General features: G+C 42.6%; 50 protein-coding genes and 1 tRNA gene (1 of these 51 running past the window's edge). 45 read left to right on the top strand and 6 right to left on the bottom strand.

Features of this window, described 5'->3' with window-relative positions:
• The 9 genes from NHH16_RS03785 to NHH16_RS03745 form a co-directional block, all read left to right on the top strand.
• On the top strand, positions 1-118 hold the 3' end of the coding sequence (locus NHH16_RS03785) for a hypothetical protein (RefSeq protein ID WP_262068277.1). It extends 956 nt beyond the left edge of the window; only the last 118 of its 1,074 coding nucleotides appear in the window; its start codon lies off the left edge, out of view; its stop codon occupies positions 116-118.
• Positions 115-276 (top strand): hypothetical protein, encoded by a 162-nt coding sequence (locus NHH16_RS03780; RefSeq protein ID WP_262068276.1) that lies wholly within the window; start codon positions 115-117, stop codon positions 274-276. Before NHH16_RS03785 ends, NHH16_RS03780 begins: the two co-directional genes overlap by 4 nt.
• A 105-nt stretch (positions 277-381) precedes the next feature.
• Positions 382-1,509, top strand: a complete 1,128-nt coding sequence (locus NHH16_RS03775; protein WP_262068389.1) for an ABC transporter substrate-binding protein — start codon at positions 382-384, stop codon at positions 1,507-1,509.
• A gap of 129 nt (positions 1,510-1,638) precedes the next feature.
• The gene (locus tag NHH16_RS03770) at positions 1,639-2,520 is read left to right on the top strand and encodes a branched-chain amino acid ABC transporter permease (RefSeq protein WP_262068275.1); all 882 of its coding nucleotides are present in this window, start codon (positions 1,639-1,641) and stop codon (positions 2,518-2,520) included.
• An 11-nt stretch (positions 2,521-2,531) separates the two neighbouring features.
• Positions 2,532-3,572, top strand: coding sequence for a branched-chain amino acid ABC transporter permease (locus NHH16_RS03765; protein ID WP_262068274.1), 1,041 nt, complete (start codon positions 2,532-2,534; stop codon positions 3,570-3,572).
• Position 3,573: 1 nt separating this feature from the next.
• Entirely contained in the window at positions 3,574-4,332 is a 759-nt protein-coding gene (locus NHH16_RS03760) for an ABC transporter ATP-binding protein (protein WP_262068273.1), read from the top strand.
• Between the two features lie 11 nt (positions 4,333-4,343).
• The gene (locus tag NHH16_RS03755; RefSeq protein ID WP_262068272.1) at positions 4,344-5,054 is read left to right on the top strand and encodes an ABC transporter ATP-binding protein; all 711 of its coding nucleotides are present in this window, start codon (positions 4,344-4,346) and stop codon (positions 5,052-5,054) included.
• 13 nt (positions 5,055-5,067) lie between these two features.
• Positions 5,068-5,694 carry a cytidylate kinase-like family protein gene (locus NHH16_RS03750; RefSeq protein ID WP_262068271.1) on the top strand — a complete coding sequence of 209 codons (627 nt, stop codon included), beginning with the start codon at positions 5,068-5,070 and terminating at the stop codon, positions 5,692-5,694.
• Positions 5,695-5,718: 24 nt separating this feature from the next.
• Complete coding sequence (locus NHH16_RS03745; protein ID WP_262068270.1) at positions 5,719-6,567, top strand: magnesium transporter CorA family protein; 849 nt, start codon at positions 5,719-5,721, stop codon at positions 6,565-6,567.
• Here the strand turns inward: NHH16_RS03745 and NHH16_RS03740 are convergent.
• Positions 6,564-7,040 (bottom strand): S-ribosylhomocysteine lyase, encoded by a 477-nt coding sequence (locus NHH16_RS03740; protein ID WP_262068269.1) that lies wholly within the window; start codon positions 7,038-7,040, stop codon positions 6,564-6,566. The two genes, NHH16_RS03745 and NHH16_RS03740, sit on opposite strands and share 4 nt — an antisense overlap.
• A 110-nt stretch (positions 7,041-7,150) precedes the next feature.
• Here NHH16_RS03740 and NHH16_RS03735 point away from each other — a divergent pair, with 110 nt between their 5' ends.
• The gene (locus NHH16_RS03735) at positions 7,151-7,762 is read left to right on the top strand and encodes a histidine phosphatase family protein (protein WP_262068268.1); all 612 of its coding nucleotides are present in this window, start codon (positions 7,151-7,153) and stop codon (positions 7,760-7,762) included.
• Positions 7,763-7,764: 2 nt separating this feature from the next.
• Positions 7,765-8,760 carry a tryptophan--tRNA ligase gene (trpS, locus tag NHH16_RS03730; RefSeq protein ID WP_262068267.1) on the top strand — a complete coding sequence of 332 codons (996 nt, stop codon included), beginning with the start codon at positions 7,765-7,767 and terminating at the stop codon, positions 8,758-8,760.
• 33 nt (positions 8,761-8,793) lie between these two features.
• Here the strand turns inward: trpS and NHH16_RS03725 are convergent, their stop codons facing one another.
• The gene (locus tag NHH16_RS03725; protein WP_262068266.1) at positions 8,794-10,425 is read right to left on the bottom strand and encodes an ABC-F family ATP-binding cassette domain-containing protein; all 1,632 of its coding nucleotides are present in this window, start codon (positions 10,423-10,425) and stop codon (positions 8,794-8,796) included.
• 119 nt (positions 10,426-10,544) lie between these two features.
• Between NHH16_RS03725 and NHH16_RS03720 the strand changes: the two genes are divergently transcribed.
• Positions 10,545-11,402 (top strand): patatin-like phospholipase family protein, encoded by an 858-nt coding sequence (locus tag NHH16_RS03720; protein ID WP_262068265.1) that lies wholly within the window; start codon positions 10,545-10,547, stop codon positions 11,400-11,402.
• Here NHH16_RS03720 and truA read toward each other — a convergent pair.
• Positions 11,399-12,136, bottom strand: a complete 738-nt coding sequence (gene truA / locus NHH16_RS03715) for a tRNA pseudouridine(38-40) synthase TruA (protein WP_262068264.1) — start codon at positions 12,134-12,136, stop codon at positions 11,399-11,401. The genes NHH16_RS03720 and truA overlap by 4 nt on opposite strands.
• 98 nt (positions 12,137-12,234) lie before the next feature.
• Here truA and NHH16_RS03710 point away from each other — a divergent pair, with 98 nt between their 5' ends.
• Entirely contained in the window at positions 12,235-12,711 is a 477-nt protein-coding gene (locus NHH16_RS03710) for an acyl-CoA thioesterase (protein ID WP_262068263.1), read from the top strand.
• A gap of 109 nt (positions 12,712-12,820) precedes the next feature.
• On the opposite strand, the gene NHH16_RS03705 is transcribed toward NHH16_RS03710, so the two are convergent.
• Positions 12,821-14,026 carry an AfsR/SARP family transcriptional regulator gene (locus NHH16_RS03705; protein WP_262068262.1) on the bottom strand — a complete coding sequence of 402 codons (1,206 nt, stop codon included), beginning with the start codon at positions 14,024-14,026 and terminating at the stop codon, positions 12,821-12,823.
• A gap of 350 nt (positions 14,027-14,376) precedes the next feature.
• Between NHH16_RS03705 and NHH16_RS03700 the strand changes: the two genes are divergently transcribed.
• The 19 genes from NHH16_RS03700 to NHH16_RS03610 all read left to right on the top strand — a co-directional run bounded on the left by NHH16_RS03700 (position 14,377) and on the right by NHH16_RS03610 (position 41,127).
• The gene (locus NHH16_RS03700; protein ID WP_262068261.1) at positions 14,377-27,738 is read left to right on the top strand and encodes a SpaA isopeptide-forming pilin-related protein; all 13,362 of its coding nucleotides are present in this window, start codon (positions 14,377-14,379) and stop codon (positions 27,736-27,738) included.
• A gap of 117 nt (positions 27,739-27,855) precedes the next feature.
• Entirely contained in the window at positions 27,856-29,763 is a 1,908-nt protein-coding gene (locus NHH16_RS03695) for a hypothetical protein (RefSeq protein ID WP_262068260.1), read from the top strand.
• A 119-nt stretch (positions 29,764-29,882) separates the two neighbouring features.
• Positions 29,883-31,394 carry a DUF1538 domain-containing protein gene (locus tag NHH16_RS03690; RefSeq protein WP_275982038.1) on the top strand — a complete coding sequence of 504 codons (1,512 nt, stop codon included), beginning with the start codon at positions 29,883-29,885 and terminating at the stop codon, positions 31,392-31,394.
• A gap of 17 nt (positions 31,395-31,411) precedes the next feature.
• Complete coding sequence (locus NHH16_RS03685) at positions 31,412-32,098, top strand: hypothetical protein (RefSeq protein ID WP_262068258.1); 687 nt, start codon at positions 31,412-31,414, stop codon at positions 32,096-32,098.
• A gap of 104 nt (positions 32,099-32,202) precedes the next feature.
• Positions 32,203-32,535 carry a YlxM family DNA-binding protein gene (ylxM, locus tag NHH16_RS03680; RefSeq protein WP_262068257.1) on the top strand — a complete coding sequence of 111 codons (333 nt, stop codon included), beginning with the start codon at positions 32,203-32,205 and terminating at the stop codon, positions 32,533-32,535.
• Positions 32,536-32,538: 3 nt separating this feature from the next.
• On the top strand, positions 32,539-33,891 hold the full coding sequence (gene ffh, locus NHH16_RS03675) for a signal recognition particle protein (protein WP_262068256.1): 1,353 nt from the start codon (positions 32,539-32,541) through the stop codon (positions 33,889-33,891).
• A gap of 37 nt (positions 33,892-33,928) precedes the next feature.
• The gene (gene rpsP, locus NHH16_RS03670; protein ID WP_262068255.1) at positions 33,929-34,174 is read left to right on the top strand and encodes a 30S ribosomal protein S16; all 246 of its coding nucleotides are present in this window, start codon (positions 33,929-33,931) and stop codon (positions 34,172-34,174) included.
• Positions 34,175-34,192: 18 nt separating this feature from the next.
• A complete protein-coding gene (locus NHH16_RS03665) occupies positions 34,193-34,423 on the top strand; it encodes a KH domain-containing protein (RefSeq protein ID WP_262068254.1) in 231 nt (76 codons plus the stop codon).
• Between the two features lie 61 nt (positions 34,424-34,484).
• Entirely contained in the window at positions 34,485-34,991 is a 507-nt protein-coding gene (gene rimM, locus NHH16_RS03660; protein WP_262068253.1) for a ribosome maturation factor RimM, read from the top strand.
• A gap of 5 nt (positions 34,992-34,996) precedes the next feature.
• Positions 34,997-35,728 (top strand): tRNA (guanosine(37)-N1)-methyltransferase TrmD, encoded by a 732-nt coding sequence (gene trmD / locus NHH16_RS03655; RefSeq protein WP_262068252.1) that lies wholly within the window; start codon positions 34,997-34,999, stop codon positions 35,726-35,728.
• A 100-nt stretch (positions 35,729-35,828) separates the two neighbouring features.
• Positions 35,829-36,176 carry a 50S ribosomal protein L19 gene (gene rplS / locus NHH16_RS03650; protein WP_262068251.1) on the top strand — a complete coding sequence of 116 codons (348 nt, stop codon included), beginning with the start codon at positions 35,829-35,831 and terminating at the stop codon, positions 36,174-36,176.
• A 60-nt stretch (positions 36,177-36,236) separates the two neighbouring features.
• Positions 36,237-36,809 (top strand): signal peptidase I, encoded by a 573-nt coding sequence (gene lepB, locus NHH16_RS03645; RefSeq protein WP_262068250.1) that lies wholly within the window; start codon positions 36,237-36,239, stop codon positions 36,807-36,809.
• Positions 36,810-37,658 carry a ribosome biogenesis GTPase YlqF gene (ylqF, locus tag NHH16_RS03640; RefSeq protein WP_262068249.1) on the top strand — a complete coding sequence of 283 codons (849 nt, stop codon included), beginning with the start codon at positions 36,810-36,812 and terminating at the stop codon, positions 37,656-37,658.
• A 34-nt stretch (positions 37,659-37,692) separates the two neighbouring features.
• The gene (gene lepB / locus NHH16_RS03635; protein ID WP_262068248.1) at positions 37,693-38,262 is read left to right on the top strand and encodes a signal peptidase I; all 570 of its coding nucleotides are present in this window, start codon (positions 37,693-37,695) and stop codon (positions 38,260-38,262) included.
• Complete coding sequence (locus NHH16_RS03630) at positions 38,255-38,914, top strand: ribonuclease HII (protein WP_262068247.1); 660 nt, start codon at positions 38,255-38,257, stop codon at positions 38,912-38,914. The genes lepB (NHH16_RS03635) and NHH16_RS03630 overlap by 8 nt, the downstream gene beginning before the upstream one ends.
• Positions 38,911-39,273, top strand: a complete 363-nt coding sequence (locus NHH16_RS03625; protein ID WP_262068246.1) for a YraN family protein — start codon at positions 38,911-38,913, stop codon at positions 39,271-39,273. The genes NHH16_RS03630 and NHH16_RS03625 overlap by 4 nt, the downstream gene beginning before the upstream one ends.
• A 12-nt stretch (positions 39,274-39,285) precedes the next feature.
• Positions 39,286-40,116: a peptidoglycan editing factor PgeF gene (gene pgeF, locus NHH16_RS03620; RefSeq protein ID WP_262068245.1), complete on the top strand. Its 831-nt coding sequence runs from the start codon at positions 39,286-39,288 to the stop codon at positions 40,114-40,116.
• A gap of 11 nt (positions 40,117-40,127) precedes the next feature.
• Positions 40,128-41,012: a mechanosensitive ion channel family protein gene (locus tag NHH16_RS03615; RefSeq protein WP_262068244.1), complete on the top strand. Its 885-nt coding sequence runs from the start codon at positions 40,128-40,130 to the stop codon at positions 41,010-41,012.
• A gap of 42 nt (positions 41,013-41,054) precedes the next feature.
• Positions 41,055-41,127: transfer RNA gene (locus tag NHH16_RS03610), tRNA-Thr, on the top strand.
• 186 nt (positions 41,128-41,313) lie between these two features.
• Here the strand turns inward: NHH16_RS03610 and NHH16_RS03605 are convergent.
• Together NHH16_RS03605 and NHH16_RS03600 are read right to left on the bottom strand one after the other, a co-directional pair.
• A complete protein-coding gene (locus NHH16_RS03605; RefSeq protein WP_262068243.1) occupies positions 41,314-41,706 on the bottom strand; it encodes a type II toxin-antitoxin system HicB family antitoxin in 393 nt (130 codons plus the stop codon).
• Between the two features lie 38 nt (positions 41,707-41,744).
• Positions 41,745-41,927 (bottom strand): type II toxin-antitoxin system HicA family toxin, encoded by a 183-nt coding sequence (locus NHH16_RS03600; protein ID WP_262068242.1) that lies wholly within the window; start codon positions 41,925-41,927, stop codon positions 41,745-41,747.
• 163 nt (positions 41,928-42,090) lie between these two features.
• Between NHH16_RS03600 and NHH16_RS03595 the strand changes: the two genes are divergently transcribed.
• The 13 genes from NHH16_RS03595 (at position 42,091) to rny (ending at position 57,554) form a co-directional block, all read left to right on the top strand.
• A complete protein-coding gene (locus NHH16_RS03595; RefSeq protein WP_262068241.1) occupies positions 42,091-42,954 on the top strand; it encodes a DegV family protein in 864 nt (287 codons plus the stop codon).
• Positions 42,955-42,956: 2 nt separating this feature from the next.
• Positions 42,957-43,565 carry an epoxyqueuosine reductase QueH gene (locus tag NHH16_RS03590; RefSeq protein ID WP_262068240.1) on the top strand — a complete coding sequence of 203 codons (609 nt, stop codon included), beginning with the start codon at positions 42,957-42,959 and terminating at the stop codon, positions 43,563-43,565.
• Positions 43,566-43,649: 84 nt separating this feature from the next.
• Entirely contained in the window at positions 43,650-45,029 is a 1,380-nt protein-coding gene (gene argH, locus NHH16_RS03585) for an argininosuccinate lyase (protein ID WP_262068239.1), read from the top strand.
• A 20-nt stretch (positions 45,030-45,049) separates the two neighbouring features.
• Positions 45,050-46,135, top strand: a complete 1,086-nt coding sequence (gene asd / locus NHH16_RS03580) for an aspartate-semialdehyde dehydrogenase (protein WP_262068238.1) — start codon at positions 45,050-45,052, stop codon at positions 46,133-46,135.
• Between the two features lie 113 nt (positions 46,136-46,248).
• Positions 46,249-48,372 (top strand): polyphosphate kinase 1, encoded by a 2,124-nt coding sequence (gene ppk1, locus NHH16_RS03575; protein ID WP_262068237.1) that lies wholly within the window; start codon positions 46,249-46,251, stop codon positions 48,370-48,372.
• Positions 48,372-50,351, top strand: a complete 1,980-nt coding sequence (locus NHH16_RS03570) for a DNA topoisomerase (protein WP_262068236.1) — start codon at positions 48,372-48,374, stop codon at positions 50,349-50,351. Before ppk1 ends, NHH16_RS03570 begins: the two co-directional genes overlap by 1 nt.
• A 1-nt stretch (position 50,352) precedes the next feature.
• Entirely contained in the window at positions 50,353-51,018 is a 666-nt protein-coding gene (locus tag NHH16_RS03565; protein WP_262068235.1) for an LbetaH domain-containing protein, read from the top strand.
• A gap of 25 nt (positions 51,019-51,043) precedes the next feature.
• A complete protein-coding gene (locus NHH16_RS03560) occupies positions 51,044-51,904 on the top strand; it encodes an NAD(P)-dependent oxidoreductase (RefSeq protein ID WP_262068234.1) in 861 nt (286 codons plus the stop codon).
• 11 nt (positions 51,905-51,915) lie between these two features.
• A complete protein-coding gene (locus tag NHH16_RS03555) occupies positions 51,916-52,392 on the top strand; it encodes a methylglyoxal synthase (RefSeq protein WP_262068233.1) in 477 nt (158 codons plus the stop codon).
• Between the two features lie 130 nt (positions 52,393-52,522).
• On the top strand, positions 52,523-54,046 hold the full coding sequence (locus NHH16_RS03550; protein ID WP_262068232.1) for a sodium:solute symporter family transporter: 1,524 nt from the start codon (positions 52,523-52,525) through the stop codon (positions 54,044-54,046).
• 201 nt (positions 54,047-54,247) lie between these two features.
• On the top strand, positions 54,248-55,303 hold the full coding sequence (gene recA, locus NHH16_RS03545) for a recombinase RecA (protein ID WP_262068231.1): 1,056 nt from the start codon (positions 54,248-54,250) through the stop codon (positions 55,301-55,303).
• Positions 55,304-55,305: 2 nt separating this feature from the next.
• Positions 55,306-55,923 carry a regulatory protein RecX gene (locus tag NHH16_RS03540; RefSeq protein WP_262068230.1) on the top strand — a complete coding sequence of 206 codons (618 nt, stop codon included), beginning with the start codon at positions 55,306-55,308 and terminating at the stop codon, positions 55,921-55,923.
• A gap of 92 nt (positions 55,924-56,015) precedes the next feature.
• Positions 56,016-57,554, top strand: coding sequence for a ribonuclease Y (gene rny / locus NHH16_RS03535; RefSeq protein ID WP_416389386.1), 1,539 nt, complete (start codon positions 56,016-56,018; stop codon positions 57,552-57,554).
• Positions 57,555-57,671: the final 117 nt, after the last annotated feature.

Genomic DNA, 57,671 nt, shown 5'->3' with positions numbered 1-57,671 from the left:
TACTACCGGCGGCGCTATTGCCGTAATATTAGGAATTAGTATTACCAGAGATATGGCAGCGATTACTTGGTTTAAGGGACGCAAGCTCCTAAACAGACGAAAGGGGAGAGGCGCATGATTTTTGAACGATTAGATATGATAGGCTTTATCTTTATGACACTGGTGTTAGTGGGCGGTGTGGGGATTAAGTTCTATCTTAAGAAAAAACTTAAAGACATGGATGGTTTGGGCGATATCAGTAAAAAAAGTGATCAAAAAAAAGGAATCCGAATTTGACAAAATTCGGATTTCTCTGTATTATTAGGCATTATTACTAAGAAAGAGGGAGGAAGTATTTTGAAAAACAAAAAAAGATTGTTAAGTGCGGCTTTAGTTGCCGTAATGTTAGTAGCTGTGGTTGCCGGATGTGGCAAGAAGGATAGTGGTGACTCTTCATCAAGCGAAGGTAGTGAGACCTTTAAAATTGGTGGTATAGGACCACTTACTGGACCAGCAGCGGTATACGGTATTGCCGTCCAAAATGGTGCTGATCTAGCGGTAAAAGAAATCAATGAAGCCGGTGGAATCAACGGTAAGCAGGTTGAATTCAAGATGGAAGATGATACTCACGATGCAGAAAAGGCTGTAAACGCCTATAATACGTTAAAGGACTGGGGTATGCAGATGCTGATGGGTACCGTAACCTCTGATCCTTGTATTGCTGTTGAAGCGGAAGCGGAAGCAGATAACATGTTTTTGATTACTCCTTCAGGAACGGCAGTAGACTGTATTAAGGGGGGCAACGCTTTCCGTCTATGCTTTTCTGATCCAACCCAAGGTATTAAAGCGGCTGAGTATATCGGCGAGCATGGCGTTGGTAAGAAAATCGGTGTTATCTACGATAGCTCTAGTTCTTATTCAAAAGGAATCTATGAGAACTTTGCGAAAGAAGCGGATAATCACGATTTAGAAGTGGTAGCAGCAGAGGCTTTTACCGCAGATAGTAACAAAGACTTTACCGTACAGCTTAAGAAGATTAAGGACGCTGGTGCCGATGTGGTTTTCTTACCGATTTATTACGATGAGACAGCGCTGATTCTAAAGCAAGCGAAAGATATGGAATTTGACACAACGTTCTTTGGTTGTGACGGACTAGATGGACTTCTTAGTGTAGAAGGCTTTGACACTTCTCTTGCCGAAGGGGTTATGCTTCTAACCCCGTTTGCTGCCAATGCCGAAGATGAACTAACAAAGAAATTCGTGGCTGATTTTGATGCGGCTTATAGCCAGACGCCAATTCAGTTTGCAGCAGATGGCTATGACGCAATCTACGCCATCAAAGCGGCAGCCGAAGAAGGCGGGATTACCCCAGATATGTCTGCCAGTGATATCTGCGACGCTTTAGTAACGTCGATGACTAAGATTGAGTTAAAAGGCTTAACGGGAACCATCAGCTGGGCTGATGACGGTGAGCCAGACAAAGAGCCAAAAGCAGCCATTATCGAAGGCGGCGAATACGTAATGAAATAGTGATATTTATCAGAAATTTTGCAAGGATGCAGCTTTTTAAGCTGCATCCTTTTATCATGAGTTTTCGTTGTCCCGTGCGGAGGAATATGATATAATTTAATCTTGTAAAGTGCAAAAGAGGAGGACGTGATGGGTTTTTTATCATATTTAATCAATGGAATTAGTTTGGGCAGTGTCTATGCGATTATTGCCTTGGGCTATACAATGGTATACGGCATTGCCAAGATGCTTAATTTCGCCCACGGAGACGTGATTATGATTGGGGCTTATGTGGTGTTAACAGCGATTACTGGGGGGATCAATCCCTTGGTGGCGGTTCTTATTTCGATGGTGGTCTGTACCGTTCTCGGAATGACGATTGAGAAGGTGGCTTATAAGCCTTTAAGAAATGCGGCCTCACCACTGGCCGTCTTAATAACGGCAATCGGTATCAGTTATCTGTTACAGAATATTGCCTTAATTGTTTTTGGTGCGGCACCGAAGAGTTTTCCTGATTTCATCAAAGTACCAGCTCTAAAGTTAGCTGGTGGCGAACTGGTAATCTCAGGCGTAGCGATGGTTACGATAGGTGCTTGTGTTGTGATTGTTGTGGCGCTGACTTTCTTTGTCAACCGGACGAAGCAGGGAAGAGCGATGAAGGCTGTTTCCGAAGATAAGGGCGCAGCTCAGTTGATGGGCATCAATGTGAATGCGACGATTTCTTTAACCTTTGCTATTGGCTCGGCGCTGGCGGCAATCGCCGGGGTTTTACTTTGTGCAGCTTATCCTTCCGTTACCCCTTATACAGGGGCGATGCCGGGTATTAAGGCGTTTACTGCAGCGGTGTTTGGCGGTATTGGCTCCATTCCGGGAGCGATGATCGGAGGAATTCTTTTAGGGGTCATTGAAATCTTTGGTAAAGCTTATATCTCTTCTCAGGTAGCGGATGCCATCGTCTTTTCGGTACTGATTATCGTGTTACTGGTCAAACCAACCGGATTATTCGGTAAAAATATTCAGGAAAAAGTATAGGAGAGACGCGGATGAAAAAGAAAATATTTAAAAACAATATGATTACCTACGCCCTCATCATCGCCTTCTATATCGTTATGCAGGTGATGATTACCACGGGTTCGATTAGCAGTTTGCTGCAGGGGCTTTTAGTACCTCTTTGTATGTATGCGATTGCGGCCGTTTCTCTGAATCTGGTGGTTGGCTTTTCCGGTGAGTTAAGCCTAGGTCACGCCGGTTTTATGTGTATTGGCGCCTACGCTTCAGCTATTTTTTCTAGAGTGACAGAAGATAGCCTTCCAGATTTGCCAAGATTTTTAATCGCTATTTTAATCGGTGCCTTAGTGGCTGGCGTTTTCGGTTTCCTAATCGGGATTCCCGTGCTGCGTCTGCGGGGTGATTATCTGGCCATCGTTACTTTGGCCTTTGGCGAGATTATTAAGAACCTTTTTAACGTTCTAAGTCTTGGTAAAGATAACGAAGGACTCCATGTATCCTTTAACGATGCGGCCGTTATGGAGCTAGGTGAAGGCGGCGAGAAGATTGTGGACGGTGCCCTAGGGATTACTGGGACGCCCCGGGATTCAAGCTTTACTATCGGAATTATTCTGTTACTTTTAACCGTCTTTATCGTGGTGAATCTTGTGAATTCCCGGACTGGCCGGGCAATTACGGCGATTCGCGACAACCGGATTGCGGCAGAATCGATTGGTTTAAATGTAACGAAATATAAGCTGATGGCATTTACCATCTCTACCACCTTAGCTGGGGTGGCGGGAGTACTATATGCGCATAACCTGTCTTCTTTGACGGTGAAGCTTTTTAACTACAACACTTCAATCTTGATTCTCGTGTTCGTGGTTCTTGGTGGCATCGGCAATGTGAGAGGTTCGATTATTGCGGCCATTGTTTTGACCGCCTTACCAGAGCTACTTAGAGGTATGGCTAACTACCGGATGCTTATCTACGCATTGCTCTTAATCGTGATGATGCTCTTTAACTGGGCGCCGGCAGCGATTCACTTCCGGGAGCGAATCAAGAGTAAGTTTAGCAAGAAGCAGGAGGTGGTCTAAGATGAAGATGTTAGAGGTAAAGAATTTATGCATCTCCTTTGGTGGTCTCCATGCGGTAGATCGTTTCGATCTAAGTATCGATAAAGGGCAGCTTTACGGCCTCATCGGTCCCAACGGTGCCGGTAAGACCACGGTTTTCAACCTTTTAACAGGTGTATATAAGCCAGATGAAGGGATTGTGAAGTTAGAAGGCAAAGACATTACTGGGCTAAAGACCACCGAGATTAATAAGGCTGGGGTTGCCAGAACCTTTCAAAATATCCGTCTCTTTAAAGAGATGACGGTACTGGATAATGTAAAGGCAGCACTTCATAGAAGCTATCGCTACCAGACTCTAACGGGGATATTGCGTTTGCCCGCGTATTACAAGCAGGAAAAGGCCATGGATGAGAAGGCGTTAGAACTACTCGAAGTATTTGATCTAGCCGGTGAGAGCGAAGTCCTTGCCGGAAATATGCCTTACGGTAAGCAGAGAAAGCTAGAGATTGTTAGGGCTTTAGCCACCAATCCGAAGCTTCTCCTTTTAGATGAGCCGGCTGCGGGAATGAATCCCCAAGAGACTGGAGAGTTGATGGAGACAATTCGCTTTGTCAGAGATAATTTTGAGGTGACTATCCTACTGATTGAGCACGATATGAAGTTGGTTAGTGGAATCTGTGAAGAACTGACAGTGCTTAACTTCGGGGAAGAGCTGACCCACGGTAAGACCACAGAGGTGCTTAATAATCCTGAAGTAATAAAGGCCTATTTGGGCGAGTAGGAGGACGGTTGATGGCAATGCTAGAAGTAAAAGATTTGGATGTATACTACGGCGTAATTCAGGCCCTTAAAGGTGCGACTTTTGAGGTGGATAAAGGCGAGATTGTCGCCCTTATCGGTGCTAACGGCGCCGGCAAAACCACAATTTTACACACGGTGACAGGACTAATCCCGCCAAAGCGGGGAGAGATTATCTTCGAAGGAAAAGATATTACGAAGATACCTGCCCACAGAATCGTGGAAAGAGGAATTGCTCACGTTCCCGAAGGCAGACGGGTTTTTGCCGACTTAAATGTCTATGAGAACTTAAAGATGGGAGCGTATACTAGGAAAGATAAACATGAAATCGCGGAAAGCTTGGAAAGCGTCTATGAGCGCTTCCCTAGGCTTAAGGAGCGCTTGACTCAGCGAGCTGGTACCCTTTCAGGGGGCGAACAGCAGATGCTGGCCATGGGCCGGGCGCTGATGAGCAAGCCGAAGATGATTGTGATGGATGAGCCCTCGATGGGGCTTAGTCCGATTTTTGTCAATGAAATATTTAAGATTATTGAAGATGTAAAGGCGGCAGGAACCACTGTGCTTCTCGTCGAACAAAATGCGAAGAAAGCCTTATCGATAGCTGACCGCGCCTACGTACTGGAGACGGGGAGTGTGGTTATGTCCGGAAAAGCGGACCAGCTGCTGAATGACGATGGCATTAAGAAAGCGTATCTGGGAGAATAGGAGAGGATTTCTAATGGAAAAAAATATCGTTTTTACAATTGCAAGAGAATATGGAAGCGGCGGCCGTACCATTGGTAAGATGTTGGCAGAGCGCTTAGATATCCCTTTTTACGACCGGGAGATTTTGAGGCTAGCTTCTGATGAAAGCGGCATTAGTGAGCTTTTATTTGCGGAAGCAGACGAGAAGCTTAAAGGGAATCTACTTTTCAACATTTCGCGTAGCGTCTACGACGGCAGTGTCCTTGGACCAGATTCCGATGATTACGCGTCCACTAAGAATCTCTTTAACTTTCAGGCAAAAGTGATTAAGGAACTGGCGAAGACTCAGTCCTGTGTGATTGTTGGTCGCTGCGCAGATTTTATCTTAAAGGATTATGACAATGTCATTCGTATCTTTATCTATGCCGATGAAGAGTTTAACTTTAACCGGGCCATGGAGCGTAACTCCATGACAGAGGGCGAGATGCGTAAGTATATCGCTAAGCGAAATAAATACCGGGGCGATTACTACAAGCACTACACCGGCAGAGACTGGCACGATGCTAGACAGTACGATCTATGTCTGAATAGTGGAAAGCTAGGATTTGAAAAGACCCTACAGAGCATTCAGTCCTACCAGGAGATACGCTTTGGAGACTAGGTGAACAACGAAGGAGGGCGTTTGATGGTTATTGTGCAGACCCAGGCAGAATTTAAGAAGACGCTGGATCCCCTGCCTCATCATATTCGGATCAAAAGCGCGATAGAAAACACAGGTAACTGTAAGCTGGAGCTTCTAAAGGAGGCGGTTGTTGGTAGCTTTCTAATTCCTGATAAAAAGAATTTGATGCATTATTGCCATGAGTTAGCTTTCTATGTGACAACTCAGGACATTTATCTGATTGGCGACAAGAAAGAAGTTGGTAAAATTTTAAGCGATGTAGCGAAGATAATGAATATCGAGTCGCTGCCACCGCTGTATTTGCTTTTTGAAATTATGGAGATATTTATTAAGGATGACTCGGCTTTTCTACAAAGATATGAAGAAAAGCTAGAGAATGAAGAAGCGAAATTCGTTGACCCGAAAAATAGTTACTACAACGAGATGTTTTTAAAGGTGCGAAAAGAACTGATGCGCTTGCAGAGCTATTATCAGCAGCTGATTGATATGTCGGAGACGCTAATAGAAAACGATAACCAGATGGTGGATGAGGCACTAGAGAAGCTTCTTAATACGTTTTCTAAAAGAGTGGATCGGTTATTTGACCACACCCATCGCATCAAGGAGTACATGATTCAGATAAGCGAACTTCATCAAAATCAGCTAGATATTCGTCAAAATGCCATTATGAAGGTCTTGACGGTGGTGACCACCATCTTTATGCCTCTGACTTTGATTACCGGTTGGTACGGCATGAATTTTCATAATATGCCAGAATTACAAAGCGATTACGGTTACTTAGTCATTATTCTCGTAAGTATCGTCGTAATCGCCTTGGAAATATGGATTTTTAAGATAAAAGACTGGTTCTAATCGGGATAGACCAGGCGCTCAGGGGTAATATTCGCCAGCACGCTTACGTATTTCCTAGCTAGATATTTGGCCATAGGTAGGTTCATATCTAGGTAGTTGCCGCAGTCCTTGGCGCTAGCGCCGGGGATCTCACCTTCAAAGTCTTTCATAAAGGTGAAGAGCTCGGTTATTAAAGGGAGAATCTCTTCTGAGCGATAATCTCCGATTAACAGTAGGTAAAACCCGGTGCGACAGCCCATGGGACCGAAATAGAGGATTTTATCTTGATAATCCTTATGATTACGCAGAAAGGTAGCCGCCAGGTGCTCAATTGCATGCATTTCGGCGGTGTTCATGACCGGTTCATCATTTGGACCGGTCATGCGAATGTCAAAAGTGGTGACGAGCGTATCCCCTACCGGATCTTTTCTAGAAACGTAGAGACCGGGCTGCAGTTTTAAATGATCAATAGTGAAACTTGTGATTTTTTCCATAATAGAAGCGTCCTTTCCTTGAGATGTTCTGTTATGGATTGTACCACTTTTTGGAGAGTTATGGTATACTAGAGCAGGAAAAAAGTAAGGAAGTAATTGAGGTATTAGCAATGAATTTGTACATTGTCCGTCACGGTGAGACGGATTGGAATAAAGAGAAAAAGGTTCAGGGAAGGATGGATATTCCCCTAAATGAGGCGGGAATTCAGCTGGCGAAAGAAACGAGAGAAGCTCTTAAAGATATTAATTTCGACTACGTATTTACTAGCCCCCTAAAGCGAGCCCGGCAGACGGCTGAGATTATCGCCTTTCCCTACACAGAGCAAGTAAAGACCGATGACCGGCTAATCGAGATGGATTTTGGCGAATATGAAGGCTGGAGTGTAACCGAGCGAGAAGAAAACGCCGAGTTTATGAAGTTCTTTACCGATCCAGTAGGGTTCGTACCCAGTGCGGGCGGGGAAAGCTTTCAAGATATCTTGGAGCGAATTCGCAATTTTACCGAAGAAATCTTTAAGGAGCCGGTACTACAGGATAAAGATGTGCTTATCGTTTCTCACGGGGCCGCGATTAATGCCCTGCTAACCGTTATCAAGGAGAACCCCTTAGAGAAGTTCTGGGGCGAAGGCGTGGGTGGAAATTGTTCGGTGACGAAGGTAAGTGTCTGGAAGGGCAAGCCAGAGATAATATACGAAAAAAGAGCGTTAGGGAAGGAAAGGTAATTATGCTAGGAGATAAGAAAGTATTATTTAGTGGAATGCAAGCCACAGGAAATTTGACGTTAGGAAACTATCTAGGGGCTCTTAAGAACTGGGTGAATCTAAGCGATGAATACGAATGCTTCTATAGTGTCGTGGATATGCACTCCATTACGGTGCGCCAAGACCCAGCGGAGCTTAGAAGAAGAGCACGGGCTCTTTTGACATTGTATATTGCTGCTGGTCTTGATCCAGAGAAGAACTGTCTCTATTATCAGTCTCATGTAAGTGGACATGCGGAGCTTGCTTGGATATTAAACTGCTATACGTATATGGGTGAATTAAATAGAATGACTCAGTTTAAGGATAAGGCGGCTAAGAATGAGGACAACATTAATGCTGGTCTATTTACGTACCCAGTTCTAATGGCAGCGGATATTCTTCTTTATCAGGCGGATGTGGTGCCAGTAGGCGTTGATCAGATGCAGCACCTAGAGCTGACCCGGGATATTGCAGAACGCTTTAACAATATCTACGGCGACGTGTTTACCGTACCGGATGCTTATATAGGGAAAGTGGGGGCGAAAATCATGTCCTTACAAAGTCCTGACAAGAAGATGTCCAAATCAGATGAGAATCCCAATGCTAGTATCTACTTATTAGATGATCCGGATACGATTATCCGTAAGTTTAAACGGGCGGTTACAGACTCCGAGGCCAATATCTGTTACCGAGACGAACAACCAGGGATTAAGAATTTAATCGATATCTATAGCGTCTGCACCGGCCAGACCCCCGCTCAGGTAGAAAAGGAATTCGCCGGTAAAGGTTACGGCGACTTTAAACTAGCGGTAGGCGAAGCGGTGGTATCCGTCCTCAGTCCTCTGCAAGCGGAAGTGAAGCGCTTAGAAAAGGATAAGGCATACATCGATAATGCGATAAAAAATAACGCTGAAAAGGCCGATTACTTTGCCAATAAGACGCTTAGAAAAGTGAAAAAGAAAGTGGGATACCCACAATAAGGAAAGGGGACACGCAAAGCGTGTCCCTTCTTCTTAATCTTCTTCGGTATTAACGGTGTATTTTTGGCGTTTTCTAGCCATTTCGTCGTTTTCCAAATACTCATCATAAGTAGTAATCTTATCGATTAGCTTACCGCCAGGAACGATTTCCATAATTCGATTAGCGGTAGTCTCTACGATTTGGTGGTCGTGAGAGGTAAACATAATTACTCCCTTAAAGTTAATCAGACCCTTATTAAGAGCGGTGATGGACTCCATGTCTAAGTGGTTAGTGGGCTCATCGAGAAGCAACACATTGGCTTCTGAAATCATCATCTTTGATAGGAGACAGCGAACCTTTTCGCCTCCAGAGAGAATCTTAACCTTCTTAACGCCGTCATCGCCGGCAAAAAGCATCCGTCCTAAGAAACCACGAACGTAAGTCACGTCTTTATTCTCCGAATACTGAGTTAGCCATTCGACAATGGTGTAGTCGTTGTCAAACTCTTTCCCGCTATCGAGAGGGAAGTAAGCTTGAGTGGTGGTTACGCCCCATTTATATGTGCCTTCATCGGGCTCCATTTCACCCATTAAAATCTTGAATAAGGTGGTCTTTGCTAGCTCGTTACCACCGATTAAAGCGACTTTGTCTTCACGACCAAGGGTAAAGGTAAGGTTATCTAAGACTTTTTCACCGTCAATTGTCTTGCTTAGGTTTTCTACAGTGAGCACTTCGTTGCCGATTTCTCTAGCAGGACGGAAGTCGATGTAGGGATACTTTCGGCTTGAAGGCTGGATATCGTCTAATTCGATTTTCTCTAAGGCACGTTTTCTTGATGTGGCTTGCTTTGATTTAGAAGCGTTAGCGCTAAAGCGAGAGATAAATTCTTGAAGTTCTTTGATTTTATCTTCCTTCTTTTTATTGGCTTCCTTCATTTGCTTCATTAATAACTGGCTAGATTCATACCAGAAGTCATAGTTACCAGCGTAAAGCTTAATCTTGCCATAGTCGATATCGGCAATCTGGGTACAAACCTTATTAAGGAAATAACGGTCGTGAGAGACCACGATTACGGTATTATCAAAGTTAATTAGGAACTCTTCTAGCCAAGCGATAGCGTCTAAGTCCAAATGGTTGGTAGGCTCATCTAGCAACAGGATATCAGGATTGCCGAAAAGGGCTTGAGCCAATAAGACCTTTACCTTTTCTGGTCCGGCAAGGTTTGCCATTAACTCGTAGTGAAGGTCGGTGGCGATACCGAGACCGTTCAGCAAAGTAGCAGCATCAGATTCCGCTTCCCAGCCGTTCATATTGGCAAATTCACCTTCTAGCTCACTGGCTTTTAGTCCGTCTTCTTCGGTAAAATCCTCTTTCGCGTAGATGGCATCTTTTTCTTTCATAATTTCATAAAGACGCTTATTGCCCATCATAACCGTATCTAGTACGGGAAATTCGTCGTATTTAAAGTGATCCTGTTGGAGGAAAGAGAGACGCTCGCCAGGGGTGATAATAACCTCGCCTTTGGTGGGTTCTAATTTTCCCGAGAGAATTCGGAGAAAAGTCGATTTACCCGCACCGTTGGCACCGATTAAACCGTAGCAGTTCCCTTCCGTAAATTTTATATTGACATCCTCAAAAAGGGCTTTCTTACCCACTCTTAAGGTGATATTACTGGTACTAATCATCATATACTCCTTTTCGAAATAATAATCTACACATACACTCGATATATTATCAAAAAACGTGGAAAATATCAAGGTTTGGGAGTATAATAAAGGAGATTTTTAGGAGGTTGATAACAAATATGGAAAAAGGAACGATTATCTTAGAAGGTGGCGCCAATCGCGGTCTATTTACGGCTGGTGTCCTAGATTATTTAATGGACCAGGAATTTTACTTTACCCACGTCGTCGGGGTGTCTATGGGGGCTTGTAATGCAATTGATTATGTCTCCCGGCAACCAGAGCGGACCAAGAAGTGCATCATTACGGATACGGAAGAAACGAATTATTATTACGGACCTACAGAAATATTAAAAGAAAAAAGCATTATGAACATGGATTTGATCTTTGATAAGTTGCCGAATGAGCTCTTACCCTTTGATTACGAGACGTATTTTAAATCAGCTATGAAGTGTGAACAGGTTGTCACTAACTGTGTGACAGGTAAGGCGGAATACTTAGACGAGAGAGAAGATAAGCAGCGTCTACTAGATATCACCAGGGCGTCGTGTAGCATGCCTTTGGTTACGCCGATGGCTTTTGTTGACGGAGTTCCTTACCTAGATGGCGGCTTAGCAGACTCGATTCCCATCAAGCGAGCCATGACCTACGGCAATAAGAAAATCGTCCTTATTCTGACCAGAAATAGCGGCTACCGCAAGAAACCTACAGGGAAAGTGGTGAAGGGATTGTATGAAGGAATGTATAAGCGTTATCCGGCCCTAGTAAAGACCTTGATTAATCGCAATGCCCAGTATAACCGGACGCTAGAAAAGATTGAAGAATGGGAAAAGAAGGGCTATATCTACGTGATTAGACCAGAAATGCCTACCATCTCCCGGCTGGAGAAGGATTCTAGCAAGCAGGAAGCCTTCTATCAGCACGGAGTAGAGCAAATGACCCGTCAGTTTGACGAAGTTAAGAAGTTCTTGAAAGGCTAATACGTAATCTCTTGTAAGAAGAGACCTTTGGGATCGCAGGGAGCGCTGGCTTCTAGCGATCCTTTAAAGATTTCGGGAATATCGCTTATGGGTCGATTACCTACCCCGATATCTAAGAGGGTACCGACGATAATACGGACCATATTGTGAAGAAACTCATCGGCGTGAATCAGGATATATAGCTCATCATCGTCGCCGTAGACTTCGATTTCATAAACTTCAACGAGGTCAGAACGATGGGATTTGCCAGAGGAGAAATTGTGAAAATCATGCTTGCCCACAATCTTCATCGCTGCACTTCTAATGAGTTCCTTATCTGGTTCTTTAAAGCTAAAAGCAGTATGCTTACGGTCAAAGACTCCAGGCTCATCGCCATAGGTTAAGTGGTAAAGATACGTCTTCGAAGTGGCATTTAGCTTCGCGTGAAAGCGTTCAGGCACTTCTTTGGCGCTAGTAATGGCGATATCCATAGGCAAATACTTATTCATGTAGTGTTTCATATCCTCTAGGGGAAGGTTAGAAACGGTTTTAAAATTAGCAACTTGAGCATAAGCGTGGACCCCTACACCGGTACGAACGCCAGAGTGCAATTCCACGTCGTCTCTACCTACCATCTTTTTAATGACCTCTAAAATCTTGCCTGAGACCGTATTAAAAGCACCCTCGTTCCCATGTCTTGACCAACCTTGATACTTCGTACCGTCGTATTCGATTGTTAGCATTATATTACGCATATAAACATCTCCTTTTTTCAGTGGTTTAAGTATAACAAAAGATATGCTAGAATTAAAGGGATTACTTGTGAATAAAACGTGAAGGGGAACTGGTAATAATGACTTTAAAAGCAAGAAAAGTAAATGAATCAATCGTGGAGAATATTCGGATTGTAAGACCTAATCATCTAAATGGCAGTGGCCGTCTCTTTGGTGGGGCACTGATGCAGTGGATTGATGAGGTGGCTGGTATCGTGGCGATGAAGCATACTCGGGGGAATGTGATAACGGCTTCTGTGGATCACTTGGACTTCTTGAATCCGGCTCATGAGAATGACGTAATCGTGATGATTGGCAAAGGGACTTATACTGGGAATACCTCTATGGAAGTGAAGGTAGACTCCTTTGTGGAAGCCAGAAGTGGTGAGCGTACCCTGATTAATAGAGCCTACTTTACCATGGTAGCTCTTGGCGAGAATGATAAACCAACGTGCGTACCAAAGCTTATCTTTGAAACGGAAGAAGAGCTTACAGAAGAAGAAAACGCCAGAAAGCGCAGAGTGGTAAGAATGATGAGGAAAGAGAGTGGTTTTTAGAAATACCACCCAATAGAAACGCCGTAAATCTAAGATTTATCACAAAAAGATGAGCGAAAATCCAAATAGGACTTTCGCTCATCTTTTTGCGTGCTTTCATTAAAAGAAATCATATAATTTCCTTATATTCGGTGTCTAAAAAGACACTAGAATGCTTCTTTTTCTTTTCGTAACCAGCAAGGATACGATTTTTTACAATCTCCACACCGCTCTCGCTAGGAGCGTTAATAATTAAAGAATACTGGCAAATGCTAGATTTCGTATAGACGTCATTGTTACGGAGCTTTTTCTTCATAACCTGGTGAAGAATTTCCATCTCATCTTTCAAAGTTTCGGTAATAAGTGAGTCCTGACTCTCGTCCTCTAGGGTTAGTAGTACTAAATAGAACCTACTCTTTGCGCGGCGAGCGGAACGTAAATTTACTTGGTAGATATTTTGGAAAATATCAAAGTTACAATAGAAGCTGCCAGATTTTACATCTTTATCCCGTAAGGATTTATCTAAAGTATTAAGGGTTTGGAATTTATTTGGCAAGTGATTTAAGATCGCCTCATAGACATCAGTCATAGATTCAGTAATATCCAAACCGTGGGCGGTATTAAACATGGCCAAAATAGAGTAGTAGTAATCTAGTGCTACTTGTGTCTTGCCGATATTAAGCAAAGTGAATATCTTTTGCTTATGCAGCGTCTCGTCAGTGGCGGGAGAGAGCTTTAAAGCTTGATCACAAAGGTTTAATACCTCTTCAAAACGCTCTTCTTTATTTAGCAGATAACACATGGTATTGACGCACTTTACGTATAAGTTGCCATAGTAGTTATTCCGGAACATGACCCAGGAATGATGAGAGAAGATATTTAGAAATTCGCCTTTATACAGCTTAAAAGCTTTTTCCAGTAGTTCATACTGCTCCTCAGGATCATCTTCACGGAAAGCCTGATGGACGGACTTTTCGAAGTTATAGATATCGATGTTTAAAAAAACATCGCGGTTCCAAGAGTAGGTGTTGTTGTTCTTGGAGATAAACTCAATGTTCTCGCCGGGATAAAAGGGCTCTAGTAATTTTTTGGTGCGGTGCATCAGCGTCCGTAAAGCACCAGCGGGGTTATTGCTTTCACCGTCAGGCCAGAGGACATCGATTAACATTTCAGATGTAATATCATTCCCTTGATTGGACAGGAGATACCCCAAAAGTAAGAAACTAGAAAGCCCGGATTTGCCCGTTGCAAGAAGGGAGTGGTTTTTATTAGAAACACTAAAAGCGCCAAACATGTCCACTGATATGGGTGCGGCTAAAACAATTGATTTATTCATACGGGTATCCTTTCTCAAAATCATGCTTATTTGAGTCGATTCTAACCCAATTAGAGATGTTTGTAAATATTAAAAGTATATAAAGTGAAGTGTTTGAGTTATTTTTGTAACGCTTATGTAACGCTTTCTAGATAAGGTGAATTAAGTTATTTATGAAAATTATAGTAGTTTGTTACGTTAAAAATGCAGTTTAAGACATTTGTTAAGCGCTTGAATAAGGCTAGTATATAATGACTAAGTAGGATTGTGTCATTCTGTGACCTAAAAATCCTAATATTACTTTTTGTAACGCAAGTTAACATAGATGGATTAAGAGTTTGTGAGAAATTGAAAATATGAGGAGGTAAAGTATGAAGAAAGCAAAGAGAGTAGTTGCACTGTTATTGGCGGTGCTAGTATTCTGCACCTCGGACAGCTACCTATATCAGGTACTGGCAGAGGAGGCGCCGATTGAGGAAACGACGCCGACAGACACAGAAGGAAACGGCGGTACGACCGATGGTTCCACTAATCAAACGGGGGACACCCAAGGTGGGAATGAAGATGGTGGTTCTGAAAATAATGCCGGCAGTGAGGCTGCCGGTGGCGGCGAATCGCTAGATGGGAGTTCGAATACTACCGTTCCAGAAGGGACAGAGTCTAACACAAGCGATCAACTAGGGACAGCGGCCATTCAAACACTAGAGGGTGGCGTGAGTCAGAATGCAAACGCCTTTGCTACATTAGAAGGCAAGCTAAACAAGACACAAGATGAGATCACAATTCAATCTGGAGACTCCTTTGATTATGATCTTAAATATGTTTTGAATGCGCAGGGATCAGATGATACAAATCTGTACAATGCATTGTCACTTACTGTAGTGCTTCCAAAAGGCTTCGAGGTGGCGAAGGATGAAAACGGCAATTTCATTCTTTCGGGTGCAGGAATTACTGGTAGCAATCTAATATATAATACTTCGCTTAAGAAATACACCTTAGTTATAAATTTCGAAAGAGGGATTGAAACAGGTGCAGAAAAGTCATTAACGGTCAAGTTAAAGACAAAAAACTTTGAAATAGCACATTTATCTGAATTTGAAATGGATGCTTACTTTGATGTAACGCTTGGTTCGGATAATCATTTAAAAGTAGATGTTGACAAAAAAGCCAAAGTGACTGTTGAAGCAGATGATGGTTGGGAAATTGATAAAAGACATGATGGCGGTGAAAATGTTCAAAATACTGACGCGTATAGAAAAATAGATACTGATACCGACGAATATGTATATACCTATTATATTGACTTGACTTCTACAAAACCAGACGGTGATGCAGACGCTTACGGTCGTATGAATTTTAAAAAGGAAAATGGTGAAGATCTTTTTAAGATTATAGACACATTGCCCGTAGCAGGAATAAAAGCAGGTGCAGGTGCTAAGTCGGTTAAAATTACTATCGGAAATGGGGAAATTGATTTAGTAGAGGGAAAAGACTATAAGGTTGCAAAAGATGCGCACGGTGATATTACGAGTTTTGAAATCACTAGAGTGAATAAAGCAAGTGCTGATGGCGAATATATACCTAAAGGTGCTGCGTTACCAACTAAGTACACAGTAGAGGTTAGATATCCACATGCACCTTATAAGTTTGAATATGGGACGCAAGAGCCGTGGACGATTGTAAATAATGCAACTCTAGATTACACATTGATTGACGGTGAGAGAAAAGAAAAAGATGACCATGCGGAATTTCTCATTGGAGAACCCAAAAACAAATTGGATGCAATCCAGATTCCTATTGTAAAATATTTGTCTTTAGGAAAAGGAGAAAATGGTAGCGAGGAGATAGTCCTCGATAAGACTACTAGAGGAAAATACGGAATTGGTTCCATTAAGTTTAAAATCACTGATACACAAGGTAATCCGATTAGAAATAATGAAGGTTCGCTACTCGATGGTAATAGTGCCATATTTACAGTAGGAGACAATGGTAACTTATCAATTCCTAAAATTAAAGACGAATCTGCGGATTATTTACTTACTGAAATCGTAGAAGATGGTGAAACGGGGATTGTCAAACCGCCTACTTCTGGTTTTGTGGTTAGGTACGACGCTACTACAAAGAAGTTTTCAATTGTTAACGCGAATAACTATAAGGTTTCCCTTGTAGAAGTAGATACGAAAATCAAGGTTGTAAATACGTTAGCTAAAAATGGTGCCGTTGAATTTTATAAATACGGTAAGGACTTAAGTGGGAATTATAATCCATTAGATAATGTTAGCTTCTTATTTGTTCTTAAGGATTCCGAAGATGGGGGCGTGACGGTCAATCCTGGATCCGACGGAAAGGTTCGCTTAGATGGGCTTGCATCTGGTGAGTATTATATATATGAAACTAGCAGTGGATATTATCAATATGATGCACCTAATCCACTTCTACCTATTGGATCTGTAGAAGTAGTGGACGGTAAACTTTGTGCACCGATATTTTCACCAGCTCAAGATGCACCACCTGCAGGTATAAACTATAAATCGCCTTTTTATATTAACTATACTAATCAAGGTAGTTTCAAAATCAAAAAAGTTGTTCAGAATTATAAAGATGGTAAAGTGGATGGTAAAACGCTCCTTGAGGATCCAGCGACTTTCGAGGTGTATGGAACAACAAATAAAGCGCCGTTTAGTGAAGCGCCGACAGTTGCCGGTCTTGATGGACCTGCCGATGGATGGGTGCGTATTGAAACACTAGTGACTGAAGGTGGAGAGGCCACTTCAAGCGCATTAAAAGAAGGATATTATGTAATCTTAGAGACCGAGTCACCTAAAAATTACAATATCGTTGGCAATGGTATGACGGTAGTGCAGGTAGAAAAGAGCAAAGCCGCTAAAGAATATGAGATAATAAACTACTCGAATCAAAGATTCGATATTATAAAATACGGTACATACAATGGAAATACTATAAAAGATGGCAATATTCTCAAAGGAGCAACCTTTGACATTTATCGTGATGCAATTTATTCGGATAATCCAGATGATATTGATATTATCGATGGAAAAGTTAAGGTGATATCAGATCTTATAACAGAGGCAGATGGAAGCAACTTGGCAATTACTGAGCAAAAGGAGCTTGCTCCAGGTACGTATTATTATAAGGAAACAAAAGCGCCGGATGGCTTTAAGGCAAAAGATGATTCATATAAAGAGTTTGTTGTTGAACCTGGAAAGAATGCTCGTGTTGTAGTCTATAATGTTGCCGAGAGTAATTTTGGTCGAATTATTATTAAGAAGAAAAGCGCTCATGATGAGCAACCTATGGATGATGTTAGCTTTGAAATCTACAGTGATAAGGAATGTACACAACTAAAAGATACGCTGATTTCGGGAACTGCTCTTAATGGCGCTAATGAAATAATTCCAGGAAAAGCGCAGAGCAAGCTTCTTCCTTATGAAACCTACTACATTAAGGAAGTTAAAGGTGAGAAAAACGCTGATTATATCGTGTCTTCAGAACCTATAGCAGTAACGCTTGATGCTGAAAATAAGGAAGTAACAAGAGAGTGGCTTAACGTACGCGGAATTGAGTTACAAATTGAAAAGGTTGACTCAAAAAACGCAAATATTAAATTAAGTAATGCGAAGTTTAATTTGTATTTATCAAAAGATGATGGAACGGAAGAGTTAGCATACGAAAACATTTCTGACGAGGAAGGTATTTATAGTTTCGGTGGCCTTATTCCTGGTGCGGAGTATAAGCTATATGAAGCGAGTGCGCCGGAGGGATACAAGCCGGTCAAGGAGTATTCTAACTACGTCGAAGGTAAAGGGCTCCTTGTGGGGACGTACACAATCCCAGCGCTTGGTGGAGAGAATTATCAAGGTGGATTTGTATACAAACCAGAGGCTGCTATAACCAATGATCGACTGGCTGATTTAGTGGTGCTTAAAAAGACGAATAGTCCTGAAATTAATGGTGGTTCTGTCGCATTACAAGGTGTTGAATTTAAGCTTTATGAAGATGAAACCTTGTCAAAAGAAGTGGCAACGACTAATGGAACAACGAATGCCGAAGGTAAAGCTACATGGGAAAATCTAATTCCTGGTAAGACTTATTACTTAAAAGAAACGCAGACCGTTGACGGGCATGAGCTAGACAGCAGGGTTCACACGATAGTTCTGAATCCTGGCGATAATAAAACGGGTTACGCTACGAAACTTACAGAAATCTTTAACAATGCTGATAAGGGTATCCTTGGAATATCCAAAGTTAGTGAAGCGTTAAACGGAGAAAAATCCCCATTGGATAACATTCAATTCAAGATTATTGACACGGATGCTAATCCAAATAAATATGTGACGGACAGCAATGGCAATGCACTTACGATAAAAAATGGCCAGAAACTGTTTTTAAAAGCAGGTAACTACAAACTAGAAGAAGTACAAAATGATGCTAGTGCGGGTTATACATTAAAAGAGGGCACAGACTTAACGTTTGAAATTGAAACGGGAAAAATTTGTAATAAATTTACAGAGAAACCGATTGTAAATATTGCAAAAGGACAATTATTCGTTGATAAGAAAGGTGTATTTACTGATACAAAAGGAGAAGAAGTTCTTATCCCGATTTCGGGTGCAACCATCGAAATATATAACGCTACAGAAGGATTCCAGAAGCAGGAGGAAGATCTAAAAAAAGCACCGTTAAAGGTAACGCCAGACGGTAAGAGTACAGTTACAATGTCAAGCTCTTCATGGGAATCCATATTGTTACCAGAAGGTGAATATTGGGTTAAGGAAGTTTATGCACCAGAAGGTTATGAGGTAGGTGCGAATGCTATTTACAAAATTCGTGTTACAAGAGGTCAGGTTGAAAGTCAAGATGCATCAGAGAACGGTTCAACAAATAAAATCGTTATAAAGAATACGCCGAAAGACTATACGACGATTAGACTCAAAAAACTTGGACCAGACGGTGAAGCAATAACAAATGTTGAGGCTGGAGCTAAGTTTAAAGGTTATTTAGAAGTTAAAAAAGACTCTGATGAATATAAAGCTGCTACTGAGGCTGGAACAGTAGAGGAGTATACCGATGCAGATGGTACTCATTACCTTGTACCTTGTGCAATTGCAACATCAGGAGATGCAAATGGTCTATTACAAACTTCAACAGAGGATGGCACTGTCTTGACTATTCCTTTAGAGGTAAATAAGGATGGAAAGCTTATCTATTGGTTTAAGGAAATAGAACCACCAAGGCCAGGTAATTACATCATTTCAAATGAATGGTCAAAAGTTGAAATCACGGCTGATGATATTGGGAAAATTGTAGATAAGTCTATAACAAATGATAAAAAAAATACAGTTGGCGGTGAAAAGACTGCAAGTAATTCAAAAGGACAGTCAGGAGTATATCTAGCATTATTTGAAGATCCTATTGAGGCTAAAGCGGTTAAAGGCTATTTGAAAACGGGTGGATTCCAAAATACCAATGATTTTGAGGATAGGCGTAAGGCTTTAAAGAGTGCACTTGGTTCTGCACTTGAAGGTTCGACAGATAACTCTATTAAAAATCCGTTCGAAAACAAGGCGTATAACGGAATTCAGCTTGATCTGGCTGATGAAGGATTTAATAAAATTAAGCAGATTGCGATTACAGATGTTAATGGTAAGTATACATTTTCAAATTTAGAAGCAGGCAAAACATACTATATTGTAGAGTTGCTACCAGCAGAAGGTTTTGCTTATAAATTTGATAATGACGGTGTAGATTCTACTTGGACAGTAAAATATGAGAATGGTGAGTATTCGACAGCGGCAGAGTCAATATATAACTATGTATTAGAAGAACTTCAAGTTAAAAAGACGACAAAAGTCGGGGATTATGAAATACCAGTTGAAGGCGTGCTGTTCTTTGTATATCCTGCAAAAGAGGAGCCGAAGGACTCAGGTAAATATGTTCAAGCTTCAAATGATAAGGTGGCGTATGGGTTTACCAAAGCAGATGGTGTATATACATCGATTCCGCTTGAAATAGGGCATTATATAGTAGTTGAGGCAGATGCAGAAGACTATGGAAGTGATTATGCGGCCGAAAATAGTCCTTATCTCAAACCGCCAGCGTCTATAGAAATAGGGAATAAAGACGGAAGCAAGCAGGTGCCTGTAGAAGTAGATGGAGAAGGAGAAATTAATTCGCTAGATGGTGCTACAATTCAAAACACTGCAAAGTACGGATATTTTGCATTACAAAAACGAATTAATGGAAGCAGTTCGAAAGAGCAAAATGTCACTTTTAAACTAGTAAAAAAAGGTGAACCGGGAAACAGTGATAGTGTTATTGAGATACCTGCGCTCAAGATAAATGCAAATACAAGCGAAAGCGAAATTTGGATTTCTCAATTGCTTCCAACGGGGACATATACCATTACAGAAGAGTCTATGGCTGGATATACAATTAAAGACTCAAATGGAGAGAAAAAATCCATAACGTTTGAAATTAAAGCAGGTTGTATAACGGGATATGATGCAGAGAAAGGTGGTTTCATATTCTATGGTGATGGCATTATTTATAATAACAAAAAAGAAGAAATCGGTGAATTTGAGCCGGAGGATGCCAAGATACCATTAACCTTTGAGAATGACAAGCAAGGTAGTCTAGAGCTTACCAAAAAAGGTATTCGGGTAGCAGATGATGGTACTGTGACGGAAGAAAAGCCACTAGAGGACGTTGAATTCGGTTTATACAAACGCACAGGCGAAAATTCAAAAACAGATATCGATGGAAAAGACCCATCATACACAGGTAAAACGAGTAGTACAGGTGTACTGACAATTAATGATATCGATGCTGGCGATTACTGGCTTGTAGAGCTTAATTACGGTAGTGATTCTGATAAAGCCGAATATGAGATGATGAATCCTATTGAAATTAGAATCGAGATAGGACAGAAGTTAACTCAAGTAAAAGGTTCAAATGTTTTAGTTAATGAATCAACTTATGGTCGCTTCAAATTTAAGAAGATTGATCAGAATAGTGGTACAGGACTCAAAGATGTTGGTTTTGGAATTTATACAAAGAGTGGCGAGACCTATACGGAAGTAACACCGAACAAACTCTATACTTCTGGTAGTGATGGTACTGTTATTTCTGAGCCGTTGCCTGCAGGAACGTATTATGTAAAGGAAGTAAGTGCAAAACAGGATTATTTGGGAAATAAAAATACTTATTTTAAATTTGAAGTTATGGCAAAAACATTAACGGATTACTCTTCTGTGGTAGATAAGCAAATCAAGAATGAACGGGTTTTCGCCTTGAAATTTAAAAAGGGCGATTCCCAAGATAAGGCTCTTGATGGTGCGAAGTTTGTAATGTCTACAGATAAAAGCGAGGTTGATAAAGCAGACAAAGACAGCGTGGCCAGCGATAAGTTAATGATTGCAGAAAGTAAGGATGGTGGCCAAGTTACTTTTAGCGGCTTGACAATTGGTGGCACTAATACTTCTGCGACTAAAACCTTTTATGTGAAAGAAGTCGTTGCACCAAAAACAAGTAAAGATGGAAAAGTTACTGAGGAGTACATTTTATCTAATAAAGTTCATACGATTACCGTGGGTTACAAAGATATAGCCAGTACGGGTGTCTATGTATACGAACCGAAGATAAATGAAAAAACAATAACTGTACGTAATGATCGAAAAGGTAAGTTTACATTTAAAAAGGTAGGCAGCTGGTTAGAAGAGGGAGTGTCTGGTGTGAAGCCGCTAGAAGATGCCGAGTTTAGCTTCTATAAGGTTGATGCTATTGGTGATGCCATTAAGGAAGATGCAAAGTCCGTCGATACAGTCAAGACAAACAAGAAAGGTGTTGGAACGACGATTCCACTAGAGGCGGGCGTCTATGCTTTTAAGGAAACGAAGGCGCCAGAAGGCTTTGAATTATTAGAAACCACCTTCTGGGTAGTAATTGATAACAACGAAGTGAAAAATGACTACTATACATCCAAGGATTCAAAAACTACCGACAATATCAATAATGACGCGCAAGACGGCGACTTCTTCTTAATGAAATACGATGGTAAGAAGGGTGATGAAATTAGTTCCCTACATCCACTTGACGATTCTGTCTTTAGGCTAGAGAAGTATATTGGTGAACTTGCAAGTGGCGAAGAGCCAGAAGCAGATGATGCGAAATGGGAACCGGTTAATAAGGTTAATCCTTATATTAGACCTACTGCGAAGTCAGGGTATCCTTCGGGATATTTGACGCCAGGGTGGTATCGTGTAATTGAAGATGAAGTAGCATCAAAGCCTAAATACACGGATGATAATGGAGTTGATTCTCCGGTTACCTTTAGCATAGATACGACACCGATACAATTCCAGATTTTTGCCGGTCAAACAACGAATGTATATGCTTATAATAGCCCGAAGGTTACTGTTCAATTAACTAAGTATGGTGATACAAACAACAACGGCGAGATAGATAAAGATATTGACGTTAAGCTTTCAGGAGGCAAGTTTAAACTGACTTATGATGTGGAAGGCAATCATACAGTTAAAGGTGCTTCTAAAGACTTGGCAATTGCAAACGGTGGTGTTGTAACTTGGAATGCAATTGATGCATTTGCAGATAATGAGCATGCAGAATGGGTAAATCCAGATAATAAATATGATGGATTAAAGGTATACGTTCACGAAGTGAGTGTAGGAACGAACAATCAGAATTACGATATTAATGAAAAGCCAACAGCAATAATTATCGTACCAGGGAAAAAGGTTACAGATAATCTAATCTTTACCGGAGAGATGTTAGACGCTTCTAATAAAGGTGTTATAAATATTGTTAAAACAGACGGTGAAGGTAATTACCTTGCAGGGGCTAAGTTCACGATTTCTGAGAAACTAGCTGATAACACATATAAGCAACGGGATGAAGTTGTATCTACAGGTGATTCTGCGGGTGTCACATCTAAGGCATTACCTGCAGCAAAAGAAGGTACTACATATAAAATTACAGAAGTAGAGGCTCCTAAATCTTATATGTTAGATGCTAACTACACGGTGCTGGAACAAGAAGTAACCTTGTACCCGAATCAAGCAGTACCAGTAAGTGTTGAATTCACTAATAAAAAGGTACCTGAGAATAAAGCTGATAATTTTGCAGGAACAAAAGGAATAAAACTACCAGAAAGCAGTAACTATTCTGAAAGAGTGGTTTTAGGAGAGAGTTTAATAACTAAGGCAGATGGCCAAAACCTTGGCTTTAAGATTAGTGGATTTGCAAAGGGTGATAATGTCTATCCGGCAGAAACTTTAGCGGTTGAAGATAAGGGAATTAAGTTATATAGCGCTAAAGATGGTGGTAACCGAGATAAAGAAATTTCTCTCACAAGAGCGGAAGATGTAACATCAGTGAAAGATTATAAGATTAATAGCATCACTGTTCATGCGGCTACGAATAGCGCTGAAGCGAATCCGCTTGCAAAGAATTTAACGGTTAGTGCGAAATTGTATATTATGGATTCATTTGACAACCTGGATCATGGAACTTACGTCGAGGTCAAAGACGAAGCTATTGTGTCGCAATTAGCAGATTTGAGTAATGATCAAATTATCGATTTTAATGCTGCCGGTCTTAATGTCTACGGATTCAAGGTAGTATATGAGAATGTATTAAAGTCATTTAAGACAGATGGCATTGAGTTTAATGCTACATTTGCTAATCGCTCCAATTGGCCTTTGCTCGGAGACAATAAACCATTACCTGAAGTACGCTTTATCTATAACCAAGCTTCTATTATCTGGAGAGAATGCATTAAAGGGTCTGATGGTAAGAACATTATCAAAGAGGATACTACAAAAAATACTAACCAGGTTTGGGCAGAAGTGCCGACATACCAGAAGGATTTCCCAAAAGTAACATTGACAAATGAGATTAGAAATCCAAAAACCACAGGATATGCACCTGGTGAAGATGTTACCTATCTTCTGACAGCGACTAATGTTGAAAAGGAAAACGGTCCTAACTTTACGAGTCCGATTATTAGTTTCCGGATGCCTGGAGATACCACTTTAAGAGAAGAATATAGTGATGGACAACCATACATTATTCTCTTAACAAGAAACGGACAAGATCCAGAGCCAGTTACGGCTTTTGAGGTGAGCTATGTTACAGAATATAATGGAGATAAGATATATCCATTTATAAGTAGAGGAATGGACGGACTCAATGAGGATACAACTCGTTCAACCACGCAATATTCATTAACGTTTGAAGGGTTAGTGTTAGAGCCAGGAGATCAGTTATCTATTCAATTTGTTGGCGAAATATCTGAGGATAAGAAAACAGGTGTAACAGGAAAAACTGATTTAGTGAAGTTATTTGAGCCAGCGTACCTATCAAGTGCATATAAGGTAGAGAAAACGGCCGAAAATCCGAATGGAATGAGTTTCAAAAAAGGATACGATCACGATGTTCTGATTACAAGTGGAAAGGAACGCGATATTGTTGATGCGGCTTCAAATCAGAGCGGAATGGAGTATATTCGCGCGATAGTCGAGACCTCATTACTTGATCATAGTGATGTTCGTATTCATAAAGAAATTTCAACGGATAATAGTAATTGGCTGGGTCGAGGAATCACTGCAGAAGTAAACAGCGGTGGAAGTATTTATTACAGATTAACAGTTATGAATTACTCTAGTAATGTTCAGAAAACCGCAAGAATACTTGATGTATTACCATTTGCTGGTGATACGATGGGGGTTTCTGGTAAACCACGAGATACAGATATTCCAGTACCTACAGCAGATAGAGATAACCTTACAGTTGTAAAGGTTCATGATGAAGGCCAAAAAGCAAAAGAATACTATTATGTTGAGGAGAATTTGGGCGATAACTCCTTTGTCGGAAATACAAAAGATGTAAACCCAGATTTATATGCTCCATTACTTGTAGTGGATACGATGACGGCATGGTCTAACTGGAAACCTACATTACCTACAGGAGATGAACTACGAAAAGTTTCAGCAGTTGGCCTAGATATTGATTTTGGAGAAGCAGGGCTTAAGCCAGGAGAATCGTATTCTGTAGTTCTAGAAATGAAAGCTCCAAGCTTTTCAACGGCTCAGTCAGAAGAATTTGTTGGCAAATACATGAATAATGCTGTAATGGCTAACAAGCTGATGGCTGGTGATGAAAGCTTTAGTTCAAAAGCTGTTTTGGAAAGAAATCCTGTTAAGGCAAGAATGGTTCTACCAAAAGGCGAGTTAGGTGATCGCGTATGGTACGATAGCAATAACGATGGAATTCAAGATGCTGATGAAAAAGGAATTATTGGAGCCACAGTCGATCTTTATAAGACAACATATTATAAGTTAGAGGGCAGCGATAAAGTATTGTCCATGACTTCGAAAGTTGACAGTATGAAGACAGATGATGAAGGTAAGTATTTGTTTAAGGAATTAGACTGTAATTACCTCAAAGCTTCGGGCGATTCGGTGGATACTGAAGATCCATATAATTATGTGGGTAATAAGTACTATGAATACCATATTCAAGTTACGTTACCAGAAAATGATTTACGGGTTCCAACACTTAAGAATATTGGTGACGATACCAAAGACTCCGATATCGAAAGAATCGATCCAGATACAAAAAGAGATATTAGTGATCGTGTTCGCTTGGAAATCAAAAACGAAAATGGAGAATTAGTTCCTGAGAAAAATTATGATCTTGATGCTGGTTACATTGATTCTTATACAATAGGTAACTATGTATGGGAAGATGGTAACTACGACGGTTATCAAAATGAAAATGAAAAAGGAGTATCAGGTGTCTCTGTTAAACTTTACCAAGTAGATGGTAAAGATGGTAAGATTGCTGATAACCAAATGCCTATTAAAACAACTGTAACCTCAACAGACGGTAAGTACCAATTTGAGGGACTTAATAAAGGGTACTATGTTGTTGAGTTTGATGTCTCAGCTCTAACTTATAAAGATGAAGAGGGCAATAGGTGGCATAGTTATACGTTTACAGATTCTCCGGCTGAACAAGAATGGCCTCATGAATATGACAATGATGCGATAAATGAGTTAAGCGGTTCCAATGGTAAGGTAAGTCGCACAAATGTTATTGAAATATCTAATGAAGCGTTAGAGGAAGCCAAGATAGACGACCGTAGGGATATGCGTTGGGATGCTGGTCTAGTGAAATATAGTGCTTTAGGAGGATTAGCATTTGAGGATTTAGATTATGATCATCTACACATAGATGACTACCTAGCCTTAGAAGGAATTGATGTTTATCTTTACGATGTAACGAGTGAAGCAGGAGAAGGCAAGTTAGTTGACCAGACCAAGACGAATAGTGAAGGTCGATACTTATTCGAGAACCTTAAAATTAAAGCTGACGAATACCGTGATTACAAGATTAAATTTGTATTCCCAGATGATTTATCTATTGTTGAAGGAAATCAAGACGCAAGCGAGGTTGTAAATTCAGGTTCAACATCTTATGCAGTTGATGCGAAACTTGATACGGATTCAAAGGTAGACTCAGATGTGAACACCTATATGCCGAAAGATGGTAGTGATAATGGATTAAATCAAGTTGGTTATATTAATCGAGTAAGATTATACCAAGGAATGCGTTCGATAACTTGGGATGCGGGAGCGAATAAGCGTAGCGCGATTGGCGATAGAGTATGGCTAGATGATAATCGTGATGGTCTACAAGGTCCTACAGAGAAAGGATTACAAGGAATTCGGGTCGAGCTTCAATACAAGGATAAACCTTCAGAAACATGGGAATTCAAAGCAAGGACATACACTGATGCAAATGGTAAGTATCTGTTTAAGAATCTAGAAAGTAGCGATGCTATTGAAAGAGTTTACCGAGTGGTGTTTGTGTTAGATGAAAGTGATCGTCAAGTTACCCTTTGCAACGTAAGAGACTCGCTGACAGAAATCGATAGTGATGGAAATGAAGTTGTAATTGTTGAGGCGAATGCTGAAACAGATTCAGATGCATTATTATTCTATCACGCAGATATTGTAAATCCGGACTTGAGTGATCCAACGTACCCGAATTGCACAGGTGGATATGTGACAAGCGCAATTAAACCTGGGTATGGTGAGACAGATCTAACGTGGGATGCAGGTGTGATTCCTGTACTAGCTTCGCTAGGCGACTACATGTGGCACGATATAGATTACGATGGAATTCAAGATTCGGATGAGGAACCAGTTGCAGGTGCTCGGATTGCACTTGAAAGAAATGATTTGAATGCCCGGACAGTGAGCGGATGGAAAGAAGTAGCATCAACGTATACGGATGATACAGGTTATTATGCGTTCCATCTAATAAATCCTGGAAACTATAGAGTGCGTTTCTATATTCCTGATGGATACACAGCAACGAAGTACAACAGAGGAGAAGGAGATAACGATTCTCACGCTTCTCGTAGGGCAGATGGTAACTCTTATTACAGTAGACAAGTTTATCTGAAAGAGGCAACATTTGATCAGACATTAGATGCAGGTATTTATAATCCGAAAGAACGTGTAGTTAGAAGAACTGTTCGAAATTATCGACGTAGAGTACGTTCGGGAGATAATAGTAGTTTGATGCTTTGGTCGTTGCTGCTAATGGGATCTATTGGAGTCATATCAATAGGCGGAATTAGCAAAAAAAGAAAGAAAAAGATCAAAAAAGCGAAAATGACCTCTTAATCGTCCAATAATCTTCGGGACTGTAACAAGAATGTAACAGTCCCGAGGTAAAATTGGTATATAAGTAATGGATAACTTCAAAATTTTAGAGGAAAGATATTAGGAGGAGATAAGATTATGAAAAAGAGAGGTCTGTCATTAATAATGGCAATTATGTTGATAGCGGGTTTAATACTCCCTACAACAACAGTGAAGTCAGCGCCTGAGTCAGCCCAATATGCAAATTGGCAAATTGATAATCAGTTGCAGTGGTTTGATATGGGAAGCAATGACGGCGAGACTTACACTTATGAAGTTTACAATGAAAGTAGCAAAACTGTTATTGAGAGTGGTACATTCCAAGGAAGTATGTCTACCCAAAAAGTAAGTGCAGATTTACATCTTACAGTACAATATTATCTGAATGTAGACGGTGAAAAGGTATTGGTTTATTCTCGTCAGTCACCAGAAGTGCATACTTATGAAGTACAGTACTTCTATAAAGATGCAAATGGTGGAGAAACGTTTCTATGTACAGAAGAGGATGGAGAACTTAACTATGGTGATAGATATATCCATACTCCTTCGTCATATATCGTCGTTGGCAATAGAGAGTATCAACCAGTAGATGGACAGGGAAGTATTGCAGTTGTTTACGGTCAAAAGATTTACAAGGTGTATTATACGGATTATGTTCCAGAGCCGACTTACGCTATCGCTAACCTAAGAGATGAATACAACAATATTTTAAAGACTCTTAAAGTGACAATACCTTATGGTAATGGTGGAGATGGATCAGTTACACTTGATATTCCGGCAACGGTTGATAGCAGAAGCAGACATTACTTATATGATGAAGATGCTAATAATGAATTAGCAATTGGTAAATCAGCACCTATTCCTTACTGTGATGAAAATGTAGTGTTTGATATCTTCTACAAGGTTCAAGAAGAGGAAGTTCAAGGCGTATATCCTGTTACCGTAAACTATATGGCCTATGAAGGAAATACTTTCGTTAAGCAAATTGGTGCAAGCGGTTTTACAGGAGATACCACAAAAGAGGGCGATGTTGTATTTACAGGAGCTCCTTTAGAACTAAGAGTAAGAAATAATGTGACAGGAGTAGATGAGTATTATACTCGTGTAGGTGACGGTAAGATAACGCATAAGCACGGCGAAAAGCAAAGAGCTTATGAGGTTCGTTACGAGTTAGCAGATGCTCAAGCAGGTTACGACTGGATTGTAAAAGCGTATGATTCTGAGAACAACTTCTTAAAGTCTTATACATATCGAGTGGAAGTTGACGATACAAAAACACATACAGTAGAGCCTTCTATTAAAAAGGACGGAAAAACTTATATTGTAGGTGAAGGTGTACCTATGGAGTTAGTTCATCAGTTTGGTGGAACAAGAGTTGTAAATGTTGTGTATCAAGAAGTAGGAACGACACTAGTGCCTAGTTATACCTTGAAAGTTCGTTATTTGAGCGTGTCTGATGAAAAAATCTTAAAGGAAGAAGATATCGAAGTTAAAGCCGAAGAAGGTGGCGTAGATATTACTACAGATGCTGAGTTTAAATTTGAAGGTAACGAGTATGTACGTCTTGGTGGTCAGTTAGATAAAATCAGACATAATTATTTCTCGAAGCAAAGAACTCAGGTGGTTTACTTCAGAGATATCAACGACGATGCTAATGCAGATACAATAGTTACGGTAACGGATGTGATTAATGTAGATGATCCAGAGAGTACAGCCGCTGCTGGTGGAGCAACTGAAGGTGATACCGTTACAGTATTGTCAAATGAGACGACAGGTGAAACAGAAGTTTTAGATGAACAGGGAGTACCGTTGGCAGAAAGCATTGCGAACAAGAATGTTCCTAAAGCAAAGAAGGTTGAGAAAGAAGCAGCTGCCAGCGCACAACCTAACTGGCCTGTGATTATCTCTTTATTAGCTTTAGCCTTAGCATTAATTATCGGAGCAGCATTCTTTGTTGCCAAGAAAAAGAAAAAAGTAAATGATGTAGAAGGAAATGACCAAAACTAGTCATAACTACATTTAATAAGAAGAAACCGGAACGATGTTCCGGTTTCTTTTTTTGTCATTTAATGTTAAGATAATAAGCATTAGGATAAAAACACAAGTATAAGAAAGAGGTGGTGCGTTTGAAGAAACAGCTGAAAGAAAAGGTGATGGAGTCCGTAACTTCGGTATTGCCGATTACCTTTATCGTCTTTCTGCTCAGTATAACGGTGGTGCCCATGGAGACGGGAGTTATGGTATTGTTCCTCTTTGGAGCGATGCTACTCATTGTTGGCATGGGACTTTTTACATTTGGCGTTGATTTATCGATGATTTTAATGGGAGAAGGCATGGGTGTATCGATGTCAAAAGCGAAGAATATGCTGATTCCCATTTTGATTACCTTCTTTCTGGGGGCGATCATTACGATTGCCGAGCCGGATCTGCAGGTATTAGCGAATCAAATTCCTTCCGTTCCCAACCTAACCCTAATCTTAGCGGTGTCGGTGGGCGTAGGTGTCTTTTTAGTAATTGCGCTTTTGCGTATCTTATTTAAAATTCGTTTATCTATTTTATTAGTAATCTTTTACGGAATCGTCTTTTTGTTGGCGGCCCTTGCACCGAGCGATTTTGTGCCAGCAGCCTTTGACTCGGGCGGTGTGACTACGGGACCGATTACCGTGCCTTTTATTATGGCTTTCGGAGTGGGTCTTTCCACCCTGCGATCAGATAAGGCGTCCTCGGAGGATAGCTTTGGTCTCGTTGCCCTTTGTAGTATTGGACCGATTTTGGCGGTGCTGTTACTAGGTATATTTTATCAGCCAGAAGCCGTAACCCATGAGAATACGATGGTTTCTGTTAATACGACGGTGGAGGCCATGCACGCCTTTAGGGTAGAACTACCCCTTTATATTAAGGAGATATCCTTAGCGTTATTTCCCATTATCTTTGCCTTTGCCTTGTACCAGATAATCTTTAAGCGGTTTGGTAAGCGCAAGCTAGTGCGGGCCCTGTTTGGCTTTGGGCTTACGTATATCGGTTTGATTATGTTTTTAACCGGTGTAAATGTAGGCTTTATGCCGGTAGGTCAGTTGATTGGCTCAGAGATAGGCGGGAGTCCATACAAGTATCTTCTGATTCCTATCGGTATGGTGGTAGGCTACTTTATCGTTACCGCCGAGCCGGCAGTACACGTGTTAAAGACCCAGGTAGAAGAGATTTCCAATGGTTTAATCACTCAGAATATGATTGGCAATAGTTTGTCGATTGGTGTGGCGGTGTCGGTAGGTTTATCGATGACGCGAATCATCTTTGGGATTAATATCTTCTGGATTTTGATTCCGGGCTATTTGATTGCCTTAGTCCTTAGTTTTTTCGTACCGCCGATTTACACCGGTATCGCTTTTGACTCCGGTGGGGTGGCCAGTGGTCCCATGACGGCGACTTTTTTGCTACCGCTAGCGATGGGCGCCTGCGAGGCCCTTGGCGGCAATATGATGACCGATGCTTTCGGTATTGTTGCTTTAGTGGCGATGACGCCACTGATTACCATTCAGGTATTAGGCTTTAAGACCGAGATGCAGAGACGGTTTACGAAGAGGCGTTTTCAGAAGCGAGTGGAGCAGATGGACGATGTTATCACGTATTACGATTAAGGAGGTGTTAGGATAAAATGACGGAAAAGAAAGAAGCACCGGTGTCCATACTATTTACGATTGTGGACCGGGGACGAGGCAATAAAGTAACGAAGTTATATTCTACGCGCCAACTAATCAGCCATACCCACTGTGTGGGCGAAGGGACAGCTAGCTCCAAGATGATGGATATGCTAGGGCTTGACGTGGTAGAGAAGGATATGATTATCAGTATGGGGAAGACCGAGCTGATTAACTGTGTGATGTCGGAAATCCATAATACGAATTTAAGCGAGAGCATCAAAAGCAGTGGTATTCTATTTTCCATTGGCTTGTCAGCGATTAACAATATTGTGGCTTCCGTACTGATGGATACCGTTAATGAAGAAGAAATATGTGGGGTAACGTATATGGAACAAGAAGGTAAAAATAGTTTGATTATAGTTGCGATTAATCAAGGGTATACTGACGAGATGATGCAGACAGCTAGGAAAGCCGGGGCAATCGGCGGCACCATTGTGAAAGCCCGTTGGTCAGATGGAGATAAGCTGGAGCAGTTTCACGGAATTACTTTACAGGAGGAGCGGGAGCTAGTCTTTATTCTGGCCTCCTCAAAGACGCGCAATGGGATTATGGATGCGATAAACGAAAAACACGGTCTGACTTCAGAAGCCCACGGCTTAATTTTTAGCGTGCCGGTAGACCGGGCGGTAAAATTGTCGTAGGAAATACACATTAAAATGGAATTCGGCTCTGTCAAGAGAAATTGCTTGACAGAGCTCTTTTGTTATTGTAAGATTACCTAGGTAAGAAAAACTAGGTGATAAACATGGAAAAAATTGTTGAGCTAGGGCTTCTATATGATTTTTATGGAGAGCTTCTAACAGCTAGACAGAAAGAAATATTAGAAAGTTTTATTCTCGACGATCTTTCTCTCTCAGAGATAGGAGAGCTTTATAGCGTAAGTAGGCAGGGGGTGCATGACATGATTAGACGGAGCACCGTGACCTTAAGGGGCTATGAAGAGAAGCTAAAGTTAGTTGAGAAGTTTATGAGCATTAAAGAGAAGGCAGCCCAGATTGATTCTTTGCTGAGAAATCGGCAAGGAGAGGATATCGATAAAGTAAAAGAGATTTCGAGAGAGATCCTTCAGGAGTTATAGTATATGGCATTTGAAAGTTTAAGCGAGAAGCTTCAGAATGTATTTAAGAACTTGAAACGTAAAGGACGTCTGACAGAAGCAGATGTGAAAGAAGCGCTCAAAGAGATTAAGCGGGCACTCTTAGCAGCAGACGTTAGTTTTAAAGTGGTTAGGAATTTTATCAAGACCGTGGAAGAGCGTTCTGTTGGTGCGGATGTGATGAACGGGTTAAACCCGGGTCAGATGGTGGTTAAGATTGTGAATGAAGAGCTAGTTAATTTAATGGGCTCGGAGACCACCGAGATCCAGTTCCAGCCGGGAAAAGCTATTACAGTTATTATGATGGCAGGTCTTCAAGGTGCTGGTAAGACTACCACGGCAGCGAAGCTAGCAGGAATATTCACCAAGAAGGGGAAGAAGCCGTTATTGGTTGCGGGAGATATCTATCGTCCTGCCGCTATTAAGCAGTTGGAAGTTAACGCCGAGAAGCAGGGCGTGGAAGTCTTTTCTATGGGGGATCAAGTAAAGCCACCAGAGATAGCAAAAGCGGCCCTAGAGTATGCTAATAAGAATAATAACGATGTAGTGATTCTCGATACCGCTGGTCGTCTACATATTGATGAAGACATGATGAGCGAGCTGCAAGAGATTAAGGATACTATTACGGTCCATCAGACGATTTTAGTAATCGATGCGATGACGGGTCAAGACGCTGTGAATGTTGCCGCAGAGTTTAATGAGAAAATCGGTCTTGACGGGGTAATCGTGACCAAATTAGATGGTGATACCAGAGGTGGTGCCGCCCTTTCTGTTAAGGCGGTGACGGGTAAGCCGATTCTCTACGTAGGTATGGGCGAGAAGCTGACGGATTTGGAGCAGTTTTACCCAGAGCGAATGGCATCGCGGATTCTGGGAATGGGAGATGTCCTTTCCTTAATCGAAAAGGCGGAAGCCGATATAGATGAAGAAAAAGCCAAAGAAATGAGCAAGAAGCTTAAGAAGGCTCAGTTTGACTTTGATGATTTTCTTGAGAGTACCAAACAGATGAAGAACATGGGTGGACTCGGTAGTATAATGGGGATGCTCCCTGGCCTTGGTGGTGGCATGGCAAAAGGCATGAAGAACTTGTCGGAAGATGAAACTGATCAGGCCGAGAAGAATATGGGGAGAATGGAAGCGATGATTTATTCCATGACGCCAGAAGAACGGCGAAACCCTGACCTGCTTAACCCTTCGAGAAAGCATCGTATTGCAAAAGGTGCCGGTGTCGATATCGCCGAAGTGAATCGAATGGTAAAGCAGTTTAACGAAATGAAGAAGATGATGAAGACCATGACTAAAGGTGGTAAAAGAGGCGGTTTCAAACTTCCCTTTTAACATAGAAAAAACAAATTTTTTACGGAGGTGAAAACTAATGGCAGTAAAGATCAGATTAAAAAGAATGGGACAAAAGAAGGCTCCTTTCTATAGAATCGTAGTAGCTGATTCTCGTTCTCCACGAGATGGAAAGTTTATCGAAGAGATCGGTACTTATGATCCTACTAAGGATCCTAGCGTTTACAATGTAAACGAAGAAGCAGCTAAAAAGTGGTTGCAGACAGGTGCACAACCAACGGAGACTGTTAGCAAGTTATTTAAGATTGCCGGCATCGAAAAATAAATCCGGGAGGTTTGACAGATGCAAGATTTAATCTTAGTTATTACGAAAGCTCTTGTGGACAAACCAGACGAGGTTAAGATCACAGAGAAGGAAGAAAATGGGGCTACTGTTTACGAAATTAAGGTTGCTGATTCCGATATGGGTAAAGTAATCGGTAAACAGGGCCGTATTGCGAAAGCAATCAGAGCTGTGGTTAAGGCCGCAGCCGCGAAAGAAGACAAGAAAGTAATTGTCGATATTATGGATTAAGAAAAAGGGGCTTTATAGCCCCTTTCGCTTAGCCTTTTATCGAAAGATAACAGGAGAAATCATGGAAGATTTATTACGGGTGGGGGTAATATCCTCGACACACGGAATTCGCGGGGAAGTGAAAGTATACCCGACGACAGATGAAAAGGAACGTTTTTTAGAGCTTAAGGAAGTAATTTTAGATACGGGTAAGGAAAAGCGCGTATTAACCATTGCCGGTGTTAAGTTCTTTAAAAACATGGTGATTCTTAAGTTTAAAGGAATCGACAACATTAACGATATTGAAAAGTACAGACAGTGTGAGCTTTTTGTTACCAGAGAAGATGCCACGCCTCTAGAAGAGGACGAGTATTACTTTGGGGACTTAATCGGGCTTGCGGTGTTTGATGAAGAACATAAAGAAATCGGTCGCTTAACGGATATCCTTGAGACTGGTGCCAACGACGTCTACGTGGTAAAAACGGTAGAAGGAAAAGAGCTACTATTACCAGCGATTAGGGACTGCATTAAAGAGATTGATATCGAAGGACAAGAGATGACGGTCCACATTATGGAAGGGTTGTTGTAAGGGAAATGAAATTTCATGTAATGACGCTTTTTCCAGAGATGATTGAAAATATTGCCAATACGAGCATTCTGGGAAGAGCAAAAGCCAATAATTTAATTGAAGTAAACGCCGTAAATATCCGCGACTTTGCCTTTAATAAACACAAAAGCGTCGATGACTATCCTTACGGCGGCGGCGCTGGCATGCTGATGCAAGCCGAACCCGTATATCAAGCCTATTCTCATATCGTAGACTCCGTCCCCAGGCCGCGGTGCATCTTTCTATCACCTATTGGTAAGCCCTTTACCCAGGAGCTGGCAGAGGAGTTTGCCCAGGAGGAAGAGCTAATCCTTCTTTGTGGTCATTACGAGGGGATTGATGAGCGGGTATTAGAAGAAATCGTTACGGATTACGTCTCGATTGGGGATTTTGTAGTAACCGGTGGTGAATTGCCGGCGATGCTTTTAGTGGATGCTATCTCTAGACTTAAGAAGGGTGTGCTTCATAACGATAGCAGTGCTGAATTTGAGAGCTTTCAGGATAATCTTTTAGAGTATCCTCACTATTCAAGACCGGAGGTGTGGCACGATAAGGCGGTACCGGAGGTGCTTTTATCTGGGCACCATGCCAATGTGGAGAAGTGGCGTCATGAGCAGTCTCTTATCCGGACGAAGAAGCACCGGCCCGATCTTTTGGAAAAGGGCTCCCTTGATAAGAAGGACCGAGAATTCCTTTCACAAGAGGAAGAAAAGTCTTGAAACCCGCGGGGAAATATGATATAGTAGCTTAGTTGCAAGTATGAGATGGTCCTCTGGTACAGAAGGTATTAAGAACGTCCAATTTATTTAGGAGGCACAGATGAACGATATTATTAGAAGTATTGAAAAAGATCAATACAACGAGAATGTCAGCGAATTTAGCGTTGGCGATACTGTAAAAGTATACGGTAAGATTAAAGAGGGTGCTCGTGAGAGAATCCAGGTTTTTGAAGGAACTGTTCTTAAGAGACAAGGCACAGGCCCTCGTGAAACCTTTACGGTTAGAAAGAAATCTAACGGTGTTAACGTAGAGAAGACTTGGCCAGTACACTCACCTAACGTGGAGAGAGTGGAAGTTATCAGACGTGGTAAAGTAAGAAGAGCAAAGCTTAACTACTTAAGAGATCGCGTTGGTAAGAGAGCGAAGGTTAAAGAATTAGTTAAATAGACACGCAATCAAAAAAGGACAGTAGGTGCTGTCCTTTTTTGCTATAATAGGGTTATGAGTATGATAAAGAAGATAAAAAATGCCTTTAAAATAATTCGTAAGCACGGAAAAGAGATCTTAAGCTGGGTATTTAAGATAGGGGTTACCTTACTTTTTGCCTTTGTTTTTGTATTTTATTTTGGTAGACAGATCAGTGTGGCAGGGAATTCGATGAAGCCGGTAGCCGATAATGGGGATACGGTTTTGATTAATAAAATCGTGTACAATGCCTTTCGTCCGAAAAGGGGAGATGTGATTGCTTTTCGCCCGAAGGGGAATGATAACAGCCATTATTATGTACGTCGCGTGATTGGTTTGCCTGGAGAGACGATTGAGCTTATAGAGGGCGAGATATACATTAATGAGGTTAAGCTTGAGGAGAGCTACCAGACAAAGGACATTGCCGAGGTCGGTCGGCTTAAGGAACCGCTTACTTTAGCGGATGATGAATACTTCGTGCTGGGTGATAATCGGGAGAATAACGACGATAGCCGCTCGGCCAATGTAGGAAACGTAAAACGAGGATATATGTATGGGAAGGCGTGGCTTTGTATTGATACGAATAAGCGCTTCCATTTGATAAGGAGAGATTAGATGCATTTTCAGTGGTACCCTGGTCATATGACCAAAGCAAAAAGAATGATGCAAGAAAATATCAAGCTGATTGATATTGTGATAGAGCTAGTGGATGCGCGCATTCCCCTTAGCTCACGGAATCCTGACATTGATGTACTGGGAGCCAATAAGAGTCGCTTGATTGTTCTTAATAAGGCGGACCTCGCGGAAGCCAAGAGAAATGCGGAGTGGGCTGAGTACTTTCGGGAGAAGGGTTTCTTTGTTATAGAGTGTAATTCTAAGCGAGGAACTGGTATTAAGGCCGTTCAGAACGTAGTGAAAGAAGCGTGTCAGGCTAAGATAGAAAGAGACCGTAAAAGAGGAATCTTAAATCGTCCAGTCCGGGCAATGGTGGTAGGGATACCTAATGTAGGCAAGTCCACCTTTATTAATTCTCTAGCGGGAAAAGCGGTTACTAAGACTGGCAATAAGCCAGGTGTTACAAAAGGTAAGCAGTGGATTAGACTGAATAAACAGGTAGAACTTCTTGATACCCCTGGTATCCTGTGGCCCAAATTTGAGGATCAAGAGGTAGGCAGACGCCTAGCGTTTATCGGGTCCATTAAAGATGAGATTTTAAATACCGAGGAGCTGGCTACAGATTTGCTTCATTTTATTCGAGAGTACTATCCAGGGACCTTGTCCCAGAAGTATGAAATCGAGGAGACTGGCGAGGATTATGAGTGTTTAATGGAGATTGCCAGGGTGCGTAAGTGTATCGCCTCGGGAAACGAGCTGGACCTTCTAAAAGCAGCCAATCTTTTTTTGGATGATTATCGCAGCGGTCGTCTGGGACGAATTACCCTAGAATACCCATCGGATATGTGATAGAATATTTGGTGACTAACGAAAGGGGACTGGCATGGCAAAGAATAAGAAAACATCACCGGCAAGAGAACTGCTAGGGTGGATTGTATATATCGGCATCATTGTGGTGCTTACTTGGTTTATCATTACTTTTATTGGGATGCGCACCCGGGTGGTAGGAAGTTCTATGGAGACCACTTTGAGCGACGGCGATAATCTGATTGTGGATAAGCTTAGCTATCGGTTTAAGGATCCGGAGCGCTTTGATATTGTGGTCTTCCCTCATGTGGAAGATAGCGGGGAGAAGACTCATTACATCAAACGGATTATCGGTCTTCCCGGGGAGACGGTGCAGATCATTAATGGTCAAGTCTATATTAATGGTCAGGTTTTAGATAGCGACGGCTATGGGCTAGAGGCGATGCGCGATTTAGTAAGCGGGGAGCTAGGGTTTACGCCACTTACTTTAGGCGAAGACGAATATTTTGTCCTTGGTGACAATAGGAATAATAGTTCCGATAGTCGCAATCCCAAAGTGGGAGTGCTAACTAGGAAAGAGCTTACTGGGAAGGCGCTAATACGTATTTATCCCTTTAATAAATTTGGAGTGATTAAGCATGAGTAAAGCCAGTGAAGAGCGGGAGCGTAAGCGCGCGCTAAAGCTTGAACAAGAATTGCATAGACTAACAGCAATGTCCGTATTTGAAAAAGAATATGGACATTGTTCCTATATATGCGGAATCGATGAGGTTGGTAGAGGTCCTCTCGCTGGACCAGTGGTGGCGGCAGCGGTGGTGTTACCAAAGGATTGTCAGATTCTGTATCTTAACGATTCCAAAAAAGTCTCCCCTAAGCGCCGGGACGCGCTTTTTGAGGAGATTCAGGAGAAAGCGATTGCCATCGGCATTGGTATGAGTTCGCCGGCTCGTATCGATGAGATCAATATCTTGCAAGCCACCTATGAGGCGATGCGCCAAGCAATTAGCGGGCTTTCTGTTGTGCCAGAAGTGCTTTTAAACGATGCGGTGACCATTCCAGGAGTGGATATTTTGCAGGTGCCGATTATTAAAGGCGACGCCAAAAGCGTTAGCATTGCGGCTGCCAGCATTATAGCGAAGGTTACGAGAGATAGGCTGATGGAGGAGTACGATAAAGTTCTACCCGGATATGATTTTGCGTCAAATAAAGGGTATGGCACGAAGGCTCATATCGAAGGGCTAAAGACTCTGGGAAAAACGCCGATTCACCGGGAAAGCTTTATAGGTAATTTTATATGATAGAGAATAATAAGAGACAAACAGGCTTTCAATATGAAAAGGCGGCAGGGGCGTACCTTCAGGCGAAGGGCTATACCATTCTCCAGTACAACTATACGTGTCCGGCGGGCGAGATAGATATAATCGCTAAAGACGAGTCTTGTCTAGTATTTGTGGAAGTAAAGTATCGACGCCGGGAGAGTAGTGGTCAAGGCGCCGAAGCCGTGGATGTGCGTAAGCAGCAGAAGCTTTCTAAATGCGCGTTATTTTATATGACGGAAAATCGTCTTCCGGAGACCGATTGTCGCTTCGACGTGGTGGAGATTCAGGGGAAAGATATTGTTGTATATGAAGATGCCTTCTCTTATTGGGGAAATTAGGAGGAAATATAATTGGAATTAGATTTAAACTATCAAGGGGATGAGATACCGATTTTAAAGGTAAAGGAACAGGTCCCGCTTTTAGAATATACGAACCTCGAAGAGACAGGGCTTGTTACCCACGCTTTTACCACCCGTCTTGGGGGTGTTAGTAAAGGGTACTGTCAGTCGATGAATTTAAGTACCACTAGAGGGGATGAGGCGGTAGCGATTGCAGAGAATACCAGGCGCTTAAGCGCTGCCCTTACAGTTGATGGAAGTCGCTTTGTCTATACGAACCAGACCCATACCACCAATGTAGCCCAGGTGTTACCAGGTGACGAAGGCAAGGTGTTTGCTGAGACTGATGGGCTGATTACCAATGTGCCGGGATTTACTTTGGTGACCTTTTATGCCGACTGTGTCCCGTTATTTTTCCTAGATCCGCGGAACAAAGCCATTGGCCTATCCCATTCGGGGTGGCGGGGTACGGTAGGTAAGATGGGAAAGGTAACCATTACCAAGATGACAGAGGCCTTTGGTAGCCGGCCAGAGGACTTGATCTGTGCCATTGGACCATCGATTTGCCAGACGTGTTATGAGGTTAGCGAAGACGTAATTGTAAAGGTACAAGAAGCCTTTCCGAATTACCGGGAACGGGATTTATATTACCGGAAGGAGAATGGTAAGTATCAGCTTAATCTATGGCGAGCAAATGAACTGGTGCTTCTAGAGGCTGGAGTCAAAAAGGAGAAGATTGCCACCACCACTCTTTGTACCAGTTGTAACGATACGTATCTTTTTTCACACCGGAAGATGGGGACTAACAGGGGGAATTTAAGCGCCCTGATGACTTTACGATAAGGAGGTAGCCTATGACTACGACAGATGTAGATGTAGCTGAAGAATTAAAAGAGACGACGGAACAAGCTACCGAAAAAGCCAATGCCATTGTGAATTATATTCAGGAGCACATCCCGGATATCATCGCCTTTAGCATTAAGGTGGTTCTTTGTATCTTGGTCTTTCTCATTGGTCGTCTGGTAATTCGCTTAATCGGTAAGCTTCTTGCTAGGACCCTAGAAAGGGCCCAGGTTGACGTGGGTGTTAAGCAATTCGCTTGTTCTTTTACAAAATACGGCTTGTATGCTCTCTTGATTTTTGGGATTGCCAGTAGCTTAGGGGTAGATACGGTTTCGGTCGCTGCGCTTTTTGCTTCTGCTGGTTTAGGAATTGGTCTAGCCCTTCAAGGAAGTCTATCAAACTTTGCTGGTGGTCTTTTGATCTTGCTGCTAAAGCCCTTTAAGGTAGGGGATTATATTATTGAGGACAGCAATCACAACGAAGGTACAGTAAAAGAGATTCAGCTTTTCTATACCAAGCTTCATTCAGTAGATAATCGGACGATTGTCTTGCCGAACGGGATGCTGACGAATAATAGTATTATCAATACCTCGGCGACCAATGAACGACAGCTAGACTTACGAATAAATGTTGGTTATCAGGAGAAGATAAAAGACGTGAAGGCCCTTTTACAGGAAATCGTAGAGGCGGAGCCATTGATTCACGGGGAGCGACCGGTCAATATCTTTGTAGATGATCTGGGGGATAGTAGCGTGGTCTTCGGGATTCGCGCGTGGACGGATAATAGCGACTACCTACCGGCTAAGTGGAGAGTGCTAGAAGAAGTTAAGCAGCGCTTTGATGAAAAGGGTATCACTCTCGCTTATCCTCAGTTAGATGTGCATATTTCTGAATAAAATACTTGCAATTTCAGCCATTTTGGATATAATAGTACTTGTGCTGAAATAGCTCAGTTGGTAGAGCACTTCACTCGTAATGAAGGGGTCGGCGGTTCAAGTCCGCTTTTCAGCTTAGTATATAAAGTGGCGTAAATCCAGTGTTTAAAAGGGTTTGCGCTATTTCTTTATCAAAAATTAGCTTGGATATAAGCACGAATAATCGCAAGAAATGACCATTAATTCCGAGAAGTTTTAGTCGGGAATTTAGTCAAAAAAATACTCCTTAGCCCAGGGTAGGAGAGGGCTAGGAGTATTTGTACTATTTAATTTTCTCTATAAGAGCTTCTTGTAGTACTTGAGAAAAATTAACACCGATGGCCATTGCTGATTCATTGAGCCATTCAGGAATAGAGAGAGTCTTTTTGACTGCCTTATTGTTGTACATTTTGCGATATTCTAGAGTGTCACAAAATACATAGTTTGCAAATTCATCGTTATTAAGTTTTAATGATTTGATTTTGGATGGTGTTGGAATATCTTCACCTCTGGTTTCGTATCCGTATAAAACCAAAGCCAACACATCCTCGGCCATTTCTAAACCATCCTCCAAGCTGTCACCACAAGTGTAACATCCCTTTAAATCTGGGAAGTTGATAGAGTAACTACCATCCTCTTCAGGTGTAAAGATTGCTGGATAAGCGTATTTTGCCATAATTTCAATTCTCCTTTCGAGTGTGTGGAAGATTAGGTCTAATCAATTCCGGCATCTTCCAGTATGCTTTTTAGTGTTCCTTTTGGGATTTCGCCTTTATGTCTAGGTATGGGGAATTCGTTTTCAGTAATAGGACTATACCATATATCATGTTTTTTTCCGTGTCTGTGTAGGCTACAGTTGTTTTGCTTAAGCTTTTTCAACAATTCTGAAGTCTTCATAGATTCTCCCTTCGTTATTTATAGACATAGTATAACACGTAATAATACGTAGGTAAATATTAAACACGTATTTTTACGTGTCGAAATGTGTGTTTTGTGATAATTGACAATTATATCTAGATTTAATATACTTTGAGAGACAAAGTAAAACGGAGGTAAAGGGATGAGCGAGTATGTAATTACAACCGATTCGAATTCGGATATACCTAGAGAATACAAGGAAAAGCACGGAATAACGATTATACCGCAGTATTATGGGTTTGGTGATACTGTCTACGGAGACGAGAAGAACTTAAGTCCGGCAGAGTTTTATCAGATGATGGCAGAAGGCGAGTTGCCTACCTCGATGGCGAATAATCCGGCGGTAATTAGAGAAAAGTTTGAAGTTCTTTTAAAAGAAGAGAAAGACATCTTGCATATTGCCTTTTCTTCAGCACTTAGCGGTAGCTATAACAATGTGGTGATGGTTGCCGAGGAGTTACTTGAAGAGTACCCTAAGCGTCAGATCATCGTGATTGACTCCCTTACCGTATCTTTAGGAGAGACCTTATTGCTCCTAGGGGCATTAGAAAAGCAGGCAGAGGGTGCTAGCCTCCAAGAGGTAGCCGATTGGCTTACAGCTCAGAAGAGCAATATTCACATTCAGTTTACCGTAGATGATGTGAATCATTTATACCGGGGCGGTCGTATTAGTAAGACGGCATCGGTGGTACTAGGGATTGTCAATATTAAGCCGCTACTTAAGATTACTGAAGAGGGAACATTAGCTGCCCTTGGTACGATTCGCGGAAGAAAGCGTTCTTTAAGTACGTTGGTTAATAATATGAAAAGTGAAATAAAGGAAAAGGGCAAGAGCAAGCGAGTTGGGATTATTCATGCGAATTGCCAAGAGGATGCGGACTACGTAGCTAGGCTGGCAAAAGAAGTGCTACCGGAGGCCGAGATTATTATTAACGACATCAGCCCCAGCATTGGGACCCATGCCGGTCCAGGTGCTTTAGGCATTTGTTACTTTATTGAGAGGTAGAGATGAATTATCAAAAAGCATTAGATGAGGTCATTAATCAGGTGAGCAGAGAAGGACGGGTTCCTTCTCTGTTAGTTCATAGTTGTTGCGCTCCTTGTAGCAGTTATGTGCTGGAATACGTCAGTCAGTACTTTGAGGTGACGATTTTTTATTATAATCCGAATATTTTTCCGGAGAGTGAGTATACCAAACGGATTATCGAACAGCAGGACTTAATCAATAAGATGAAGTTTAAGAATCCTGTTCATTTTGTTGCTGGTCCTTATGAACACCATAAGTTTCTGGCAATTGCCGAAGGCTTGGAGTCAGAAAAAGAAGGGGGGCGTCGCTGCGAGAAATGCTACCATCAGCGGCTTCATGAGACGGCAGTGATGGCGAAGACAGGTGGGTATGATTACTTTACCACCACCTTGACCATTAGCCCGCTAAAGAGTGCAGTTAAGCTCAATACCATCGGCAAAGAATTAGGAGAGGTTCATGAAGTGAGCTTCTTGCCGGCGGATTTTAAGAAGAAAAATGGTTATAAGCGTTCTCTTGAATTATCGAAGGAATACAACCTATATCGCCAAGACTTCTGTGGGTGTGAGTTTTCGCGGCGTGAGCGAGGGTAATCGTTTGGAATTTAACACTTCAATTTAGCACTTCAATGTGATAAAATGATAAACAGTCACAAAATAGAAAGATGAGGAAAAGATATGGCACAGTTATGGGGTGGCCGCTTCACGAAGGAGACAGAGGCCCAGGTGTATGATTTTAACGCTTCCATTTCCTTTGATAAGCGTCTATATAAGCAAGACATTACCGGCAGCATCGCTCATGTAGAGATGCTGGCTAAGCAAGAAATCTTGACGACAGCTGAGAAGGATGAACTGATTACAGCTCTTAAAGAGATTTTAGTGGAAATAGAAAGTGGTAATCTAGAGATTAGTCATAAATACGAGGATATTCATAGTTTTGTGGAGGCGACTTTAATCCAGCGCATCGGCGATACGGGAAAGAAACTTCATACGGGACGCAGTCGTAACGACCAGGTAGCACTGGATATGAAGCTTTATATTCGTGAAGAGATTTCGAATGTTGATAGCCAGGTGCAAGAACTGCTAAAGGTTCTATTAGCGGTAATGAAAAATAACTTAGAGACGTATATGCCTGGCTTTACCCATTTGCAAAAGGCTCAGCCAGTAACGCTAGCTCATCATCTCGGTGCGTACTTTGAAATGTTTAAGCGAGATCACGAACGACTCTTAAGCATCCAGGAGCGAATGAATACGTGTCCGCTAGGAAGCGGGGCGCTAGCTGGGACCACCTATCCCCTTGACAGGGAATATTCGGCCGAGCTTCTAGGATTTGCGGGCCCCACCCTTAATAGTATGGACGGGGTCTCAGATAGGGATTATCTGATTGAACTATTAAGCGCTCTATCGACCATTATGATGCATCTTAGTCGGTTTAGCGAAGAGGTGATTATCTGGAATAGCGATGAGTATCGCTTTGTGGAAATCGATGATGCGTATAGCACTGGTAGTAGTATTATGCCTCAGAAGAAGAACCCTGATATTGCCGAGTTAGTGCGCGGGAAGACAGGCCGAGTGTACGGCGCGTTAATGGGTTTTTTAACCACCATGAAGAGTATTCCACTGGCCTATAATAAAGATATGCAAGAGGATAAAGAGATGGTATTTGACGCCCTTGATACGGTGGAAATATGCCTACCTTTATTTACCGATATGATTCGGACTATGAAATTTAGAGAAGACCGGATGGAAAGAAGTGCGGCGTCAGGGTTTACCAACGCTACCGATGTGGCGGATTACTTGGTGGGTAAGGGTGTTCCTTTTAGAGATGCCCATAGCATCGTTGGTCAGTTAGTGCTTCTTTGTATCGATCAAGGGATTTCCCTTGATGAATTGCCGCTTACGGAATATCAGAAGTTAAGCGATAAATTCAGTAAAGATCTCTACGAGGCCATTAAGATGGAAACTTGTGTCAATAAGCGCAATACAATCGGCGCCCCGGGAAAGGCGGCAATGAGTGCTGTTATCCAGGTTTATGAGCAGTATTTAAAGAGTGTATAAAGAGTTAGGAGACGAAAAACATGAATGAGAAATTAAAAGTTGGTATTTTAGGGGCAACGGGAATGGTAGGGCAAAGATTTATCGCCCTTTTAGATAAGCATCCTTGGTATGAGGTGGTGACGCTAGCAGCCAGCCCTCGTTCCGCTGGCAAGACGTATGCGGAGGCCGTAGGGAACCGCTGGAAGCTAGACGTGCCCATGCCAGAGGCCGTAAAGGACTTAGTGGTTCTTAATGTAAACGAAGTGGAAAAAGTAGCCGCTAGCGTGGACTTTGTCTTCTCGGCTGTAGATATGACAAAAGACGAGATAAAGGCCATTGAAGAAGCGTATGCCAAGACCGAGACGCCAGTTGTCTCTAATAATAGTGCTCACCGCTGGACCGCGGATGTGCCGATGGTAGTGCCAGAGATTAACGATGATCACTTTGCGATTATCGAAGCTCAGAAAGAGCGCCTAGGCACTACGAAAGGATTTATCGCCGTTAAACCTAACTGCTCGATTCAGAGCTATACCCCAGCACTAGCTGCTTGGGCAGAGTTTGGACCAAAAGAGGTGGTGGCTACCACTTATCAGGCGATTTCAGGAGCGGGCAAGAACTTTACCGATTGGCCAGAGATGGTTGGTAATATCATTCCTTTCATCGGTGGGGAGGAAGAAAAGAGCGAGAAAGAGCCGTTAAGAGTGTTAGGACAGGTAAAAGACGGAACGATTGAGCTGGCGACTTCACCAGTTATCACCACTCAGTGTGTGCGCGTACCGGTGCTTAACGGACATACCGCCGCCGTCTTTATCAATTTTGAAAAGTCAGTTACGAAAGAAGAGTTAATCGCTAAGCTGCGTGAATTCAAAGGCTATCCTCAGGTAGAGGAATTGCCAAGCGCGCCGAAGCAGTTTATTCAGTATTTAGAAGACGATAACCGTCCTCAGGTTTCCTTAGACGTAGACTATGAACGAGGCATGGGCGTGTCAATTGGCCGCTTAAGAGAGGATCACGTCTACGACTTTAAGTTCATCGGTCTTTCTCATAACACGATTAGAGGGGCTGCTGGTGGGGCTGTCCTTTGTGCAGAGACACTGACGAAAAAAGGTTTTATTAAGAAAAAGTAAAAACTAGATTAAACATTTGCAAGGAGCTCGTTCGAGCTCCTTGTTTTCGTTGAAGATGAACGGAGAAAATGGTAAAATAGAACGTGAGAAAAAAGTAAAGGAGCGAAGCAGATATGGAAAAATATGGATTACCTTATACCCAAAATCGAGAGCTTTCTTGGCTTCGCTTTAACGAGCGGGTGTTGCAAGAGGGGGAGGATGAAAAAGTCCCTTTGCTTGAGCGGATGAAGTTCGTGGCTATCTTTACCAGTAATTTAGACGAGTTCTTTATGATTCGGGTGGGCAGTCTTTTTGACATGGCTCATACCGACGAGACAGAAGTGGATAAGCGCTCAGGCATGACGGTGAATGAACAGCTAGGGGCAATCTATGAGGCGGTGGCACCTCTCTATAAGGAACGGGACCAGACCTACAGTAAGATTAAGAAATTGCTTCATCCTTACGGTATTCTCGGCCTTGATTACAATGAATTGTCGGGGAGTCAGAAGAAATACGTGAAAAAGGACTTTGTGGAAAATATTCTGCCGATTCTCTCACCTCAGATTGTGGATGCTAATCATCCCTTTCCCCATTTGCTGAATAAGGAAATCTATGTAACGGCCAGCCTGACAAGAGGAAATAAGCAGCGGATGGGCATTGTGCCGGTACCCAGCTACGTTTCCGACATTCTTTTTTTGCCAGGCGAGGATTTAAGCTATATTCGGATGGAAAAGGTGATTTTGGAAAACCTGGATTTGGTCTTTGAAAATTACGAGGTAAGTGAGAGAAATTATATCTGCGTCACCAGAAATGCGGATATTACTCCCGATGATGAGTCCCTTGATATTACCGATGACTTTCGTAAATTAATGAAAAAGACCCTGGGAAAAAGGCAGCGGATGGCAGTGGTACGTCTGGAGATTGCGGAAAAGCTAAGTAGTGAAATGGAAGGATTTTTCTGTAAGCAATTTGGTATTACGCCGAAGCAGATTTTTCGTACAAAGATGCCGATGAAGTTGGAGTATATTTTTGGCATGGCGGATAAGCTTCCGGAGAAAGCGAAGAGGAAGTTGGTTTATACTCCTTTTGCGCCCCAAAATGTTACCGGTCTGACGGAAGGAACCATGCGGGCTCAGATTAAGAAGCAGGATTTGCTTTTGCATTTTCCTTATGAGAGCATGAATCCGTTTTTAACCCTGATTAAGGAAGCCAGTACCGATCCCGATGTCTTGACTATTAAGATTACGATCTACCGCTTAGCGAAGCAGGCTAGACTTGTTGAATACCTTTCCGCAGCGGCGGAAAACGGTAAGGAAGTCACCGTCCTCATTGAACTAAGAGCACGTTTTGACGAGCAGAATAATATCGATTGGTCGGAGCGCTTAGAAGAAGCGGGGTGCCGGGTGCTTTACGGCTTTGAAGGCTATAAGGTGCACTCGAAGGTCTGTCTAATTACGTATCGCAACCGCAACCGAATTGAGTATATTACCCAGGTGGGAACCGGCAACTATAACGAAAAGACGGCTACCATGTATACCGACCTGTCTTTAATTACTGCCCATGAGGGGATCGGTGAGGATGCCAATAACTTTTTCAAAAACATGGGTATCGGTAACCTAAATGGCGCCTATGATCATTTTATCGTCTCCCCCAGTAGCTTAAAGCAGCACGTCTTATTTTTAATCGATGAGGAGATTAAGAAGGGGAGCGCTGGTCGAGTGATTATGAAGATGAATTCTTTAACGGATTTAGATTTTATCGAGAAAGTAGTCGAAGCTTCAAATGCCGGGGTTAAAATCGATTTGCAGGTGCGGGGAATCTGCTGTCTGCGACCAGGAGTAGCCGGTTATACAGATAATATTAGGGTAACTAGTATTGTAGGTCGTTACCTTGAGCATCCCCGGATATTTAGCTTTGGCACCGGTAGAGACCAGAAACTTTATCTAGGCTCAGCGGATATGATGACGAGAAATACGGAGAAGCGGGTAGAAGTGGCTTGTCCGGTGCTTGATGAGGGCGTGAAAGCAAAAATCAACCATTACTTGGCGGTGATGCTTGCTGATAATGTAAAAATCCGGGAGATGAAGGCTGACGGTACGTATCAGAAAGTGGCTCAGACGGAGCCAAAGGTAAGCGCCCAGTCCACGTTTATGAAAGAAACTTTGCATACGGCAAAGAATACCATAGAAGTAAAACCAAAAAGCAGAAAGGGTGTGTTTAGAATTTTGGAACGCTTTTTTAGAGGGAAGGATAATTAATGGGGAAATCACTATATATTGCAGAGAAACCCAGTGTGGCTCAGGAATTTGCTAAAGCTCTCGGTCTACGTACCAGACGGGGGGATGGCTTTCTCGAGTCAGAGGAGGCGGTTATCACTTGGTGTGTGGGTCACTTGGTGACGATGAGCTATCCAGATAAGTATGACGGCTCGTGGAAACGCTGGAACTTAGAGGCTTTGCCCTTTCTACCAGAGACATTTAAATACGAAGTAATCGATAATGTAAAGAAACAGTTTGGCATTGTTGCCGGACTCCTTAACCGGGAGGACGTAGAGACGATTTACGTCTGTACTGACTCGGGACGAGAAGGAGAGTATATCTACCGCTTGGTGGAGCAAGAGGCTCTGAAATCACCGAAAAAGCGTAAGCGTGTCTGGATTGATTCTCAGACGGAAGAGGAGATCCTTCGAGGAATTAAGGAGGCGAAGCCTTTAGAGTCCTACGATAACCTAGGAGCGTCGGCTTATCTGCGGGCGAAAGAAGACTATTTGATGGGAATTAACTTCTCCCGCTTAATGACCCTTAAGTACGGTAATGGGATTGCCCGTTTTCTAAAGAAGGACCGCTGCGTGATCGCCGTTGGTCGGGTAATGACCTGTGTGCTGGGGATGGTGGTGCGCCGGGAGCGTGAGATTCGGGAGTTTGAAGTGACGAATTTCTACAGAGTAATCGCCACTTTCGGCGAGGAGAAAAGTTACGAAGGAGAATGGCGGGCGGTAGCTGGTTCTACCTATTTTGAAAGTCCCTTGCTTTATAATGATAATGGCTTTTTAAAAGAAGAAGAGGCTCAGGCGTTTATTAGACAGATGAAGGACTTAGGTCAAGACGGGGAGATCGCCGAGATCAAGAAGACGAAAGAACGTAAAAAGGCACCTCTGCTTTTTAACTTAGCAGAGCTGCAAAATGAGTGCTCCAAGCGCTTTAAGATTAGTCCCGATGAGACCTTAAGGCTGACCCAAGAGCTCTATGAGAAGAAACTTCTGACGTATCCGCGAACGGATGCCCGGGTGCTCTCTACCGCCGTGGCTAAAGAGATAAGTAAAAACTTAAATGGTCTGATGAACTATGAACCGGCAGTGCCGTTTTTAAACGATATTAAGGAATCGAAGAGTCATCAAGGATTGGCGAAGACGAAGTATGTGGACGATAAGAAGATTACCGATCACTATGCGATTATTCCCACCGGTCAAGGGCTGGGGGCGCTAAAGAGCGTTAGCGACTTAGGAAGACGTTTGTACGATATGGTGGTTCGCCGCTTTTTATCCATCTTTTATCCGGATGCTGTCTATACGAAGGTAGCCATTACCACTAAGCTAGGCGAGGAATCCTTCTTTGCTAACTTTAAGGTGTTAAGCGCAGAGGGGTACTTAAAGGTGGTAGGCGTACCAGGTAATAAGGAAGAAGAGGAGATAAGTGACAACCTGGAGTTCTTCAATTACGTGCAGACTTTAAAGAAGGGGATGCGTTTGTCCTTAAAGAGCATGGTTACGAAAGAAGGAAAGACCAGTCCGCCGAAGCGGTATAATTCAGGTTCCTTGATTCTTGCGATGGAAAATGCCGGAAAGCTAATTGAGGATGAGGAGCTGCGGGCCCAGATCCATGGCAGTGGCATTGGCACTTCGGCAACAAGAGGCGAGATTTTAAAAAAGCTCTTCAGTATCGACTACCTAAAGCTAAATAAGAAAACCCAGATTGTAACGCCTACAATGATGGGCGAGATGATCTTTGACGCCATGGATAAGTCACTGCCATCGATGCTTAATCCCGAGCTGACTGCTAGCTGGGAGAAAGGCTTAACCCAGGTGGCCGAAGGCGAGATTACGGAAGAAGTCTATATGGAGAAGCTTAATGGCTATATCAGTCGGCGGACGAATAGTGTGCGGACGTTAAATAATCAGGGTGTGCTGCTTGAGCGGTATCGGCAGATTGCCACCATCTATCACAAAGGAGAAAAATAGTATGCAGGAATTAGAAGTAGGAGCACTTTATCATTTAGAGGAAAGCATCGCAGGTGATTTTCTAAAGGGATTTACGTATCCCTGGGAAGCTTTACCGAAGATTAGCGAGTTTATCTTAGAGCTAGGAAAGACCCTTGATAAAGAGCGTTTTACCCAGATGGGCGAGGATATCTGGGTGGCCAAGTCGGCGACAGTTGCCGCTAGCGCCTATTTGCACGGGCCGCTAATTATCGATGAGGAAGCGGAGGTGCGCCACTGTGCTTTTATTAGAGGCAATGCCATTGTGGGAAAAGGCGCGGTGGTGGGGAACTCCACAGAGCTTAAGAACGTGATTCTTTTTAATAAGGTGCAGGTACCTCATTATAACTACGTGGGCGATTCTATCCTCGGGTATAAAGCCCATATGGGAGCCGGTTCCATTACCTCTAATGTAAAGTCGGATAAGCAGCTAGTGGTGGTTCGCGGGCTTACAGGAGAGTTAGAGACGGGCCTTAAGAAGTTCGGTGCCATGCTTGGTGACGAGGTGGAAGTCGGCTGTGGCTCAGTCTTAAATCCGGGAACCGTAGTAGGCAAAAACAGTAATATATATCCTCTTAGTAGCGTCCGGGGCTACGTAGGCGAGGGTTGTATTTATAAGCGAGCAGGCGAGGTCGCCAAAAAAAGATAGGCGACAAAGCAGAAAGGGGTAAAGAGTGAAAGAAATAGCATTTATCGGCGTGGGAATCATGGGTAAATCCATGGTGCGCAATTTAATGAAGGCTGGCTTTGACTTACATATCTATGCGAGAAATGTAGACAAGGTCCGGGATGTGATTGCTGAAGGCGCCAAGTATTACGACAGTATTAAAGAATGTGTATCGGGAAAAGAGGCGGTGATTACCATCGTTGGCTTTCCGAAGGACGTAGAAGAGGTTTATTTTGGCGAAGAGGGAATTATTGCCAGCAGTGACCAGGGGACCTATCTTATCGATATGACAACAACGAGCCCCAGCCTTTCGGAGAAGATTTATAAAGAAGGTAAGAAAAAAGGGCTGCGCGTCTTAGACGCTCCCGTTACCGGTGGAGAAATTGGAGCGAGAGACGGAATCCTCTCGATTCTGGTGGGCGGTGATAAGGAGGATTACCAAGCCTTAATGCCGGTCTTTGAAGCTATGGGTACCAACATTAACTACCAGGGAGGCGCCGGCTGTGGCCAGCATGCTAAGATGGCTAACCAAATTATGATTGCGGGAACCCTTTCGGGAGTCTGTGAGGCCCTTGCCTACGGAAAGGCTAAGGGCTTAAATCTAGATACGCTGATTAACAGTGTGAAGACTGGGGCCGCTGGTAGTAAGCAGTTAGATACGTTCGGTCCGAAGATTGTGGCTGATGATATGAATCCAGGCTTTTACTTAAAGCATTTTGTTAAAGATATGGGAATTGCTGAAGAAGAGGCCGAAGAGTCGGGCTTACATCTGGAGATTCTCAAGAAAGTGTTAGCGAACTACAAGAAACTAGAAAAAGAAGGCTTAGGTGACTTAGGAAACCAAGCCCTAATTAAATACTACGAATAGGAGACACAAATATGGTAACAGATAACTTTATTTCATTTGAAATTGGCAAACAAAAGCGCATCGCCCTCATTGCTCATGATGGCAAGAAAGAGGAAATCGTGGCTTGGTGTGATCGGAACAAGGACATCTTAAAGGGACATTTTCTCTGTGGGACCGGTACAACGGCGCGCTTGATCGCGGAGAAGACCGGCTTACCAGTAAAAGGATACAATAGCGGCCCATTAGGTGGTGATCAGCAAATCGGTGCAAAAATCGTGGAAGGTCAGATTGACTTTATGGTCTTCTTGTGGGACCCACTAGAAGCCCAGCCTCATGACCCAGACGTGAAGGCCTTATCACGAATTGCCGTGGTTTACGATATTCCTATCGCTAATAACCTAGCGACTGCGGACTTCTTGCTTAATTCTTACTATATGAATGAAGCTTATGATCGCAAGGTGGAGAATTATAATAAAATCATTAGCGAACGGGTAGAAAAAATGAAATAAAATGATTACAAACGAAATCCCTCTTGGCTCTTGACGAGAGGGATTTATTATGGTAATCTTATCAAAGTTATACTTTAACGCGTTAAAGCGTTACGGACTAAAGTGGAAAGACCTATGAGGAGACAGTTTTATGATTATCAAATTAGCAATGCTTATTGTGTTCTTTATAGCCATGATTATCGTTGGTATCTACGCTAGAAAGCATACTACCAGTGTGGATGGGTTTGTACTAGGAGGCCACAGTGCAGGGCCGTGGTTGACGGCTTTTGCCTACGGGACCTCTTATTTTTCGGCCGTGGTGTTTATCGGCTATGCCGGGCAATTCGGTTGGAAGTACGGAATGAGTGCCACTTGGATTGGCATTGGTAACGCGTTAATCGGCAGTCTACTGGCGTGGATAGTACTAGGGAGACGGACCAAGGTAATGACCAGACACCTTCAGGCCCGGACTATGCCAGAATTCTTTGAGAAGCGGTACTTTAGCAAGGGGCTTAAGATTGCGGCCTCGGCTATTTGCTTTATCTTTTTAGTGCCTTATACGGCGTCTATTTATAACGGGCTCTCCCGTTTGTTTGAAATGGCATTCCATATTCCCTATCAATACTGTGTAATTGGAATGGCGATTTTTACCGGTTTATACGTTATTCTGGGGGGCTATATGGCGACGGCAATCAATGATTTTATTCAAGGGATCATTATGCTAGTGGGCATCTGTGTGACCATTGCCGCCGTTCTCAATATCAATGGTGGGTTTATGAATTCGGTCTTCGAAATGGCGAAGATTCCTAGCGATAATCCAGTTACCCTGGGGCAACAGGGGGCTTTTACCTCTTTCTTTGGTCCGGACCCGGTGAATTTATTAGGGGTGGTTATTCTCACCTCTCTTGGCACCTGGGGATTGCCCCAGATGATTGGCAAGTTTTATGCCATTAAGGATGAAAAATCGATAAATACAGGGACGGTAATCTCGACGATTTTTGCCTTTGTCGTCGCCGGTGGCTCTTATTTTCTCGGGGGCTTTGGTCGTCTCTTTGACGGTCCAGGGATTCGCGACGCCGGCGGTAATGTTATCTTTGACCGGATCGTTCCGGAGATGCTAGTAGATTTACCGGACGTTATCGTAGCGGTAGTGGTGGTACTGGTGCTTTCCGCGTCGATGTCTACTTTAGCGTCTCTTGTGCTTACCTCTAGCTCGACCCTTACTCTTGATTGCCTGAAAGGGTTTGTCTTTAAGAAGATGAGCGAGAAGCAGCAGATTATTACAATGCAAGTGTTAATCGTGGTGTTCATTTTGATTTCAGTGCTCCTAGCTCTGAATCCCTCCACCTTTATCGCCCAGCTGATGGGGATTTCTTGGGGGGCGTTAGCCGGTTCGTTTTTAGCGCCCTTTTTATACGGTCTTTACTTAAAGAGGATTTCGCCAGCAGCGGTCTGGACTAGCTTTGTTCTGGGAGTAGGGATTACCACCGCGAATATGATTTTTAAGTTTATCGCTTCCCCGATTAATGCTGGGGCCTTTACGATGGTGGCTGGACTGGTGGTGGTGCCCCTTGTTAGCCTGGTGACAAAGAAGCCGGAGAGGGCAGCGGTGGACGAAATTTTCGCCGCCTACGATGAAAAAGTCGAAAAAAGCAAAAAACATACGTTAGAGTAGATTGCTAGAAGTGAATAAGTGTGGTAAGTTAAAGGTGTCGGAAGTTCTTTTCGGCACCTTTTGTCATCTTCGCAAAAGGTCAAATTCAAAGTACGGATTATGGGACAATACAGTTGTTAAGATTTATTTATTGACAATTTTATTTTTATGTAATAAGATGAAAGCACAGAACGAACAAATGTTCTAAAAGGAGAAAAGAAAATGGCAAATGATAATAAACAAAAGGCAATTGATGCAGCGATTGCTAAATTAGAGAAGGATTTTGGTAAAGGGGCGGTAATGAAGCTAGGTGATCCGGCGGCGAGAACGGCAGTGGAGACCGTACCTACCGGTTCCTTAAGCTTAGACTTAGCTCTTGGTCTTGGCGGTGTTCCTAGAGGCCGGGTAATTGAGATTTACGGTCCTGAATCCAGTGGTAAGACGACAGTCGCGCTTCATATGATTAGCGAGGTGCAGAAGCGTGGCGGCATCGCTGGCTTTGTGGATGCAGAGCACGCTCTTGACCCCACGTATGCTAAGAATATCGGCGTTGATATTAATGAATTATATATTTCTCAGCCAGACAGTGGTGATCAGGCGCTAGAGATTACTGAGACTATGGTACGCTCAGGGGCGATTGACATTATCGTCGTGGATTCGGTGGCGGCTTTAGTACCTCGTCAGGAGATTGATGGGGATATGGGAGATTCTCACGTAGGCCTTCAGGCACGACTGATGTCCCAAGCGCTTAGGAAGCTGACGCCAGTTATTTCTAAGTCTAACTGTATCGTTATTTTTATCAACCAGCTGAGAGAGAAGGTTGGCGTGATGTTTGGTAACCCTGAGACTACCTCTGGCGGCCGGGCCCTTAAGTTCTACGCTTCCGTTAGACTGGATGTTCGCCGGATTGAGACTCTTAAGCAAAGCGGCGAGATGGTAGGTAACCGGACGCGAGTAAAAGTCGTTAAGAATAAAGTGGCACCACCTTTTAAAGAAGCAGAATTTGATATTATGTTTGGCAAAGGTATCTCAAAGGCCGGTGATATTCTCGATTTAGCTGTCAGTATCGACCTGGTGCAAAAGAGCGGTGCTTGGTTTGCCTATAAAGGCGATAAGATTGGCCAAGGCCGAGAGAACTCTAAGCTTTACTTAGAGGAGCATCCAGAAGTTATGAGTGAGTTAGATGCTCAGATTCGCCAGCACTACGGGTTCGCCGAAGGGGCAGATGGTAAGGAGAAGAAGGAAAAAGGGAACGAGGTAGAAAGTTCCGAGGAGTAAGGATGCAGATAACGAAAGTTACTGAGGAAAAGAGAGCTAAGAAAAGTGTTTACAAGGTTTATATAGACGAAGAGTTTGCCTTTACGTTAAGTAATGGCGAACTCTTTCGCTATCATTTGAAGGTTGGGCAGGAGATTACCGAGGCGCAAAAGGAGCAGATTGACGAGGCGATCCTAAAGAAGGCGAAGCTTTACGTTATGCATCTTTTAAAGGATATGGATCGGACGAAGAAGGCCTTGCGGGATAAGCTTAAAGAAAAGGGGTACCGGGAGGATATTGCCGTAGCAGCTCTTATCTATGTAGAAGGCTTTGGCTACTTAAATGATAAGGAATACGCTAAGCGCTTCGTACACTACCGGAAGGACAAGAAGAGTCGCCGGGAGATTGAAGCGCTGATGTATAGCAAGGGTTTCTCTAAAGACGATATTAGTGAGGCCTTAGAAGAATGTTACGAAGACGGGGGCGATAGTGAGCTTTTAGCCATCGCTGAGCACCTCCGCCGGCGTCGGTATTTTGAACAAGAAGACGACAAAAAGAGTAGAGAGCGAACGCTTATGTATCTGCAGCGCAAAGGATTTTCCTATGACAAAATAAAAAAGGCGATTGAAAGTGCACGCTAACTTGACATATTGCATAAGAAACGATAAAATATCTATGTTGTCTTTGTACAATGAAAACTAAATAAGGAGGTGCTCCTGTGCCTACAGCAGCTATTATTATCATCGCTGTGGTCGCGCTTATCTTAGTGGCATTTTTAACGAGAGCTCTAACGATTAGCAGTCTTAAGAACAATGCAGAGAATAAGATTGGTAATGCTGAGACTCGTGCACGTGAAATTATCGACGATGCGGTTAAAACAGCGGAAGCTAAGAAAAAAGAGGGTCTTTTAGAGGTGAAGGAAGAGTCGATTAAGACTAAGAATGAACTGGAGAAAGAGTCGAAAGAGCGAAGAGCAGAGCTTCAGCGCTATGAAAAGCGAGTTCTTACCAAGGAAGAATCTGTGGAAAAAAGAGCAGATATGGTAGAACGCAGAGAACAAAGCTTACAAGCGAAAGAAGAGAATCTGAAGACCAAGGAAGCGAAAGTTGAAGAATTAAGCAATCAAAGAGTGCAGGAACTAGAACGAATCTCCGGACTTACCTCCGAACAAGCAAAAGAACATTTGTTAAAAACTGTTGAAGAAGAAGTTAAACACGACGCTGCAAAGTTAGTTAAAGAATTGGAATCACAAGCAAAGGAAGAGGCGGATAAAAAGGCTCGTGAGTACGTAGTAACATCGATTCAAAGATGTGCCGCGGATCACGTAGCAGAGACCACAATCTCGGTGGTGCAGCTTCCTAGTGACGAAATGAAAGGTCGCATCATCGGTCGTGAAGGGCGTAATATTAGAGCTCTTGAGACGCTGACTGGTGTAGAACTTATAATCGATGATACTCCGGAAGCCGTAGTGCTTTCAGGCTTTGATCCGATTAGAAGAGAAGTGGCAAAGATTGCCCTTGAGAAACTGATTGTCGATGGTCGAATTCATCCGGCCAGAATCGAGGAGATGGTTGAAAAGGCTAGGAAAGAAGTAGAAGTAATGATTCGCGAAGAAGGTGAAAACGCTGCCTTTGAGGTAGGTGTTCACGGTATTCATCCAGAGCTTATTAAGCTCTTAGGAAGAATGCGTTTTCGCACAAGTTATGGTCAAAATGCTTTAAAGCACTCGATGGAAGTGGCGCAATTGGCCGGTTTGTTAGCCGGTGAAGTGGGTCTTGACGTCAAGATGGCAAAAAGAGCAGGACTGTTACACGATATTGGAAAATCAATAGATCATGACGTCGAAGGGACACATGTTCAAATCGGCGCTGATTTGGCGAGAAAATACAAGGAATCAGATGTGGTCATCAATTCTATCGAATCCCATCACGGCGATGTTGAGCCGAAGTCACTTATTGCAGTTCTTGTTCAAGCAGCTGACACAATTTCTGCAGCTCGCCCAGGCGCTCGTCGAGAGACCCTAGAGGCGTATACTAACAGATTGAAACAACTTGAAGATATCACCAATCAATTTAAAGGTGTTGATAAATCTTTTGCTATTCAAGCAGGTAGAGAGGTTCGTATTATGGTAGTTCCCGATCAGGTATCTGATGCAGACATGGTTCTTTTGGCACGCGACATAGCCAAGCAGATTGAGTTTGAATTAGAGTACCCAGGTCAGATTAAAGTAAATGTTATCCGAGAATCTCGGGTGAGCGATTACGCAAAATAATAAAATAACGAATGTAAAGATGTCTTTTCTATCAGAAATGGTAGGAAAGGCATTTTTTTGTAGTGCGCCTGGCGGCGCACGTTTCTAACCGGTGTAAGTCCGCAATCCGCCCGGTAG

The sequence above is a fragment of the Ohessyouella blattaphilus genome (assembly GCF_024721265.1).
GTDB classification, from domain to species: Bacteria; Bacillota; Clostridia; order Lachnospirales; family Lachnospiraceae; genus Aequitasia; species Aequitasia blattaphilus_A.
The sequence above is the reverse complement of the archived record's forward strand: the minus strand, read 5'-3'. Positions and strand labels throughout refer to the sequence as shown.

Bases quoted from the DNA above. Each gene is read 5' to 3' on its own strand.
- NHH16_RS03780 (WP_262068276.1), top strand. From the start codon at position 115: ATGATTTTTGAACGATTAGATATGATAGGCTTTATCTTTATGACACTG.
- NHH16_RS03775 (WP_262068389.1), top strand. From the start codon at position 382: ATGTTAGTAGCTGTGGTTGCCGGATGTGGCAAGAAGGATAGTGGTGAC.
- NHH16_RS03770 (WP_262068275.1), top strand. From the start codon at position 1,639: ATGGGTTTTTTATCATATTTAATCAATGGAATTAGTTTGGGCAGTGTC.
- NHH16_RS03765 (WP_262068274.1), top strand. From the start codon at position 2,532: ATGAAAAAGAAAATATTTAAAAACAATATGATTACCTACGCCCTCATC.
- NHH16_RS03760 (WP_262068273.1), top strand. From the start codon at position 3,574: ATGAAGATGTTAGAGGTAAAGAATTTATGCATCTCCTTTGGTGGTCTC.
- NHH16_RS03755 (WP_262068272.1), top strand. From the start codon at position 4,344: ATGGCAATGCTAGAAGTAAAAGATTTGGATGTATACTACGGCGTAATT.
- NHH16_RS03750 (WP_262068271.1), top strand. From the start codon at position 5,068: ATGGAAAAAAATATCGTTTTTACAATTGCAAGAGAATATGGAAGCGGC.
- NHH16_RS03745 (WP_262068270.1), top strand. From the start codon at position 5,719: ATGGTTATTGTGCAGACCCAGGCAGAATTTAAGAAGACGCTGGATCCC.
- NHH16_RS03740 (WP_262068269.1), bottom strand. From the start codon at position 7,040: ATGGAAAAAATCACAAGTTTCACTATTGATCATTTAAAACTGCAGCCC.
- NHH16_RS03735 (WP_262068268.1), top strand. From the start codon at position 7,151: ATGAATTTGTACATTGTCCGTCACGGTGAGACGGATTGGAATAAAGAG.
- trpS (WP_262068267.1), top strand. From the start codon at position 7,765: ATGCTAGGAGATAAGAAAGTATTATTTAGTGGAATGCAAGCCACAGGA.
- NHH16_RS03725 (WP_262068266.1), bottom strand. From the start codon at position 10,425: ATGATTAGTACCAGTAATATCACCTTAAGAGTGGGTAAGAAAGCCCTT.
- NHH16_RS03720 (WP_262068265.1), top strand. From the start codon at position 10,545: ATGGAAAAAGGAACGATTATCTTAGAAGGTGGCGCCAATCGCGGTCTA.
- truA (WP_262068264.1), bottom strand. From the start codon at position 12,136: ATGCGTAATATAATGCTAACAATCGAATACGACGGTACGAAGTATCAA.
- NHH16_RS03710 (WP_262068263.1), top strand. From the start codon at position 12,235: ATGACTTTAAAAGCAAGAAAAGTAAATGAATCAATCGTGGAGAATATT.
- NHH16_RS03705 (WP_262068262.1), bottom strand. From the start codon at position 14,026: ATGAATAAATCAATTGTTTTAGCCGCACCCATATCAGTGGACATGTTT.
- NHH16_RS03700 (WP_262068261.1), top strand. From the start codon at position 14,377: ATGAAGAAAGCAAAGAGAGTAGTTGCACTGTTATTGGCGGTGCTAGTA.
- NHH16_RS03695 (WP_262068260.1), top strand. From the start codon at position 27,856: ATGAAAAAGAGAGGTCTGTCATTAATAATGGCAATTATGTTGATAGCG.
- NHH16_RS03685 (WP_262068258.1), top strand. From the start codon at position 31,412: ATGACGGAAAAGAAAGAAGCACCGGTGTCCATACTATTTACGATTGTG.
- ylxM (WP_262068257.1), top strand. From the start codon at position 32,203: ATGGAAAAAATTGTTGAGCTAGGGCTTCTATATGATTTTTATGGAGAG.
- ffh (WP_262068256.1), top strand. From the start codon at position 32,539: ATGGCATTTGAAAGTTTAAGCGAGAAGCTTCAGAATGTATTTAAGAAC.
- rpsP (WP_262068255.1), top strand. From the start codon at position 33,929: ATGGCAGTAAAGATCAGATTAAAAAGAATGGGACAAAAGAAGGCTCCT.
- NHH16_RS03665 (WP_262068254.1), top strand. From the start codon at position 34,193: ATGCAAGATTTAATCTTAGTTATTACGAAAGCTCTTGTGGACAAACCA.
- rimM (WP_262068253.1), top strand. From the start codon at position 34,485: ATGGAAGATTTATTACGGGTGGGGGTAATATCCTCGACACACGGAATT.
- trmD (WP_262068252.1), top strand. From the start codon at position 34,997: ATGAAATTTCATGTAATGACGCTTTTTCCAGAGATGATTGAAAATATT.
- rplS (WP_262068251.1), top strand. From the start codon at position 35,829: ATGAACGATATTATTAGAAGTATTGAAAAAGATCAATACAACGAGAAT.
- lepB (WP_262068250.1), top strand. From the start codon at position 36,237: ATGATAAAGAAGATAAAAAATGCCTTTAAAATAATTCGTAAGCACGGA.
- ylqF (WP_262068249.1), top strand. From the start codon at position 36,810: ATGCATTTTCAGTGGTACCCTGGTCATATGACCAAAGCAAAAAGAATG.
- lepB (WP_262068248.1), top strand. From the start codon at position 37,693: ATGGCAAAGAATAAGAAAACATCACCGGCAAGAGAACTGCTAGGGTGG.
- NHH16_RS03630 (WP_262068247.1), top strand. From the start codon at position 38,255: ATGAGTAAAGCCAGTGAAGAGCGGGAGCGTAAGCGCGCGCTAAAGCTT.
- NHH16_RS03625 (WP_262068246.1), top strand. From the start codon at position 38,911: ATGATAGAGAATAATAAGAGACAAACAGGCTTTCAATATGAAAAGGCG.
- NHH16_RS03615 (WP_262068244.1), top strand. From the start codon at position 40,128: ATGACTACGACAGATGTAGATGTAGCTGAAGAATTAAAAGAGACGACG.
- NHH16_RS03605 (WP_262068243.1), bottom strand. From the start codon at position 41,706: ATGGCAAAATACGCTTATCCAGCAATCTTTACACCTGAAGAGGATGGT.
- NHH16_RS03600 (WP_262068242.1), bottom strand. From the start codon at position 41,927: ATGAAGACTTCAGAATTGTTGAAAAAGCTTAAGCAAAACAACTGTAGC.
- NHH16_RS03595 (WP_262068241.1), top strand. From the start codon at position 42,091: ATGAGCGAGTATGTAATTACAACCGATTCGAATTCGGATATACCTAGA.
- NHH16_RS03590 (WP_262068240.1), top strand. From the start codon at position 42,957: ATGAATTATCAAAAAGCATTAGATGAGGTCATTAATCAGGTGAGCAGA.
- argH (WP_262068239.1), top strand. From the start codon at position 43,650: ATGGCACAGTTATGGGGTGGCCGCTTCACGAAGGAGACAGAGGCCCAG.
- asd (WP_262068238.1), top strand. From the start codon at position 45,050: ATGAATGAGAAATTAAAAGTTGGTATTTTAGGGGCAACGGGAATGGTA.
- ppk1 (WP_262068237.1), top strand. From the start codon at position 46,249: ATGGAAAAATATGGATTACCTTATACCCAAAATCGAGAGCTTTCTTGG.
- NHH16_RS03570 (WP_262068236.1), top strand. From the start codon at position 48,372: ATGGGGAAATCACTATATATTGCAGAGAAACCCAGTGTGGCTCAGGAA.
- NHH16_RS03565 (WP_262068235.1), top strand. From the start codon at position 50,353: ATGCAGGAATTAGAAGTAGGAGCACTTTATCATTTAGAGGAAAGCATC.
- NHH16_RS03555 (WP_262068233.1), top strand. From the start codon at position 51,916: ATGGTAACAGATAACTTTATTTCATTTGAAATTGGCAAACAAAAGCGC.
- NHH16_RS03550 (WP_262068232.1), top strand. From the start codon at position 52,523: ATGATTATCAAATTAGCAATGCTTATTGTGTTCTTTATAGCCATGATT.
- recA (WP_262068231.1), top strand. From the start codon at position 54,248: ATGGCAAATGATAATAAACAAAAGGCAATTGATGCAGCGATTGCTAAA.
- NHH16_RS03540 (WP_262068230.1), top strand. From the start codon at position 55,306: ATGCAGATAACGAAAGTTACTGAGGAAAAGAGAGCTAAGAAAAGTGTT.